General features: G+C 57.7%; 51 protein-coding genes and 1 pseudogene. 32 read left to right on the forward strand and 20 right to left on the reverse strand.

Going from position 1 to position 57,671, the window contains the following annotated elements:
- Window positions 1-571, reverse strand: a pseudogene (locus AC3Y7R_RS04995) (hypothetical protein); the annotation flags it as partial.
- Between the two features lie 242 nt (window positions 572-813).
- Between AC3Y7R_RS04995 and infC the strand changes: the two are divergent.
- Window positions 814-1,335 (forward strand): translation initiation factor IF-3, encoded by a 522-nt coding sequence (infC, locus tag AC3Y7R_RS05000; protein WP_490040897.1) that lies wholly within the window; start codon window positions 814-816, stop codon window positions 1,333-1,335.
- 94 nt (window positions 1,336-1,429) lie between these two features.
- Here the strand turns inward: infC and AC3Y7R_RS05005 are convergent, their stop codons facing one another.
- The 5 genes from AC3Y7R_RS05005 to AC3Y7R_RS05025 form a co-directional block, all read right to left on the reverse strand.
- On the reverse strand, window positions 1,430-2,428 hold the full coding sequence (locus AC3Y7R_RS05005; RefSeq protein ID WP_490040898.1) for a molybdopterin-binding protein: 999 nt from the start codon (window positions 2,426-2,428) through the stop codon (window positions 1,430-1,432).
- A complete protein-coding gene (locus AC3Y7R_RS05010) occupies window positions 2,428-3,393 on the reverse strand; it encodes an XdhC family protein (protein WP_490040899.1) in 966 nt (321 codons plus the stop codon). The genes AC3Y7R_RS05005 and AC3Y7R_RS05010 overlap by 1 nt, the downstream gene beginning before the upstream one ends.
- Complete coding sequence (locus tag AC3Y7R_RS05015) at window positions 3,383-3,847, reverse strand: DUF1203 domain-containing protein (protein ID WP_490040900.1); 465 nt, start codon at window positions 3,845-3,847, stop codon at window positions 3,383-3,385. Before AC3Y7R_RS05015 ends, AC3Y7R_RS05010 begins: the two co-directional genes overlap by 11 nt.
- Before the next feature lie 67 nt (window positions 3,848-3,914).
- Window positions 3,915-5,162 carry a vWA domain-containing protein gene (locus AC3Y7R_RS05020; protein ID WP_490040901.1) on the reverse strand — a complete coding sequence of 416 codons (1,248 nt, stop codon included), beginning with the start codon at window positions 5,160-5,162 and terminating at the stop codon, window positions 3,915-3,917.
- Between the two features lie 121 nt (window positions 5,163-5,283).
- Window positions 5,284-6,195 (reverse strand): AAA family ATPase, encoded by a 912-nt coding sequence (locus AC3Y7R_RS05025; RefSeq protein WP_490040902.1) that lies wholly within the window; start codon window positions 6,193-6,195, stop codon window positions 5,284-5,286.
- 111 nt (window positions 6,196-6,306) lie between these two features.
- Between AC3Y7R_RS05025 and AC3Y7R_RS05030 the strand changes: the two genes are divergently transcribed.
- Both AC3Y7R_RS05030 and AC3Y7R_RS05035 read left to right on the forward strand, forming a co-directional pair.
- Window positions 6,307-7,527 carry an acyl-CoA dehydrogenase gene (locus AC3Y7R_RS05030; RefSeq protein WP_490040903.1) on the forward strand — a complete coding sequence of 407 codons (1,221 nt, stop codon included), beginning with the start codon at window positions 6,307-6,309 and terminating at the stop codon, window positions 7,525-7,527.
- 173 nt (window positions 7,528-7,700) lie between these two features.
- Window positions 7,701-8,723 carry an extracellular solute-binding protein gene (locus AC3Y7R_RS05035; RefSeq protein ID WP_490040904.1) on the forward strand — a complete coding sequence of 341 codons (1,023 nt, stop codon included), beginning with the start codon at window positions 7,701-7,703 and terminating at the stop codon, window positions 8,721-8,723.
- Between the two features lie 71 nt (window positions 8,724-8,794).
- Here the strand turns inward: AC3Y7R_RS05035 and AC3Y7R_RS05040 are convergent, their stop codons facing one another.
- The 3 genes from AC3Y7R_RS05040 to AC3Y7R_RS05050 form a co-directional block, all read right to left on the reverse strand.
- Complete coding sequence (locus AC3Y7R_RS05040) at window positions 8,795-10,444, reverse strand: ABC transporter permease (protein ID WP_490040905.1); 1,650 nt, start codon at window positions 10,442-10,444, stop codon at window positions 8,795-8,797.
- 89 nt (window positions 10,445-10,533) lie between these two features.
- Window positions 10,534-11,625: a glycosyltransferase family 2 protein gene (locus tag AC3Y7R_RS05045; protein WP_490040984.1), complete on the reverse strand. Its 1,092-nt coding sequence runs from the start codon at window positions 11,623-11,625 to the stop codon at window positions 10,534-10,536.
- Between the two features lie 1,168 nt (window positions 11,626-12,793).
- Window positions 12,794-13,825, reverse strand: a complete 1,032-nt coding sequence (locus AC3Y7R_RS05050; RefSeq protein ID WP_490040906.1) for a glycosyltransferase family 2 protein — start codon at window positions 13,823-13,825, stop codon at window positions 12,794-12,796.
- A 138-nt stretch (window positions 13,826-13,963) separates the two neighbouring features.
- Between AC3Y7R_RS05050 and AC3Y7R_RS05055 the strand changes: the two genes are divergently transcribed.
- Genes AC3Y7R_RS05055 through AC3Y7R_RS05070 form a run of 4 tightly spaced genes read left to right on the forward strand, consistent with a single transcriptional unit; the run spans window position 13,964 to window position 19,379 of the window.
- The gene (locus AC3Y7R_RS05055) at window positions 13,964-15,484 is read left to right on the forward strand and encodes a class I SAM-dependent methyltransferase (protein WP_490040907.1); all 1,521 of its coding nucleotides are present in this window, start codon (window positions 13,964-13,966) and stop codon (window positions 15,482-15,484) included.
- A 2-nt stretch (window positions 15,485-15,486) separates the two neighbouring features.
- Window positions 15,487-16,497, forward strand: coding sequence for a glycosyltransferase family 2 protein (locus tag AC3Y7R_RS05060; RefSeq protein ID WP_490040908.1), 1,011 nt, complete (start codon window positions 15,487-15,489; stop codon window positions 16,495-16,497).
- Complete coding sequence (locus AC3Y7R_RS05065; protein WP_490040909.1) at window positions 16,494-17,456, forward strand: phosphoadenosine phosphosulfate reductase; 963 nt, start codon at window positions 16,494-16,496, stop codon at window positions 17,454-17,456. Before AC3Y7R_RS05060 ends, AC3Y7R_RS05065 begins: the two co-directional genes overlap by 4 nt.
- 27 nt (window positions 17,457-17,483) lie before the next feature.
- Window positions 17,484-19,379 (forward strand): hypothetical protein, encoded by a 1,896-nt coding sequence (locus tag AC3Y7R_RS05070; RefSeq protein ID WP_490040910.1) that lies wholly within the window; start codon window positions 17,484-17,486, stop codon window positions 19,377-19,379.
- Between the two features lie 80 nt (window positions 19,380-19,459).
- Here the strand turns inward: AC3Y7R_RS05070 and AC3Y7R_RS05075 are convergent, their stop codons facing one another.
- Window positions 19,460-19,756, reverse strand: a complete 297-nt coding sequence (locus AC3Y7R_RS05075) for a DUF4156 domain-containing protein (RefSeq protein WP_490040911.1) — start codon at window positions 19,754-19,756, stop codon at window positions 19,460-19,462.
- Window positions 19,757-19,945: 189 nt separating this feature from the next.
- Between AC3Y7R_RS05075 and pyrC the strand changes: the two genes are divergently transcribed.
- From pyrC to AC3Y7R_RS05090, 3 genes are all read left to right on the forward strand, one after another.
- Window positions 19,946-20,980, forward strand: coding sequence for a dihydroorotase (pyrC, locus tag AC3Y7R_RS05080; RefSeq protein WP_490040912.1), 1,035 nt, complete (start codon window positions 19,946-19,948; stop codon window positions 20,978-20,980).
- Window positions 20,981-21,047: 67 nt separating this feature from the next.
- A complete protein-coding gene (locus AC3Y7R_RS05085; protein WP_490040913.1) occupies window positions 21,048-21,722 on the forward strand; it encodes an orotate phosphoribosyltransferase in 675 nt (224 codons plus the stop codon).
- Between the two features lie 236 nt (window positions 21,723-21,958).
- Window positions 21,959-23,512 (forward strand): replicative DNA helicase, encoded by a 1,554-nt coding sequence (locus AC3Y7R_RS05090; RefSeq protein ID WP_490040914.1) that lies wholly within the window; start codon window positions 21,959-21,961, stop codon window positions 23,510-23,512.
- Window positions 23,513-23,746: 234 nt separating this feature from the next.
- On the opposite strand, the gene der is transcribed toward AC3Y7R_RS05090, so the two are convergent.
- From der to AC3Y7R_RS05105, 3 genes are all read right to left on the reverse strand, one after another.
- On the reverse strand, window positions 23,747-25,219 hold the full coding sequence (der, locus tag AC3Y7R_RS05095) for a ribosome biogenesis GTPase Der (RefSeq protein ID WP_490040915.1): 1,473 nt from the start codon (window positions 25,217-25,219) through the stop codon (window positions 23,747-23,749).
- A gap of 48 nt (window positions 25,220-25,267) precedes the next feature.
- Window positions 25,268-26,629, reverse strand: a complete 1,362-nt coding sequence (locus AC3Y7R_RS05100; RefSeq protein WP_490040916.1) for a PQQ-like beta-propeller repeat protein — start codon at window positions 26,627-26,629, stop codon at window positions 25,268-25,270.
- A 73-nt stretch (window positions 26,630-26,702) separates the two neighbouring features.
- Entirely contained in the window at window positions 26,703-27,362 is a 660-nt protein-coding gene (locus tag AC3Y7R_RS05105; RefSeq protein WP_490040917.1) for a hypothetical protein, read from the reverse strand.
- A 272-nt stretch (window positions 27,363-27,634) separates the two neighbouring features.
- Here AC3Y7R_RS05105 and AC3Y7R_RS05110 point away from each other — a divergent pair, with 272 nt between their 5' ends.
- The 10 genes from AC3Y7R_RS05110 to AC3Y7R_RS05155 all read left to right on the forward strand — a co-directional run bounded on the left by AC3Y7R_RS05110 (window position 27,635) and on the right by AC3Y7R_RS05155 (window position 39,843).
- On the forward strand, window positions 27,635-28,888 hold the full coding sequence (locus tag AC3Y7R_RS05110; RefSeq protein ID WP_490040918.1) for an efflux RND transporter periplasmic adaptor subunit: 1,254 nt from the start codon (window positions 27,635-27,637) through the stop codon (window positions 28,886-28,888).
- On the forward strand, window positions 28,885-32,535 hold the full coding sequence (locus AC3Y7R_RS05115; RefSeq protein ID WP_490040919.1) for an efflux RND transporter permease subunit: 3,651 nt from the start codon (window positions 28,885-28,887) through the stop codon (window positions 32,533-32,535). Before AC3Y7R_RS05110 ends, AC3Y7R_RS05115 begins: the two co-directional genes overlap by 4 nt.
- A 66-nt stretch (window positions 32,536-32,601) precedes the next feature.
- Complete coding sequence (gene alr, locus AC3Y7R_RS05120; RefSeq protein WP_490040920.1) at window positions 32,602-33,621, forward strand: alanine racemase; 1,020 nt, start codon at window positions 32,602-32,604, stop codon at window positions 33,619-33,621.
- A gap of 74 nt (window positions 33,622-33,695) precedes the next feature.
- Window positions 33,696-34,403, forward strand: a complete 708-nt coding sequence (locus AC3Y7R_RS05125; protein ID WP_490040985.1) for an MlaE family ABC transporter permease — start codon at window positions 33,696-33,698, stop codon at window positions 34,401-34,403.
- Window positions 34,400-35,146 carry an ABC transporter ATP-binding protein gene (locus AC3Y7R_RS05130; RefSeq protein WP_490040921.1) on the forward strand — a complete coding sequence of 249 codons (747 nt, stop codon included), beginning with the start codon at window positions 34,400-34,402 and terminating at the stop codon, window positions 35,144-35,146. Before AC3Y7R_RS05125 ends, AC3Y7R_RS05130 begins: the two co-directional genes overlap by 4 nt.
- A 190-nt stretch (window positions 35,147-35,336) precedes the next feature.
- Window positions 35,337-36,116, forward strand: coding sequence for a DNA repair protein (locus tag AC3Y7R_RS05135; protein WP_490040922.1), 780 nt, complete (start codon window positions 35,337-35,339; stop codon window positions 36,114-36,116).
- A gap of 125 nt (window positions 36,117-36,241) precedes the next feature.
- Entirely contained in the window at window positions 36,242-36,679 is a 438-nt protein-coding gene (locus AC3Y7R_RS05140) for a paraquat-inducible protein A (protein WP_490040923.1), read from the forward strand.
- Between the two features lie 68 nt (window positions 36,680-36,747).
- Complete coding sequence (gene radA / locus AC3Y7R_RS05145) at window positions 36,748-38,121, forward strand: DNA repair protein RadA (protein ID WP_490040924.1); 1,374 nt, start codon at window positions 36,748-36,750, stop codon at window positions 38,119-38,121.
- 12 nt (window positions 38,122-38,133) lie between these two features.
- Complete coding sequence (locus AC3Y7R_RS05150; protein ID WP_490040925.1) at window positions 38,134-38,706, forward strand: CvpA family protein; 573 nt, start codon at window positions 38,134-38,136, stop codon at window positions 38,704-38,706.
- An 87-nt stretch (window positions 38,707-38,793) separates the two neighbouring features.
- Window positions 38,794-39,843, forward strand: a complete 1,050-nt coding sequence (locus AC3Y7R_RS05155) for a fatty acid desaturase (RefSeq protein ID WP_490040926.1) — start codon at window positions 38,794-38,796, stop codon at window positions 39,841-39,843.
- A gap of 211 nt (window positions 39,844-40,054) precedes the next feature.
- Here AC3Y7R_RS05155 and AC3Y7R_RS05160 read toward each other — a convergent pair whose 3' ends face one another.
- Window positions 40,055-40,591 (reverse strand): pseudouridine synthase, encoded by a 537-nt coding sequence (locus AC3Y7R_RS05160; RefSeq protein ID WP_490040927.1) that lies wholly within the window; start codon window positions 40,589-40,591, stop codon window positions 40,055-40,057.
- 116 nt (window positions 40,592-40,707) lie between these two features.
- On the opposite strand from AC3Y7R_RS05160, the gene purF reads away from it, so the two are divergent.
- Both purF and AC3Y7R_RS05170 read left to right on the forward strand, forming a co-directional pair.
- Complete coding sequence (purF, locus tag AC3Y7R_RS05165) at window positions 40,708-42,195, forward strand: amidophosphoribosyltransferase (RefSeq protein WP_490040928.1); 1,488 nt, start codon at window positions 40,708-40,710, stop codon at window positions 42,193-42,195.
- A 48-nt stretch (window positions 42,196-42,243) separates the two neighbouring features.
- Window positions 42,244-42,837, forward strand: coding sequence for a DUF2199 domain-containing protein (locus tag AC3Y7R_RS05170; RefSeq protein ID WP_490040929.1), 594 nt, complete (start codon window positions 42,244-42,246; stop codon window positions 42,835-42,837).
- Window positions 42,838-42,973: 136 nt separating this feature from the next.
- On the opposite strand, the gene AC3Y7R_RS05175 is transcribed toward AC3Y7R_RS05170, so the two are convergent.
- The gene (locus AC3Y7R_RS05175; protein ID WP_490040930.1) at window positions 42,974-43,558 is read right to left on the reverse strand and encodes a biotin transporter BioY; all 585 of its coding nucleotides are present in this window, start codon (window positions 43,556-43,558) and stop codon (window positions 42,974-42,976) included.
- 194 nt (window positions 43,559-43,752) lie between these two features.
- On the opposite strand from AC3Y7R_RS05175, the gene AC3Y7R_RS05180 reads away from it, so the two are divergent.
- From AC3Y7R_RS05180 to AC3Y7R_RS05195, 4 genes are all read left to right on the forward strand, one after another.
- Entirely contained in the window at window positions 43,753-44,415 is a 663-nt protein-coding gene (locus AC3Y7R_RS05180) for an SDR family NAD(P)-dependent oxidoreductase (protein ID WP_490040931.1), read from the forward strand.
- Between the two features lie 40 nt (window positions 44,416-44,455).
- Window positions 44,456-45,262 (forward strand): trypsin-like serine peptidase, encoded by an 807-nt coding sequence (locus AC3Y7R_RS05185; protein WP_490040932.1) that lies wholly within the window; start codon window positions 44,456-44,458, stop codon window positions 45,260-45,262.
- 62 nt (window positions 45,263-45,324) lie between these two features.
- Window positions 45,325-45,765, forward strand: a complete 441-nt coding sequence (locus tag AC3Y7R_RS05190; RefSeq protein WP_490040933.1) for a hypothetical protein — start codon at window positions 45,325-45,327, stop codon at window positions 45,763-45,765.
- 13 nt (window positions 45,766-45,778) lie between these two features.
- A complete protein-coding gene (locus tag AC3Y7R_RS05195; RefSeq protein ID WP_490040934.1) occupies window positions 45,779-46,069 on the forward strand; it encodes a PAAR domain-containing protein in 291 nt (96 codons plus the stop codon).
- Between the two features lie 21 nt (window positions 46,070-46,090).
- On the opposite strand, the gene AC3Y7R_RS05200 is transcribed toward AC3Y7R_RS05195, so the two are convergent.
- Both AC3Y7R_RS05200 and AC3Y7R_RS05205 read right to left on the reverse strand, forming a co-directional pair.
- Entirely contained in the window at window positions 46,091-47,890 is a 1,800-nt protein-coding gene (locus AC3Y7R_RS05200; protein ID WP_490040986.1) for an ABCB family ABC transporter ATP-binding protein/permease, read from the reverse strand.
- Window positions 47,891-48,041: 151 nt separating this feature from the next.
- On the reverse strand, window positions 48,042-49,253 hold the full coding sequence (locus AC3Y7R_RS05205) for a LysM peptidoglycan-binding domain-containing protein (protein WP_490040935.1): 1,212 nt from the start codon (window positions 49,251-49,253) through the stop codon (window positions 48,042-48,044).
- A gap of 104 nt (window positions 49,254-49,357) precedes the next feature.
- On the opposite strand from AC3Y7R_RS05205, the gene AC3Y7R_RS05210 reads away from it, so the two are divergent.
- From AC3Y7R_RS05210 to AC3Y7R_RS05235, 6 genes are all read left to right on the forward strand, one after another.
- The gene (locus tag AC3Y7R_RS05210) at window positions 49,358-49,912 is read left to right on the forward strand and encodes an LOG family protein (RefSeq protein ID WP_490040936.1); all 555 of its coding nucleotides are present in this window, start codon (window positions 49,358-49,360) and stop codon (window positions 49,910-49,912) included.
- 130 nt (window positions 49,913-50,042) lie between these two features.
- Window positions 50,043-50,498 carry a hypothetical protein gene (locus AC3Y7R_RS05215; RefSeq protein WP_490040937.1) on the forward strand — a complete coding sequence of 152 codons (456 nt, stop codon included), beginning with the start codon at window positions 50,043-50,045 and terminating at the stop codon, window positions 50,496-50,498.
- Window positions 50,498-51,079 carry a hypothetical protein gene (locus AC3Y7R_RS05220; RefSeq protein ID WP_490040938.1) on the forward strand — a complete coding sequence of 194 codons (582 nt, stop codon included), beginning with the start codon at window positions 50,498-50,500 and terminating at the stop codon, window positions 51,077-51,079. Before AC3Y7R_RS05215 ends, AC3Y7R_RS05220 begins: the two co-directional genes overlap by 1 nt.
- A complete protein-coding gene (locus tag AC3Y7R_RS05225; RefSeq protein ID WP_490040939.1) occupies window positions 51,076-51,645 on the forward strand; it encodes an SCO family protein in 570 nt (189 codons plus the stop codon). Before AC3Y7R_RS05220 ends, AC3Y7R_RS05225 begins: the two co-directional genes overlap by 4 nt.
- Window positions 51,645-52,109 (forward strand): rhodanese-like domain-containing protein, encoded by a 465-nt coding sequence (locus AC3Y7R_RS05230; RefSeq protein ID WP_490040940.1) that lies wholly within the window; start codon window positions 51,645-51,647, stop codon window positions 52,107-52,109. The genes AC3Y7R_RS05225 and AC3Y7R_RS05230 overlap by 1 nt, the downstream gene beginning before the upstream one ends.
- Window positions 52,106-52,921, forward strand: a complete 816-nt coding sequence (locus tag AC3Y7R_RS05235) for a CE1 family esterase (protein WP_490040941.1) — start codon at window positions 52,106-52,108, stop codon at window positions 52,919-52,921. Before AC3Y7R_RS05230 ends, AC3Y7R_RS05235 begins: the two co-directional genes overlap by 4 nt.
- 7 nt (window positions 52,922-52,928) lie before the next feature.
- Here the strand turns inward: AC3Y7R_RS05235 and mdoH are convergent, their stop codons facing one another.
- From mdoH to AC3Y7R_RS05250, 3 genes are read right to left on the reverse strand one after another with little or no spacing between them, the layout of a single operon-like run.
- Entirely contained in the window at window positions 52,929-54,797 is a 1,869-nt protein-coding gene (gene mdoH / locus AC3Y7R_RS05240; protein WP_490040942.1) for a glucans biosynthesis glucosyltransferase MdoH, read from the reverse strand.
- A complete protein-coding gene (locus AC3Y7R_RS05245) occupies window positions 54,794-56,338 on the reverse strand; it encodes an OpgD/OpgG family glucan biosynthesis protein (protein WP_490040943.1) in 1,545 nt (514 codons plus the stop codon). Before AC3Y7R_RS05245 ends, mdoH begins: the two co-directional genes overlap by 4 nt.
- Window positions 56,335-57,654 (reverse strand): OpgC family protein, encoded by a 1,320-nt coding sequence (locus AC3Y7R_RS05250; RefSeq protein ID WP_490040944.1) that lies wholly within the window; start codon window positions 57,652-57,654, stop codon window positions 56,335-56,337. The genes AC3Y7R_RS05245 and AC3Y7R_RS05250 overlap by 4 nt, the downstream gene beginning before the upstream one ends.
- Window positions 57,655-57,671: the final 17 nt, after the last annotated feature.

Below are 57,671 nucleotides of genomic sequence, written 5' to 3' on the forward strand. Positions count from 1 at the left end.
CAGCAGCGGAAGACGCAGCCTCGGTGGTCGCTTCAACAGCCTCGGCAGCCGTATCCGTTGCAGCTTCAGCAGCGGACGATGCAGCCTCTGTGGTTGCTTCAACAGCCTCGGCAGCCGTATCCGTTGCAGCTTCAGCAGCAGAGGATGCAGCCTCGGTGGTTGCTTCAACAGCCTCGGCAGCCGTATCGGTTGCAGCTTCAACAGCGGAAGACGCTGCCTCGGTGGTTGCTTCAACAGCCTCAGAAGCCGTATCCGTTGCAGCTTCAGCAGCGGACGATGCAGCCTCGGTGGTTGCTTCAACAGCCTCGGCTGCCGTATCGGTTACAGCTTCAGCAGCACCCTCAACCGCGTCCGCAGCGCCTTCAACGGTCTCAGTCACGGCTTCAGTCGCGGTGCTGGCCGCATCGGATGCGGCGTCTGTGGTTGCCTCAACGGCGCCCTCAACAGCGGATGCTGCTTCACCAGCCACATCTTTTGCAGCTTCCATGACGTCGCCGCCCTTGTTCATCCAAGCGTAGCCGCCAATACCCACAAGCGCGAGTATGACAACTGCAATAATTCCACGGTTCATAATCGTTTTCCCTTAATTACACAGCAGATTCACCAGAGGTATCCCCAGTTTGCTGATGCCGAGGTATGGGAAACACAGGCAGGATACAACGGGGTTTGCGCATAGTTTTTCCCCCTCAAAGCCAAATGAGCGGAAAAGCGACTTGTACGATGGGCTCAGGCCCTCTAATTTACATCCGCAACACATTTGAAACCAAAGAAGGACTTCAGGCCATAGCCCGCAGACCCCATAATGCGCCACCCGTGCGCGAAACCGGACCGCGCGTCAACGACCGCATCCGCTCTGATGAAATCCGCCTAATCGGCGCAGAAGGTGAAAACGTGGGCGTTGTAACGCCCGCCCGTGCAATGGTCATGGCCGATGAGGCTGGGCTTGATCTGGTTGAGATTTCGCCAAACGCCTCGCCGCCTGTGTGCAAAATCATGGATTTCGGCAAATTCAAGTACGAGACTCAGAAGAAAGAAGCTGAGGCGCGCAAAAAGCAAAAGATCATCGAGATTAAAGAGGTCAAGTTCCGCCCGAATACGGATACCAATGACTACGATGTGAAAATGCGCAACGTCTTCAAGTTTTTGGAAAACGGCGACAAGGTTAAAGTGACCTTGCGCTTCCGGGGCCGCGAGATGGCTCACTTGAACCTTGGCCGCGAGCTTCTGGAACGCGTCGCTGCCGATGTGGAGGCAGATGGCAAAGGCAAAGTCGAGAACTTTCCCAAGATGGAAGGCCGCCAAATGACGATGCTTATTGGCCCGCCAAGGAAGTAACCCGCGCAGCGCCTAAACGCTGACCAACAGTAATTCAAAGCCCCGTAGAGCAACCCCTCTGCGGGGCTTTTTCTATGCCTAGGCTGGGCTGGGCTTAGGCAGGTTTTGGCGCGCGGGGTTGCGGCCTTGTCGGGATTTCCTTCAACAAGCCCCCCACACCCATCCCCATGATATCGCGCGCGCCTATTGGCACGCCGCAAATCACCCGCTCCAGCACCCAATCCGCACCGTTCAGCGCAGGCGAGCGCGCGCACCCCGGAAGCCCGATAACAGGCCGCCCGCCCAACTCGCCAAGGAACAACAAGTTCCCCGGATCAACCGGCATCCCGAAATGCGCCACCGTGCCCCCCGCTTGGCGCAAAGCCTCGGGCGCCGTGTCGCGCAAATCCGAGGTGGCCGAGGCGGTCAGGATCAAAACGACATCGCCGCTTGATTGACCTAGAGTTTGCGCAAGCGGCCCCGCCTCGTGGCGGCAGTACATCGGGGCAGCCATCTGCGCGCCCAATGCTGCGACGCGGGCGGCCATGACGCGCGCCCCTTTTGACGAGCGCGGCTTGGAGAGCGTGGTCTCGATAAAATCGACCGAGATGAGTTTCGCGGTGGCCAACTTCAACGCGTCGTGGCCTGCGGTGCAGGCCTGCACCAAGGCATCTTGCGGCACCGCGTAGGAAATAATTTTGACCGTGGCAAGCATCCCGCCCACGCCCAAGCGCTGATGCTCGGGCACCGTGGCCACCGTGATCATCGGGTGGATGGCATTCAGCGCGTTGATCGCAGCCGCATCTATCTGCCCCAGCCCTGCCGCATCCGCCACGATGTTGCACCGGCCTGTCCCCACTGGTTTGATGCGCAAATTCGCCTGCGCGGCGTCTGGCACCAAGGCCTGTGCCAGCGCCAATGCGGCCTCGTCCTCATGGGTGTCTTGCGCATCAAGCCGCGCGACTGTGACCTGCCGCACCCCCGCCGCGCTCAGTTGCTCTATGTGTTTTTGCTCTAAAATCAACCCCTTACGCAAGCGCGTGCCCCCCAAATCCTCAGAATGCGCAAGAAGTGCGCCGACGGCATCCTTGATCGGTACAGGGCCAAATTCCATCAGCGCTGCCGCAGGGTTTGGATGATTTGCGCCAAGGTGCTGACGGCAATTTCTGCCGGAGACTTCGCCCCTATATCAAGACCGACCGGCGCGTGGATGCGTGCGATTTGCGCCTCCGTGACCCCTGCTTGCTGCAAGCGCTCGACCCGTTTGGCATGGGTGCGTTTAGAGCCAAGGCAGCCAAGGTAGAAGCACTCGGAAGCCAGCGCACTGTGGATCGCGGGGTCGTCAATCTTGGGATCATGGGTCAGCGTGACCACTGCGGTGCGCGCGTCCAGCCGCAGCGATGCAAGCGCCTCATCCGGCCAATCATGGAGCAAAACCTCGCCGGGAAAGCGGCTCTCGCTGGCAAAAGCCTCGCGCGGGTCCACCAGCACCGGAGCGAACCCCGCCGCATGCGCCATGGGCAACAAGCTTTGCGCAATATGGACCCCGCCGACCACCACCATGCGCAAGGGCGGGTTGTGAATGCCAACGAACAGGTCGCCCTCAAACCCTGATTTATCGGATCTAAACCTGTCGGGAAAGGCCTCTGGCCCCACCAGCCCACGCGCCCAGGATCGGATATCGACGCTATAGGCAATGGCGCGTGACGCTGCGCGGGCCGCGACCAGTTCAGCCAGCAGACCCTCCGCGATAGCCGCACCGATGGGTTCGACCAGCACGCGGATCGTGCCGCCGCAGGCCAGCCCCACCGCAAAGGCCTCGTCGTCAGATACACCGTATTCCAGCATCCTAGGTTGGCCATCGTCTAAGGCGTCCATCGCCTCGACCACCACCGCGCCCTCGACGCAGCCGCCCGAGACCGAGCCCATGATATCGCCGCGTCCCGAAATCGCCAGTTGTGAGCCAACGGGCCGCGGGGCCGAGCCCCATGTCTCAACCACGGTTGCCAGCGCGGCACCTGTGCCCGCACGGTGCCAATCTAGGGCGATGGCGGGGATATCATTGGGGTCAGTCGTCACGGAATATCCTTGTCAAAAAGCAGTTGTTTCTAGCGGAGCGCACGTCAACATAGGCCACATCCGGGCGTTTCAAAAGCACCTCGGCATAGGCTTCCAGATCCGCCATGGGGGTAATTTGCCCCGTGCCGTAAACAATACGGTTCTCGGCGCAATAGGCCTTCAGCAGATAGTCAGGCGCGCTGCTCAGCACCGGTGGCACGCCTTTGCCGGCGAAGGGCGTGCAGTCATCCGCACATAGAAAAATAGGGCCCGTTTCGGCATAGGGTTGTGGCGCGGGGAATGGGCGCGCGGCAAGGATTAACATCGGGGCCGCATTGGGGACGTGATTTAAGCAAGAGCGGCACGGCGTGGTCCCCCCGTCGCCGACAGAGTGCTCGGCGGGTTGCCCATTGGCATCCGCCCCGCCGACCCGGACGGCATCGACGAAGGTTTGATTATAAGCTGTGTAGCGCATTTGGTATCTCCTTTTTGCTGCGCCTGTTGTGCCTTGGGTTTTGCGGGCAAGCGACCCGCTTCTTGCTCTATAAGTGCGCCATAAGGCGGGCCTTCTCGCCCATGTCATCCGGGCGGCTCAGGGCCTCGGCCAGACCTTCCAGTGCCGCAATATTATGACCCGCGCGAAAGCTGTCCACATGGGGAAGCATGGTTTTGATACCGCCCGCTTTGGGGGCGAATTCCTCCCATCTAAGCAAAGGGTTAAGCCAAATTACCTTACGCGCCGACAAATGTAATCTCTGCATCTCGGCGCGTAGCGCATCGGGGTCGTCACGATCCAACCCATCAGTGATCAGCAGCACGACTGCGCCCGATCCCATGACGCGGCGCGACCAGTCTTTGTTGAACTCATGCAGGCAGGTGCCGATCTTGGTTCCCCCCTCCCAATCCTGCGCCTGCGCCCCCGCCGCCGCCAGCGCCGCGTCCACATCGCGGGTTTTCAAATGGCGGGTAATATTAGTCAAGCGGGTGCCAAAGGTGAAGGCGTGGACCTGCGCCCAGCCCGCGCCTTTGGCGTTGCTAACTGCGTGAAGAAAATGCAGCACAGCGCGCGAATAATGCGACATGGAGCCGGAGATATCGCACAGTGCCACAAGGTTCGGCCACCGCGCGCGGCGCGTTTTAAGCGACAGCTTACCCAGGTCCCCGCCTTGGCGCATGGCCGCGCGCAAAGTCGCTGGCCCATCGATTTGCGCGCCGATCAGGCTGGGCTTCATACGGCGTGAGGCCAGCGGTTTGACGGGTAAGCTGAGGTTGGCCAGCATCCGCTTGGCCTGCGCCATCTCGGCGTTGCTCATTTGCTCAAAATCAAGCGAGCGCAAGCGTTCTTCGCCAGACGTGGTGCGCGAGGCGTCGATCTCGATTTCGGTCTCATCCTCCTCTTCAACCTGAGGCACATCGCGCTCGACCCCATCGAGCAGCGCCTCAGAGGCGCGCTTTTCGGCAGGTTTGGCTTTGCGCTCTTCCTGCACGCCGCGCACCATCGGGCTTAGGGTTGCCATCATATGTTCCAGATAGCGCGGGTCGCGCCAGAACAGTCGGAAGATTTGAGCGAAGGTTGTGCGGTGCTCGGGGCGCGACACGAAACAAGCTTGCAACACGTAGAAAAAATCGGGCTTGCGGGTGAAGCCCACGGCCTCGACCGCACGGATGGCGTCGATAATGCGCCCCGACCCCACCGGCAGCCCCGCAGCCCGCAAGGCACGCGCGAACCATGTAATATTTTCCGCCAGTTTGCCGTCTTCGGGGATATCGAGGGGGGGATAGTCGATCATCGCGGCGCGCCGCATATACACCGAAGCGGGGGCCAGTCCCCGAACACGCCATACAGCGGGGGCCAGCCCCCGCACCCCCGGGATATTTGTGGAACAATGATAGGGGTAAAAACAGGTGCCACTACGGGTGTGCCAGCTCTTCGCGGACTTCCTCTAGGATGCGTTTGGCCTCTGCGCCTTGAATTTTCTGGATGTCGTCTTGGTACTTCAGGATTGCGCCGAGGGTGTCGGCGATGACTTCGGGGCTCATGGTGATGACATCAAGGGCCAGCAGGCATTTGGCCCAGTCGATCGTTTCCGCCACGCCCGGCGATTTGAACAGGTCCATTGTGCGCAGTTTTTGCACGAAACCGACGATTTCGCGCGACAGGGCCTCTTTGGCCTCCGGGGCGCGGGCGGCGAGGATTTCCATTTCGCGCTCAAAATCCGGGTAATCGACCCAATGGTATAAGCAGCGGCGTTTCAGCGCGTCATGGACTTCACGGGTCCGGTTCGAGGTTGCGATCACAATTGGCGGCGCGGCGGCTTTGACGGTGCCAAGTTCCGGGATGGTCACTTGGAAGTCTGACAAAGCCTCCATCAGATAGGCCTCGAACGGGGCGTCCGTGCGGTCCAACTCGTCGATCAACAGCACTGGCGGGCCGCCGGGCTGGGGTTGCATCGCCTCCAGCAACGGGCGCGCGGTTAGGTAGTCGTCCGAGAACAGCTCTGCTTGCAGCGCGGCGCGGTCGGTGGCGCCTGTCGCCTCGGCGGTGCGGATCGCGACCATTTGGGCGGGAAAGTTCCATTCATAAACGGCAGAGGAGGCATCCAGCCCCTCGTAGCATTGCAGCCGGATCAGGCGGCGGCCCAAGGCGGTTGCGATGGCTTTGGCAATCTCGGTTTTACCGGTGCCAGCCTCGCCTTCGAGAAAAATCGGGCGGCCCAGTTTGAGCGACAAGAACACCACCGTCGCCAGCGCGCGCCCGCAAACATAGTCCTGCTGGCCAAGCATGGCGATGGTATCGTCGATAGATTGGGGCGGTTGGATCATCGGGAACTCCTTGATGCGACATTGCTACATCTGTGCAGAGCATCGTCAAGCATTGCCCCCCGGCCAACCGCGACTATAGTCCTATCCGAACCCTTTGAGCGGAGCTATTCAATGAACGCGACCCCACAACTTTCCCCTAAAGACGCCCCTGATATGGCCCGTTTTGACTGGGAAGACCCTTTCCGCATGGAAGACCAGCTCAGCGAGGACGAGCGCATGTTGCGTGACGCCGCGCGCAGTTTTGCCCAAGACCAGTTGGCCCCAAAGGTCATTGCGGCCTATCGCGACGAGGTGGCCGACCCCGGCATGTTCAAAGCCATGGGCGCTGCGGGCCTGCTGGGCCTGACTGTCCCCGAGCAATACGGCGGCTTGGGCGCGTCATATGTGACCTACGGCTTAGTGGCGCGCGAGATTGAGCGGGTTGATTCGGGATATCGGTCGATGATGTCGGTGCAATCATCTTTGGTGATGTATCCGATTTACGCCTATGGCTCGGAAGAGCAGCGGAAAAAGTACTTGCCGGGGTTGGCCTCGGGCGATCTGATCGGCTGTTTCGGGCTGACTGAGCCTGATGCGGGGTCCGATCCATCGGGCATGAAGACCGTGGCGACAAAAACCGACACTGGATATGTGTTGAACGGCGCTAAAATGTGGATTTCCAACTCGCCGTTTGCGGATGTGTTTGTGGTTTGGGCCAAGTCCGAGGCCCATGGCGGCAAAATCCGTGGCTTCGTGCTGGAAAAAGGCGCGGAAGGGCTGAGCGCCCCAAAAATCGGCGGCAAGCTGTCGTTGCGCGCCTCGACCACCGGCGAAATTGTGATGAAGGATGTGGCTGTTGGCGACGATGCCTTGCTGCCCAATGTTGAAGGCCTGAAAGGCCCGTTTGGCTGCCTGAACCGGGCGCGCTATGGCATCTCTTGGGGCGTGTTGGGTGCGGCCGAGTTTTGCATGGGGGCGGCGCGCCAATACGGCTTGGACCGCAAGCAATTCAACAAACCGCTGGCGCAAACGCAGCTTTATCAAAAGAAACTGGCCGATATGATGACCGAGATATCGCTGGGCCTGCAAGCCTCGCTGCGGGTTGGTCGCCTGATGGATGAGGGCCGCGCAGCGCCGGAGATGATCTCGATTGTGAAGCGTAACAACTGTGGCAAGGCGCTGGATATGGCACGGGTATCGCGCGATATGCATGGCGGCAACGGCATCCAAGAGGACTACCAAATCATGCGCCACATGCTGAACCTCGAGACGGTGAACACCTATGAGGGCACGCATGACGTTCATGCGCTGATACTTGGGCGCGCTGTGACCGGGCTACAGGCGTTTTTCTAACCTCATTTGTTTCTATTCTGACCCAAAAAGGGGCGGCCGTTTGGCTGCCCCTTCACATTTTCGTGGGCAACCCTTCTTTTCTGATTATTTTAGTCGGAAACTGTTTGCAAACCACTCTCAACGTAGTATCCAATCAAAATAGTCAGAATTAACCAACTAAGTGGATTACTCCAATGACCAAAACCCCCGTAACATTTTCGCTGATCGTGGCTGCCGCGCTTGGCACCGCCCTGCCCGCATTGGCCGATGGCGAGTTGAACCTGTATTCCTCGCGTCACTATGACACCGACGAGCGCCTGTATTCCGACTTCACCGCGGCGACCGGCATCACCATCAACCGCATCGAAGGCAAAGCCGACGAGTTGATCGCGCGCATCGTTGCCGAGGGCGCGAACTCCCCGGCGGATGTTTTGCTGACCGTGGACACCTCGCGCCTTGAGCGCGCCAAAGACGCGGGCGCTTTGCAAGCAACCGAAAGCGACATCTTGGAGGCCGCCGTGCCGTCCAACCTGCAAGACAGCGACAACCAGTGGTTTGGTTTCTCGCAGCGTGCGCGGATCATCTTCTTCAACAAAGAGACCGTGAAAAACCCACCGAAAACCTACGCCGAGCTGGCCGATCCTGCCTACAAAGGCTTGGTGTGCATCCGCTCGTCGACCAACACCTACAACCAGACGCTACTGGCCTCGATCATCGAGCACAACGGCGCAGAAGCTGGTGAAGCTTGGGCCAAAGGCGTGGTCGACAACATGGCCCGCGCCCCCCAAGGCGGCGACACCGATCAGCTGCGCGGCGTGGTATCTGGCGAATGTGGCATCGCAGTTGCCAACACCTATTACTTCGCACGCGGGTGGGCCAAAGACGTCAAAGGTCTGTCTGACGGCCAAGACAACATCGGCTGGGTCTTCCCCGACCAAGAGGGCAATGGCGCACACGTGAACTTGTCGGGCGGCGGTGTCGCGGCACATGCTCCGAACAAAGACAACGCGGTGAAATTCCTCGAGTATCTTGTGTCCGAGCAGGCTCAAAGCTACTTCGCCAACGGCAACAACGAGTTCCCAGTTGTTGCAAGCGTAAAAGGCAGCGCTGCCGTTCAAAAACTAGGCGAATTCAAAGCCGATGCCGTGGATCTCTCTGCGGTCGCCAAGAAGCTGCCAATGGCGCTGGAAACCTTCAACAAGGTAGGCTGGGAATAAGTCTCCCGACATTTCTCAGCAGACGATGGGAAGGCGCGGTGGGAAACCTCCGCGCCTTTTCTTATGCCCGCTTAGCGTCGCCCGACTTGGCGGCAAATCAAGATCACGGGCAGCAACCCGATGGCCACAATAACCAGCGACGGCACCGCCGCGCCCTCTAGGCGCTCGTCCGAGGCAAGCCGGTAAGCCTGCACCGCCAGAGTGTCAAAGTTGAACGGGCGCAAGATCAAGGTGGCGGGTAATTCCTTCATCACATCGACGAAAACAATCAGCAACGCAGTCAGCAAACTGGGGCGCAATATCGGGAAATGCACGCGGCGCAAGGTGCCCAAAGCCGTCTGCCCCAAGGCGCGCGAGGCCGCATCCATATTGGCGTTCACCGCCACCTGCCCGCCCTCGTAAGCACCCAAAGCCGCGGCCAGAAAGCGGATCATATAGGCCATAATCAACAACCAGATCGACCCGGTGATCATCAACCCCGTTGAGATGTCAAAGGTCGCGCGCATCCATGCGTCCACTGCGTTGTCAAAGCTGGCGAACGGCACCATCAGGCCCACGGCGATCACCCCGCCCGGCACCGCATACCCAAGCCGCGCCACCGAGGTCGAGATGCGTGCCAGCAGCCCGTCATCCAAGCGCTGCAAATAGCCCAAAGCCACGGCGGCGATGACCGTGACCAAAGCTGCAACGCCCGCCAAAGTGACCGAGTTCAACGCAAAAGCCATATAGCGCGGTGTGAACAGGTTTTGCTCGCTGTCCATGCCCATGATTATCAGGGCCACAGCAGGCAACAGGCAGCCAAACAAAACTGGAATGGCGCAGAGCAACGTCGCGCCCCACTTGGCCCAGCCGCGCAATAAGATCGGGGCCATGACCTCTTGGCGCTTAGAGCCGCCATGGTATTTCGCCCGCCCACGGGTCGAGCGCTCCAGCACCGCCAGCACCAGCGCCACCGACAAGATACCAAGCGCCAGTTGCGCCGCCCCTGCCCTGTCGCCCAGCGACAACCAACTGGCGTAAATTCCGGTGGCAAAGGTCTGCACGCCGAAATACGCCACGGTGCCGAAATCCGCGATGGTCTCCATCACCGCCAGCAAAACGCCCGAGGCAATCGCCGGGCGCGCCATCGGGATCGAGACCTTTATGAAGGCCTGCCACGGGGTCTTGCCCAAAGCGCGCGCTGCCAGAAACGAAGTGGCGCTTTGCTGCAAGAACGCGGCGCGCGCCAGTAAATACACATAGGGGTATAGCACCAACATCAACATGATCGCCGCCCCGCCGACCGAGCGGATCTCGGGGAACCAATAGTCGCGCGGCCCCCAGCCGGTGATCGCGCGCAGGCCGGTTTGCACCACGCCGGGGTGATCCAGCACATGGGTGTAGGCATAGGCCAGAACGTAAGCGGGGAAGGCCAGCGGGATCACCAAGGCAATTTCCAGCAGCTTGCGCCCCGGAAACTCAGTCATCGTGACCAGCCAAGCCGCCCCCGTGCCGATCAGGAATGTGCCAACCGAGACCAGCGCGACCAGTAATAATGTGGTGCGGATATAGCGCCCCATCACGGTGTCGATCAAATGGGACAGCGTATCACTGCCCCCCGTCACCGCCGCCAGCGCCACCGCCACCATTGGCAACAGACAAATCGCGGCCAGCACCACGGCGATGCGCCGCAGGCTTTTGGGGCCAGAAATGGTCTGGGGGGATTTGAGAGCACTAAACATGCCCCCGTCTTTACGCCTGCGCGCGGGCGTTGAAAAGGCAAGGCTTACAAAAACGCTCGGACACTACGGGCGGCTACTAAATTCTGGCCCTAATGCGTCGTTTTGACCTTCTCAACAGTAAAGAAGAAATCCTCGGGGATGTCCTCCATCAAGGCCACCTCATCGGGCACCACATCTGGCCCTGCCAAAAACACATTGGCCCCGAAGTAATTGTGCATCTTCGCCAACTGCTCCATGCGCGGGCCGGTCAGGTCTTGGTAGAAGTTCGAATAATTCTCGGTCGCTTTCAGCTCCGCAATCTTTTCGCGGTGCTTTTCGACCGAATACTCATGCGCCGCGCGCAACTCAGGGTCAGCCATGAGCCGGTCAAATTCTGGTTGCATCAGCGCCAGTTTGGTCTGGGCAGATGCGTTTTCTTCCCAGTTGTTATTCATGCGAAACCAGTAGCTTAGCCCCTGATCGCGATCTACATGATTAACCCGACCTCGATCACGCTTCACCAGAAAACTCTCGGCCGAGCGCACCGCATAATGGTTCAGCGTCACGAGGTCATAGCCATAGCTGTCCGTGGTCGAACGCCAGCCATTGCGGATCAGCTTGCTGGGCATGGGTTTGCCTGAGCCATTCACCCATTTGATCCGATCCCACAGGTCCGGTTTCAACCCTTTGGGGCGATGGACCCCCATCTTTTTGTAGATACCGATGTTGCGAAACAGCGTCTTGAAACCCCAGGCCTGATGCGGCTTACGGCACAGTTCTGGCGCGCATTGGGTGAATTGGCTAATCAGTAAATCGTCTTTATATTCATGCACATCGCCGTTGCCATACAGCCGCCACGTCAGCGAGATCATGTTCGCATCGCCCACGGCCCGGTACAGATCATCCAGTTTCCCCGCGCCCACATGAATGTTGATAAATTCATCCACATCCATCGAGATCGCCCAGCCCGCATTCTTGAACACAGTTTCGCGGCCCGCAGCATCCAACGCCCAGTGCTGGGGCTTCAACTTGGTGCCCTCAAATTTGTTGTCACGACGTTGTAGAATGCCGCGCTCTTGCAGCAGGTCAAGCAACTCGTCGGTGCCATCGTTGCAATCGTTGGTATAAACAAGGAAATCATCGACCCCAATGGCGCGGTGGAAGGCGATCCATTCCAAAATGAATGGCCCCTCGTTTTTCATGCAGGTCACAATGATCGTGCGCCCGCCGTCCGTGGCCTGCCCCGATGGCTCCTCCATCTTGCTTTCAGGGGGCCGGACGGGCTTGTGATCCCAAATATCGCGCGCCATTTCCAGCAAGCTCTCATCCTCGATCAACGAGGTTTTAGGAGCCAGTTCTGCGGCGGAACTCTTGGGGTGTCTAATCGCCATTGCGCGCAAGAAAACCATGGCCTCATCGGGCTTTGGCTCCGCGTCGATAATGCGCACAAAGCGCCAAACCTTATCGCTGCTCAACCGCGACGGGGCCACGCACCAGCGCCTGTTGGCCCGAGGGTTTTCAAACTGACGGCAAATGTGATCGCCAAACTTTGGCTTCTTCTTGGGCCGCACCCGCCATGGGTAAATCCGTTGCCCAACCAGTGGGATCACACCAACAGAGCTGTCGTGAACCGCCACAAAAGGCTGCGCACCCGGTGTCAAAATATCCGTCAAGTCGAGGTTCATTACCGCCCTCGCGCGGCTAAGGAACCGCCATTTGGCCCATTCATAAAGCGACAAATCAGCCAAAGGCGCAGTCTGCGGATCGGTTGGCAAGTCATTCATACGGTCTTTGCCCGGCGCATCCGGCGCGTTGAACGGATGCGAGGCAGGCGGTAAATCTAGGGCACCGAGTGGTATTTTCGACTTAATATGCACCAGCCGTTTTAGGCCAACAGCCTTTGATAGGGCTTTAAGTTTACGTTCAAACCCTTTCTCTTTATTGGGTTTTTCACGATCAATCAGTAACACTGCCTGCAAGCCGTGGCCCACAATATGATAGTTCAGCCACTCCTCTATCACCTCGATCGTCTCGCCATTTCGCTCCACGATGCAGACGTTCATATCCGTGAATAGATCCGTCTCGGGGGCTTGCACGGGCAGTATCAGCTCCCCCTCTTTTAGCGCCATTTTTATATGATCAGCGGGCTTATCCGCACGGCCGATAAACATCGGCCCGCCATTGATCATCCGCGCCTCAGAAAATTTCGCACATCCCTGACGGCCCTTGGGGTAAAACGGATCATATGAGGTGCCGGTTTTGAAAAACACCCGCAGCCCCATACCGCCGACAGGGTCTTCCCAACCGATACAGTCCAGCGCCACAAGGCCCTGATCTTCAACAATATTCAACTCACGCTTTACATAAATACTAGTCTGATCCATGCGCCAACCCATAGCGCCTGATCAACCCGAGCGCCACCTCATCGCGCAAATGAGCTGCCCCTTCAGCCAACAATAGCCGCCCATAAAGCTTCAACAACTCCGGCTCGCCCATCATGGCTTCAAAACGCGATCTATGCCAGTTTCGCGTGGCTTCCAGCGCCGCCTTTACCCCTTCGAGTGCAAGGAATTCATCCATGACAGCCTGCGTTGCAGGGGCCATATGCGCAATCGAGGCATCCTCTACGGTGTTGAAATTACGTTCCACCCAATAGGTCAAATCAACCTGTTTTTGTTGATGATTAGGCAGTCCACGGGCGCGTTTAAGCATAAACTCCGCCGCTGAGCGGACGGAATAGTGGTTTAATTGCACAAGATCTCGCGCAATCGGTTTGCCCCAATTCATAATCTGACCGTCATTTCCAGCCAAGGATGCAGGCACAGGCGCGCCCGACCCGTTAGCTATTCGCGGCACCCCGTGGCGCTCCGGGTTCTTTTGCTTGGGACGGTGAACGCCCAATTGTCGGAACGGGCCGTCGCGCCGAAACAACGATTTGAAGTAGCTCCCTATCGCCGGAAAAAGCAGGTTTTCAGGGGCTGCACGGGTAAAGCGTTGGGTCGTCATCGCGTCGGAAATCTCCGCATGGCCCGCATGTCCAAACAGCCGCCAGGGCAGCAAAATCATATCCGCATCAATTTTATCTATTAGATTAGGAATGGACTGCAAGTCACTACTAACATTTATAAATTCATCGCAATCAATGCAAGAAATCCAATCTGAATCACGCACCAGCGGATGGTCCCAAGCCGCCCTCAACGCGCGCCATTGCGGCGGCCTCGGGCCATCTTGCAACGGGACATGGGCCACATCTGGCAACAAGTCCAGCAACGCCTGCGTGCCATCCTCGCAATCATTGGTGTAGACCACAAAATTACGAACCCCGGCCGCCCTGTGATGGGCAATCCATTCCAATAAATGTGGACCCTCGTTGCGCATGGTCGTGACGATTGTGATGTTCATATGACGCCTGTTGCTTATTTGAACCGTTTTCCCCGTAAAACGAATCAGCTTTTCCTTGCGTTTTAACCCCTCTTTTGCGAGAATCGAAACAATGATAAAAATGAGCGGGGATTAACTTCGCTTTTGAGAGGCAAACCAGTGTCTAAAGATTATGCGATTGCGCAGCTGTGGATCGGCGGCAACTTATCCTACATGGAGCAGCTTTGTGCTGTGTCCTTCCGCGATGCGGGGCATCATGTAAAAATGTACACCTATGGCGATGTTGGTAATATTCCCGACGGAATCGAGGTATGCGACGCCAATGAAATCATGGAGTTGGGCACGGTTATTGCCCATAAGCGCACCGGATCGCCTGCCCCGCAGGCCGACAAGTGGCGCTACAATATGCTGGCCAAAACCGATGACCAGATTTGGGCCGACACCGATGCTTACTGCGTAAAGCGCTTCACCTCATCCAACGGGCATTTTCATGGCTGGGAAAGTGACCGCCACATCAATAATGGCGTCGTTGGCCTGCCCGCAGATAGTGACACGCTGGCTGGGTTGATTGACTTTACCTCCGATGAATATGCGATCCCTGAGTGGTTTTCGGAGGAGTTGAAGGCCGAGATGCGCGACACTCCTGTCCATGTTGGGGAGCAGTCTTGGGGCGTTTGGGGGCCGCAGGCTTTGACGCATTTTCTGCACAAAACCGGCGAGCATAAATATGCCATGCCGATTGAATCGTTATTCCCGATCAGCTTCAAAAAGCGTCGCATGATGCTGAAGCCCAATATGGATTTGAGCCATTATATCACCGACAACACCCTCTCTATTCACTTCTGGGGGCGCCGCATGCGGATGCGGATTATCGAACGCGAAAATGGTGAGCCGCATCCAGATAGCCTTATTGGCAAGCTCCTGAAAAAGCACAAGATTGTACCGTCAGATGCGCCGCTTCCAAAGTCAAACCCGCATCGCCCGAAAGAGCCTACGATGATCTCCGGCACGTCAATTCCTGTGGTCAGCAATGCTGATCGAAAGGGGCGCGGCGTGCCTAATCTGACTGACATGGCGGACGCGCGTGGCTTGGATCAAGGCACTTCGAAGCACGGCTTTACTGAGTTGTATCAGATGTTGTTGAACCCGCTACGCAGTCGCGCAATTCACTTTGGTTTGCTCGGGTTGAGCGAGCCCGCGGCGGTCGAGATGTGGCTGGAATACCTGTCCAAAGCAAAGCTGACCGGCATTGATTCCAACGCGTTCTCCGGCGAAGCGGACGCGCGCCTTAAGGTCATTCGCGCCACCTCGGATGCCGTCGAAACGTTAACGCGCGCCGTCAAGAATGTGGCTCCGTTTGATGTTGTTCTGGACGACGCCTCTCACGCGTCCCACCACCAACAAAATGCTTTTGTGGCGTTATTCCCGAAGCTAAAATCGGGCGGGCTTTATATCGTCGAGGATCTGCGGTTCCAGCCTAAAGCCCTAGAGACGTCTGGCTTCCCCCGCACTGCCGTGCTGTTTCAAAACTACCTGCACGAAGGCGGTTTTGCGCATCCTGATCCCGACCTGCAAGACGCACTGAACGGGTTTCGCGAGGATATTTCCGGGTGCTTTATTTTTCAAGCCAAATGGCACAAAGACAAGCGTGATCAAGTGCTTGTCGTGCATAAGCGCTGATCATGGCGCAGTCACATCTCATCTTATCGTGCATGAAGGACGAAGGGCCTTACGTCCTTGAATGGGTCGCCTATCACCTGTCGATCGGGTTCGACCACTTCCTCGTCTACACCAATGATTGTAGTGACGGGACAGACAAAATTTTGCGCCGTCTAGAACAAATGGGCCACGTCACCCACCGTCGCAACCCAGCCCGCGAAGGGGCACGCGCGTCACACCAAGTACGCGCCTATCGCAAGGGCGCACGCGAGAAAATCTACAAAGATCACGACTGGGTGGCAGTGATTGATGCCGACGAATTTGTTAATATTCACGCCGGCGCAGGTCAAATTACCGACCTGACCGCCTCTGCCCCGGATGCCAATTGCATTTCGCTGGCTTGGCGTCTGTTTGGCAGCGCGGATGTGACCTCCTTCCACGATGGTTTCCTGACCGAAACCCTGCGCCGCGCCGCGCCGCATCATTGCCCGGAGCCGATGCAGGCTTGGGGGATGAAGTCGATCCACCGTACCAATGCTGTCGATTTGATAGGCTGCCATCGTCCCAAATCTGTCCCTGCCGATAACTGGGCTGCCTTGAATTGGGTCGGCCCATCGGGTGATCCAATGCCCAAAAGCTATCACGAAGGCAGCTGGCGTCTGACCCGTCAGATCGCCAGTTATGAGCTTGGCCAAATCAACCATTATGCGGTGCGCACTCGCGAAAGTTTCTTGATGAAAGTGGCCCGTGGTCGCGCTTTTGGCGAGGGGACCCGCGACGCAGATTACTGGGCTGACATGAACAGAAATGAGCAACTCGATACGACGATCCAGCCCAAGTTGGACGCCATGAAAAATATCTATGACGACCTGATTTGTGACAAAAAACTAGGCAGATTGCATGATCGCGCCGTGCAATGGCACCGCAACCAGATCACCGCTATTTTGGACACAAAACAGGGCCGCGAGCTACTTGACGCAATTTCCCCCACGCTGGATTTATTCCCCGGCCTGCGCAAAAGGATCGCGGCATGAGCTCTGCGATTGACCTCAAGGCCCCCACCGAGGAAATGGACCGCGACGCATGGGATGCGGAACTACGCTCCATGGGTGAAGAGCATGGGTTTTTCGAGGAATTGGGCGCAGATCACACCGCTCTTTTCGTTAAATCCGGCAAGACTTTGATCGTCACCTTTGAAAATCTCGACCATGTGTTCGAGCATGGCAACAGGCTCCCTTGGGGCTTTGATTTTGTTCAAAAGCAGGGCTGGTCGATCCTTGGGTTAATGGCGCATGACTGGACATGGTACCGCGATGCGGATGTAATAAATTTCTTTAACCGACTGAAAAAAGAGAAGTTTTTTGCACAATTCGATACGGTTGTGTTCTACGGGGCCTCCATGGGCGCCTATGCCGCCTGCGCATTTTCCGCAGCCTGCCCCGGTGCAACTGTCGTGGCAATTAGCCCGCAAGCGACGCTCGACCGCGATGTGACGTCGTGGGAAACACGCTACCACAAAGCCTGGAAGCGCAATTACAACAACGACTACGGCTACGCCCCCGACATGGTGGCCAAAGCCAAAGACGTGTTCATCTTTTACGACCCGTTGGAGCCACCGGATGCCATGCATGCCGCGCTTTTTCGGGGCAAGAATATCACCAAGCTGAAATGCCGTTTTCAGGGCCATCGCATCGCGTCAGGCCTGATCCAGATGGGGCTGTTGAAGCCCGTGGTCGGCTCTTGCGTTGATGGCACTCTGACACGCACTGGTTTTTACAAAATGCTACGGGCGCGGCGCAGCTTTCGCCGCTACTTGCGCGAGTTAATTCTGCGCATCCCCGAGGACAAACATCCCCTGCTCATCGCCTATCTGGCCGAGCGGGTTCTAAGCACCGGTAATGGTCCGGTGTTCCGTCGCAAACTCAACGCGGCAAATGCGCTTTTGGAAAAGCGTGGCGTAACGCCCCCCGGCAAACGAGGGGGCCGCAAATGATAACCACAGGCAAGGCAGGCAATTCAAATGGGAAAGATTTGGCTACATATCGGGTCACCTAAAACCGGGACCACATCGCTACAAAACTTCCTTAACGAGAATGCGCAAGTACTGCGCGACACCGGACGGCTGAATTTCATGACCACCGGGCGGGCGCATATTGCCCACAACCAGCTGGCCGCCTCTGCGCGGACTGGCAATGCAACCCACCTGATGGAGGATATGTTGCGCGAAGCTGACAGCATGCCAGACGTCACCCATGTTGCGTCTTCCGAGATGCTGTTTAACCTGCATACCGCGCGCAAGCTGTCAGGGGCGGCCCCTGAGGAGTTCAAGAAACGCACCAAGGTCATCTGCTATATTCGCCGCCAAGACAGCTATCTAGAGGCATTGTATAAACAATTGCTGAAGAACAGCCGGATTCAGCCCGACCGGCAGGCCTTCCTCAGCGATGCCAAGCGCCGTTTGCACTATCTCAACACCTTCAACACCTATGCCGAGATGTTTGGCGAGGAAAACATCGTGGTGCGCCCCTTCGGCCCCAAATGGTTGGTCGATGGCGACGTAGTTCGTGACTTTGCCCACTATTTGGACATGCCGATCACCCGCGATTTGCGCGTAACCGAGGGCTTCTCGAACAAGACATTTTCGGCCGAGATGTCGGAGCTTTTGTCCCTGATGGGCGAGCGCACCGAGTTCAACACACGCGAGGTTATCCGCGAGTTGATTGCAATGAACCACCCCGGCACCATCAAGTCGCGCGATGTGTTTTCCCGCACCGAACGCGCCGGATTGATGCAACAGGTCACTCGCGAAAATCGCAGGCTTGTGAAACGCTTCATGCCTGATTGTAAAGAGTTTTTCGCGACTTCCGACCTTGAGGGTGACACCCCAGAAGAAAGCACAGAGGACGCCCTTACCGCGCAATTGGCCGATCGTTCTGCGGCGACCGAAGCCTTGATGATCGCCATGGGCAACCTGCAAACGCGCCGCAAGCATGAGGCCGAGTTAGCCTCGGAGGCGGCTGAACTCCCCGCGCCAAGCCCCGCCAATGATGCCTTGGAAGAGGCCCTCGCCCCGCCCACATGGTACCGCGAAATCTATCCGGGCGGCGACAAGCGCGGCTGGTTCCGCTCGTTTGGCGACTATGCCACGTCCTTTGTGGATCGCGGCGCTGATCAGTTGGTCGTCTCCTTCGACAACCTCTCCCAAGCGGGCAATGACGCCTATGCACGCGAGCCTTGGGCGCAAAAATTCTGCGCCGACCGTGAATTTTCGCATCTGGGCATCTACGCGCAAATACCAACATGGTTTCGCGACGCGGACCTGATTAACTACCTCGAATCCTTACGCGACGACGGTTTTTTTGCTGGCTTCAAAAGGGTGGCTTTTGTCGGCACATCAATGGGTGCTTTCGGCGCATTAACCTTCTCATCGCTCGCTCCGGGGGCAACAGTGGCGGCCTTCTCGCCGCAAACCACACTTGATAGTGAAAAAATTCCGTGGGAGACGCGCTTTGCCAAAGGCCGGGCTGCGGACTGGACCCTGCCCTACTCCGATGCCGCAAAAAACACCAAAGGTGCCTCGCAAATATATGTCATTTATGACCATTTCCATGAAGGCGATCGCAAACACGTTGACCGCCTAAAGGGCCGTAATGTAATGCGCCTTAAAGGGGCCGGGTTAGGTCATAAATCTGCGCTGGTCCTTAGCCGAATGAACGTCTTAAAGGACATTATGGAAGGCGCTGTTACGGGGACTCTCACCGAGTTGGAATTCTATCGCGCCATCCGCTCACGCAAAGACATTTACCTCTATCGGCAGGCCATCGAGGGCTATCTGACAGAGCGCGGTTTGTCAGATCGGGCCGAGCGGTTTGGAAATGCCTTCAAGAAACGACGCCGCCTCCAAGCCGCTTCGTAAAGTTCGAAAAACATAAGAAAATTAAAGATGGGGCAGGTTAAGCGCCCCATCTAGTTCGATTATGTAAAGGCAATGCCTTCTTATGTGGCGCAATTATAGACCTGCGCGGGCACCTCATAAACCTCCGCCCCTTCAGGAATCGGGTCAAACACCACTGTGTTCCCCCCAACCTCTTTGGCCTTTTCTTTAGCGGCTCGCCGCGCGTCTTTTAGCCCAATTTCTTTGAGTGCACCAAACACACCCGGTATGCCGCGCACTCGGCCAATATACTGGCAGTCCACCACGCCTACCGCAGCGCGCTCGGCGACATCTGCTACGCCATAGTTAATTGGACTACATGCCGCCAATGTGGCTACGACAACGATGAAACCTCTCATTTCCGACCTCTCTTATTTCTACGCATAAGCGATACCACAGCCCCCCACTTTGCGCCCGATAAAATGCGCTCCAACCGCTCTCGCGCGATTTTCAGCCGCGCCCAAAGCTGCATTTTCACCCCAAAACGCCCTCCCCCTCTGGCCTTGCACGCGCCAAAGCGGTAATCAGCGCCAAACCTAGGGGGCCACATGACCAAATTAACCATAACCCGTCCCGATGACTGGCACTTGCACCTGCGCGACGGCGATATGCTGCGCGCTGTGTTGCCGGAAACCACGCGCCACTTTGGCCGCGCAATCATTATGCCAAACCTGATCCCGCCTGTGATCACTGGGGCACAAGCCGCCGACTATCGGGACCGCATCCTGGCTGCCAAACCCGATAACTCCAAGTTTCAGCCCTTAATGACGCTCTATTTAACAGAAGACACCGACGTCAAAGACCTGCGTGCGGCAGCCGAAATCGGGCTCATCCACGCGGTCAAACTCTACCCCGCCGGTGCGACCACGAACTCGGCCTCGGGCGTCGCAGATTTCACTAAGGTCAAGCGCGTGCTCGAAAATATGGCGCAGATTGGCCTGCCGCTTTGCGTCCATGGCGAAGTAACCAATCCCGATGTCGACATCTTCGACCGAGAAGCCGTATTCATCGACACCGTGCTTGACCCGATCCGGCGCGATGTCCCGGGCCTGCGCGTGATTATGGAACATATCACCACCAAACAAGGCGCGGATTATGCGCGCGAGGGCGGCGATGACCTTGCCGCAACCATCACCACACACCACCTTGTAATCAACCGCAACCATATCCTCGCAGGCGGCCTCAAACCGCATTACTATTGCCTGCCTGTCGCCAAACGTGAAGAGCACCGCCTCACCCTGCGCGCGGCCGCGACCTCAGGTGATCCCAGCTACTTCCTTGGCACAGATTCCGCCCCGCACACCGATGCCAACAAATTGCTACCCTGTGGCTGCGCTGGCTGCTTCACCGCCACCAACACCATGTCAATTCTAGCTGAAATATTCGAGCAAGACGGCGCGCTCGACAAGCTCGAAGGCTTCACCTCCCTGCATGGCCCCGCCTTCTATAAACTCGCGCCAAATACAGACACAATCACCCTGACCAAAGGCGCGCCTACCACCTACCCCGACCACATCAACACGCCACAAGGCCCCGTCACCGTCTTTGAGCCGCAAATGCCGCTGCATTGGCGCGTAGACTAACCCCCTATCATTGTTCTAAAAATATCCCCGCCGGAGGCATCCGACACCGACAAAAAGGACCACTGCCATGATCCCAGCCACTTACCCCAGCCGCGAAGAGATCGCCAAGCTTTCCGCCTCGATGTTGCTTGAAATTGGCGCGGTACACTTTAACTCGCGCGAACCATTTACCCATTCATCAGGCAAAAAGGCACCAACATACGTCGACTGCCGTAAGTTGATTTCCTTCCCTCGTATCCGCTCAACCTTGATGGATTTTCTCACCTGTACCGTCATGCGTAATGCAGGGTTTGAGGCCTTTGATAATATCGCAGGCGGCGAAACAGCGGGCATTCCATTTGGTGCACTGGTTGCCGAACGCATGGCGCTTCCGATGACTTACGTGCGTAAAAAGCCGAAAGGATATGGCCGCAACGCCCGCATTGAAGGCGTCATGACAGAGGGCCAGCGCGTGCTCCTGGTCGAGGATATGACCACCGATGGCGGCTCGAAAATCAGCTTCGTTGAGGCCATTCGCGAAACCGGTGCCACTTGCACCCATACGGCAGTGATCTTCTTCTACGACATCTTCCCCGAGACCCGCGACGTCCTTGGTGGCCACGGTATCACCCTGCACTCACTATGTACGTGGTGGGACGTTTTAGCCGCCGCGAAAGAGCAAAAAAGCTTCGATGAAGAGACCCTTGCCGAGGTCGAAAAATTCCTCCGCAACCCAGCCGAGTGGCAAGCCGCCCATAGCTAATGTGATTCGTTGATAGGCATGCGCGGAAGTTCCACGCATGCCGTCTCGATCATAGTTAACGAAAGGGAAACCGGCCCAGTTTTTTCTTCCCAAAAAACCTGTATCTTGACGAGTTACACTCACATACCCCAATATGGCGCGGCACCCACTAGTCTAAAAAGTTACCCACAGGTTATCCAGATTGATCCGCGCGCCGCTATCCGTCATGGCTCTTATCTAGGGACAAGGGGATACAAATGAACGATTTAAGCACAGCACCTATGGGCCCCGGAGAGCCGGAAGGCCCGGGAGTACCGCCAAGCAACGGCCCCGGCGCATCTGTACATGTCGACACGGCTGGCGCCCTTCCCCATAATATCGAAGCAGAACAGCAGCTTCTGGGCGCTATTTTGACCAATAATGACGTGTTTGACCGCGTTGCCTCGATTATCACAGCCGAGCATTTCTTCGATCCCGTCCACCGTCGCATTTACGAGACCTCGGCTGCGCGTATTCACAAGAATTTGCTGGTCTCTCCGGTCACCTTGAAGCCGTACTTTGAAGAAGATGACGGTCTTAAAGAGCTAGGCGGCCCAGCCTATCTGGTCCGTCTGCAAGGCGCGTCCATCTCGGCCTTCGCCGCGCGTGATTATGCGCAAATGATCTATGATTTGGCGATCCGACGTGAATTGATTGAGCTGGGGCACGAGATCGCCTCCAAAGCGCAGACTGTAAACACAGAAAGCGACCCTGTAAGCCAAATCGTGGATGCCGAGCAGCGCCTCTATGCCTTGGCCGAGGCAGGCCAATCCGAGAGCGGGTTTCAGAGCTTTTTGAAGGCGGTCACGGACGCGGTTAACGTCGCGAACACCGCCTATCAGCGCGAAGGCGGGCTAGCGGGTATCTCTACTGGTTTGATTGATATGGATAAAAAGCTGGGCGGGTTACACAAATCCGACCTTTTGATCCTTGCCGGACGCCCCTCCATGGGAAAGACCTCTCTGGCAACCAATATCGCTTTCAATATCGCCAAAGCCTATAAAAAGGGCATGAAACATGACGGCACCGAGGGGGCAATTGAGGGCGGATCAGTCGGGTTTTTCTCGCTCGAGATGAGCGCCGAACAGCTTGCGGCCCGTGTTTTATCAGAAGCCTCAGAGGTGCCATCCGAACAGATCCGCCGCGGCGACATGGACGAAACCGAGTTTCGCCGTTTTGTGGAGGCAGCCAAGTCGTTGGAAGCCTGCCCGCTGTTCATCGACGACACGCCCGCCCTGCCGATTTCCCAACTGGCCGCCCGTGCCCGTCGCCTGAAACGGACCCATGGCTTGGACGTGCTGATCATCGACTATTTGCAACTGGTGCGCCCTGCAACGGCCAAAGATAGCCGCGTGAATGAGGTCTCCGAGATCACGCAAGGCCTGAAAGCCATCGCGAAGGAGTTGGAAATTCCGGTGATCGCGCTGTCCCAGTTGTCTCGGAACGTGGAAAGCCGTGAAGACAAGCGCCCGCAGCTCTCGGATCTGCGTGAATCCGGCTCGATTGAGCAAGATGCGGATGTTGTGATGTTTGTGTACCGCGAAGAGTACTACAAAGAGCGTGAAAAGCCTGCGGATCATGAGTTAGAGAAAATGGCCAATTGGCAAAACGAGATGGCCCATGCCCATGGCAAGGCCGAGGTGATCATTGGCAAGCAGCGTCACGGGCCGATTGGCTCGATTGAGCTGTCGTTTGAAGGGCGGTTCACCCGCTTTGGTAATCTGGTCAAGCCTTGGCAAGATGGTGGTAATAGCGGCGGTGGCGAATTTTAGCGGCCCTTGAGGGGGCGCTGCCCCCGCCCGTTGGCCCCCCCGGGATATTTTTGGAACAATGATAGGAGGGCGCTGCGGTCAAATATCCCGTGCGACTCTGGCAAAATTGTGCTATGATATGGGGAGAAGCTGGTCCGTCCTGCTCTAATTCCAGGAAAACCCTCTTAACATTGCGCAGGTGTGAGGCTTCCACTGAACCGCCGCCACCCAGCGGCGGTTCTGGCTTGTTACCCCTTAATCTCTGCGACCCTCGGTATGTTTGCGCAACTTCGAGCGCCCCGGTTTCTTGCGTCCTTTGAACGGGTTGTCCTCGCTTTGGGACCGCATAAACAGGCGGATCGGCGTGCCGGGCATATCAAAATCTTCGCGCAGGCCATTAACCAGATAGCGCGAGTAGCTGGCGGGCAGCAAATCGGGGTGCGAGGCCATCACAACGAATCCCGGCGGGCGAGCTTTCACTTGCGTCATGTAGCGCAGTTTGATGCGTTTGCCTTGTGGTGCAGGGGGCGGGTGTTGCTCCAGCATACCCACCAGCCAGCGGTTTAGCGCCGAGGTGCTGACGCGACGATTCCAGACCTGATGCGCCTCTAGAATGGCGTCGTGCAGGCGCTCTAGCCCGCGGCCTGTCAGTGCGGAGACTGTGATCAGCGGCGCGCCGCGAAGCTGTGGCAGAAGGCGGGTAAACTGCTCTTTGAGCTGCTTTAGCTTGTCTTGTTTGTCGCCCTCTAGGTCCCATTTATTGACCGCCAGAACCACCGCGCGGCCTTCGCGTTCGGCCAAATCTGCGATGCGCAAATCTTGTTGCTCGAACGGGATATCCACGTCCAGAAGCACCACGACAACCTCGGCAAATTTTACCGCCCGCAGCCCGTCAGAGACCGAGAGTTTTTCTAACTTATCTTGGATTTTTGCCTTCTTGCGCATGCCCGCTGTGTCGAAAATTCGCATGGGTGTCCCGGACCATTCCGTCATCACCGAGATCGCGTCGCGGGTGATGCCAGCCTCTGGGCCGGTCAGTAAGCGCTCCTCGCCAACGATCTGGTTGATCAGTGTGGATTTGCCCGCATTCGGGCGGCCGACAACGGCAATTTGCAAGGGTTTTGAAGGGGTTGGCGGGATATATTCGACCACCTCATCTTCATCATGTTCCTCGTCCCCGCCAGTAAGGTCGACGTCGACTTCTGGCGAGTAATCCACGTTGGTCTTTTCCGCGAGGTCGATCAGCGGGCGCAAAATATAGGCCAACTCACCCATGCCTTCACCGTGTTCAGCCGACAGGCCCAGTGGCTCGCCCAAGCCCAGAGAATATGCCTCCAACAATCCGGACTCTCCGGCTTTGCCTTCGGCCTTGTTGGCAGCCAAAATCACATGAGCACTTTTCTTGCGCAAGATGTCCGCGAAGATTTCATCCGCAGGCAAAACCCCCGCACGGGCGTCGATCACAAACAGGCAGGCGTCGGCCATCTCGACCGCGCGTTCCGTCAACATCCGCATCCGGCCTTGCAGGCTCTCGTCGGTGGCCATTTCCAGCCCGGCGGTGTCGATGATGGTGAACTTCAGGTCCCCCAAACGGGCGGCCCCTTCACGCAGATCACGGGTCACGCCCGGCTGATCATCGACCAGCGCCAGACGTTTTCCGACCAGACGATTGAACAGCGTGGATTTGCCCACATTAGGGCGGCCCACAATGGCGAGGGTGAATGACATAACTATAGCTCCGAGAAGGTCAGAGGCGCGTCATACAGGCAAAATCGCTCAACGGAAAGCGGCGAGTTGTCCCTTTGTGGTCATCACGTAGAGCGTACCGCCGACAATTGCCGGTGCAGAGGCCGCTCCGCCTTTCAGATTGGTGGTGCCAAGCAATGCGCCAGAGGCCGGATCATAGCTGCGGATCACGCCATCGCTGGAGGCAACCAAAAGGCGGCCCCCCGCCAGAACCGGGCCGAAGTGTGCGTGAATTTCATCGCGCTTGCGCAGTTTCTTGGTGGTGTAATAGGGCAGCTCAACCCCCCAAATACGCGCGCCGGTGTCACGATCAAGGCGCACCAGCTCATTTCGGTCAGAGACAAGAAACACAGAATCACCCGAGGGCCAAACCGGCGCATAGGACCCTTCGTGAGCCGTCCAGATGCGTGCGCCCGAAGAGGCCTTCAACGCCACAGTGCGCCCAGATTGATTGGCGGCGTAAATCACCCCGTCCAGAACCACCGGATCCCCCGTAACGTCCGAAATTCCGGCGTAGGACACGCCCTTGCGCCCACCGGCCACCGATGAGCCCCAAACGCGAATGCCTGATTTCTTGAGCGCCCCGACCAACTCGCCCGACCCGAAGGGGAAGACCACCGCGCGGCTTGAGATCGCAGGCCCTGCTCCGCCACTGATCATTGCATGTGACGGCGTTCCGGGAAGCTGCCACTTGATGCGGCCCAACTTGGTGTCCAAGGCCCATGCCTGACTGTCGCGGCTAACCACATAGACCAGCCCGCCATCCACGGTGGGGGCAGACGTCAAGGGCGCGTCCAGCTTTTGGCGCCACTTAACCGCGCCCGAGGTGGCATCAAGCGCGAACAGCTCGCCAAAGCCCGTGGTGGCAAATATCGTACCATCTGCAAAGGCTAGCCCGCCGCCAGTGGCGTCGCCGTCTTTGTCGGTTGAGGGGGTCAGCGGGCGGCTCCAAAGTGTCGCCCCGTCTGAGCCAGTGGCCACAACTTGCGACGCGCTGTCCATGGTGAAAATACGCCCGTTCGCAACCACAGGGTCTGCGGTAATGCGCGCTTTGCGGCTGTTGCCCTTGCCAATATTAGCCGCCCAAACTTGGGTCAGGGAGGTGCTTAAAGCAGGATGCGCAACCCGATGGCTGACCGAGCCGCCGCGATGCGTCCAGCTCGCGTGGTTAACCTGTTTGGGTGCGCGGAAGTCTTGCACCAGATTGACCGTTTCGCCACTGACACCTGTCGCGCCTTCGCTGCCCGGCAGTGGCGCGCGGATATCGTAGCGCTCGCCGTCGAGCACCAGCTCCTCGTCTCCGCAAGCCCCCAAGGCCAGCAGCGCGCTCAGTGCGGCGCCCGCCAGTGACGTTTTGGAAAATGGTGATCTCTTGGAAAATGTCACGCCCATAGCCCCTGCTGACCCTCTTGTTCGTCCTGCTTTGTGCTGCGCTGTGTCGCGCAGTCGTCTTGTCTTAACTTGTTTAGTTGCTGCCTTGCGTCTCGGCAAGCTTGCCACCTAAGGCCACAATCAACTCTGAGGCGCGCCGTTGCAAGCCCGGCGTAACATTGGACGCCTCAAGCACCCCATTCAGGATGGTGATGGCGTCCTCCGGATTGCCCATCTCGGCGGCAATCAGCGCCAATTGCTCTTGTGCCAAGGGCTGAAACGGCGCGCCCGGTGTGGCTAAAACTTCAAACGCAGCTTGGCGCTCTTGCGCTGGTGTTTCCGGTGGCAAGGCCAAGGCGCGCTTCAATTCGGCCAGCGCTTTGTAGATTGCAGGCGCATCAGTTGCCGAAATCACCTTGTCCAACGCAGCTATCCCAACCTCTGGTTGGTCCCCGGACAGCGCATCCGCCGCCGCCAAATGCCCCGCAATGGCGGCTTGCTGTGGGTTGACGGTCTCGACCGCGCCCAGCGTCACGCCTGCATCATCCGCATCAATGCCCGCCAAAAGAGCATCCCCAAAATTTTCAGCCTCGGCCCGGATCGAGGCCTTGCTATATTCGTTGAACGCGGCGCCGCCCACGATCAGCAAAACCAGCAGCACCGCCACCCAGCCCCACTTCTTGATCAAGGCGAACAGGCGGTCGCGCTGGACCTCTTCGGTTACCTCTTCGATGAAGCTGTCGGTATTGCTCACAGGTGCTCTCCGTATAAGTGTTGCGCGAGGCATACCCCGAAGGGCTAAACCTTGCCAAGTATAAAGGCACAATCGCATGGCTGGAAGTACTTCTAAACAGAGTTAACCCGATTGAAAGAGGTGGACATAAAAGATGCACAATGGTTGCGCATTTCTGCGTAAACCCTATGTCTTGCAGATTGCAGCACAAAAATGCTAACTGAACTGGTTAGTTTAGACTATGTGAATAAGAACAACATTAAATTCAGCCGTCAGGCTCAGGGAACACCGTAATGCGCATTTTTTCAATCATCACCGCCATCGCGGTGACCTTGGCTCTTTATCTGGTTGTTTTTGAACGCGACCGGCTGCTGTCTTTCGCGGGCGGCGGTACGCAAAGCGAAGCCGAAATGGTAGAAGACGCGCCCAGCACCGAGCCTGTCGAGCAGAGTGCTACAGATGAAGATGCCACGCGTGTGGTGTCTATTGTCGCACTAAAATCAGTTGCGCAAGCTATTGATAACGCAGTTCTATTGCGCGGCCAAACGGAAGCTGCGCGCCACGTTGATGCCCGTGCCGAGACGTCCGGTTTGGTGAGTTCCGAGCCGCTGCGCAAAGGCACCTATGTCGAGGCTGGCCAGTTGTTGTGCGAAATCTCCCCCGGCACTCGTTTGTCGTCGCTGGCCGAAGCCGAGGCCCGCCTGCCCGAGGCCAAAGCCCGCCTGCCCGAAGCCCAAGGCCGGGTGCTGGAATCAGAGGCGCGCTTGACTGAGGCAACAATCAACGACAACGCCGCCAAAAAACTTTCCGTCGACGGGTTTGCGACAGAAGTCCGTGTTGCAGGGACACGCGCCGCGGTACAATCCGCGCTCGCCACCATCGAGACCGCCCGCGCCGGAGTGGAGAGTGCGCGTGCCGGAATTTTGGCGGCTCAGGCTGCCATTGCATCGGCTGAAAATGAAATTGACCGGTTGAAAATCATCGCCCCCTTTGCCGGATTGCTGGAAACCGACACCGCCGAGTTGGGCGCTTTGATGCAACCCGGTGGGCTTTGCGCCACCATTATCCAGTTGAACCCGATCAAACTGGTAGCCTTCGTGCCAGAAACCGACGTGGCCAAAGTTGACGTTGGCGCGCGCGCTGGCGGGCGAACCACCGCAGGCCAAACGGTTGAAGGGCGTGTGACGTTTATCTCCCGCGCCTCGGACCCGGAAACCCGCACCTACCGGGTCGAAATCACCGTCAAAAACGATGACTTTGCATTGCGCGACGGTCAAACGACCGAGATCCTCATCGGGGCTGCGGGGCAGCGTGCGCATCTGTTGCCCGCCTCCTCCATGACCCTTGATGACGTGGGCACGCTGGGCGTTCAGTTGGCCACCAAGGACGAACACGCAAAGTTTGCCCCCGTCACAATCTTGCGCGACACCACTGAAGGCATCTGGGTCACCGGCCTGCCCGATGAGGTTGCCGTTATCATCGTCGGGCAAGAATATGTGACCGATGGGGTCGCGATCAAAACAACCTTCTCAGAGAGCAAATCATGACCGGCATCGTTGATTGGGCTGCCGAGCACGCCCGCATGATCCTCGCCTTCATTGTTATGTCGGTGGTAATCGGAGCCTTTGCCTACACCGGCCTGCCTAAAGAGGGCGAGCCGGATATTGAAATTCCGGCGCTGTTTGTCTCCGTCCCCTTCCCCGGCATCTCTGCCGAGGACAGCGAGAAATTGCTGGTCAAGGTTATGGAAAGCAAGCTGCAAGACCTCGACGGGCTAAAAAGCATCTCCGGCACCGCGGCTGAGAACTATGCAGGCGTGGCACTGGAGTTTGAATTTGGCTGGGACAAGACCAAAATTTTGGCCGACGTGCGCGATAAGATGAGCCAAGCACAGGCGGAATTCCCCAGCGGGGCCGAGCAATACAACCTTATCGAGATCAACTTTTCCGAGTTCCCGATCATCATTGTGTCCCTATCCGGCGACCTGCCCGAGCGCACATTGCTGCGTGTGGCCAAGGACTTACAGGACGTGATCGAAGCCATGCCGCCGATCCTCGAGGCGGGGCTTGCCGGGCACCGCGACGAGATGCTCGAAGTGATTATCGACCCGCTGGCGCTGGAGGCTTACAACGTCTCGGCGGGCGAGTTGATCAGCGTTGTCACCCAGAACAACCTGCTGATTGCAGCGGGCGAGGTCGAGACCGCGCAGGGTGCGTTTTCGGTCAAAATCCCGTCCTCCTTCGACGAGCCATTGGACGTCTATGAGTTGCCAATCAAGGTAAACGGCGACCGCGTGGTGACCTTGGGCGAATTGGCCGACATCCGCCTGACCTTTGAGGATCGCACCGGCACCGCGCGCTACAACGGCAATGATACCGTGGCGCTACAGGTCGTAAAACGCAAAGGTTTCAACATCATCGACACCGCGCAACTGGTGCGCGACACCGTGACCGACGCGCAGAAGCAATGGCCGCAAGAATTACGCGACGCCATCCGTGTGGATATCGCGCTGGACCAGTCCAAAACCGTGAACAACATGGTGCAACAGCTCGAAGGCTCGGTGCTCACCGCGATTGCGCTGGTGATGATCGTGGTGCTGGCCTCACTTGGCACCCGCTCTGCCCTGCTGGTTGGGTTTGCCATTCCGACATCGTTCTTATTGTGCTTCATTTTACTGGGCCTAATGGGCATCTCAATCTCGAACATTGTTATGTTTGGCCTGATTTTAGCCGTGGGGATGCTGGTGGATGGGGCCATTGTCGTGGTCGAATACGCTGACAACCGCATCAACGAGGGCGCAGGCCCGATGGAGGCCTATACCGACGCGGCCAAACGCATGTTCTGGCCTATTGTATCCTCAACCGCGACCACGCTATGCGCCTTCCTGCCAATGCTGTTCTGGCCCGGCATTCCGGGGCAATTCATGGGCATGTTGCCTGTGACGTTGATCTTCGTGCTGTCCGCATCGCTGGTGGTGGCCCTGATTTATCTGCCGATTATGGGTGGCGTATCGGGTCGCATTTCGCGGGTGATCGTCCACATGTCGCACTACCTGCGTAACTTTAACATCGTGTTCCGCCTTGTCCTTGTGGCAATCGCCATGATCGGGCTGTTCACAGCCGCCATGCAGCTTTTGAACCCCAGCTATTTGCTCCCCATCGAGCGCGGCCAAGGCACCACTGGCACTATGATATTTGGCGGGCTGTTCTTTACCTTCATGGCCATGTTCGCCTCTACCGCGATGGGGGCCGTGTCGCGACCGCGCCGCGCCAAACGCATCGATGCGGGCTACCGACGCACACCATTTGGACATTTTACCAAGTTCATTGCCGGCAATCCGATCATGCCACTGGTGGCCATCGGGGCCGTGGGCTTCTTCGTCGCAGTTACCTTCACCACCTTCTCGGCCAACAACAACGGTGTCGAGTTTTTCGTCGAATCCGAGACCGAGCAGGCAATTGTTTACGTGCGCGCGCGCGGCAACCTGTCCCTGAACGAAAAGGACGCCTTTGTGCGCCAAGTCGAGGAGCAGATTGCCAGCGTTGAGGGGATCACCTCGATCTTTGCCTTTGCCGGTGAAGGCGGGTTGAACACCAATAACGGCGGTGCAAGTAGCCCGCTGGACACTATTGGCCAAATCCAAATCGAGTTGGCCGACTGGGGCACCCGCCGCGACGACACCGATATTTTAGATGAAATGCAAGCCAAGATGGACGCCATTCCCGGCATCTATACCGAGGTATTATCGCAAGATCGCGGCCCCTCTAGCGGCAAGCCAGTAAACCTGCGCCTAAAAGGCGACAACTGGGATGACCTGCAAGCGGCAACTCATATTGCGCGTGCAAAATTCGAACAGATCGAGGGGTTGACCCTTGTTGAAGACACTCTGCCCCTGCCCGGCATTGATTGGCAAATCGACGTCGATGTGGAGGCCGCTGGTCGCTACAAAGCCGATGTCGCCACCGTTGGCGCAATGGTGCAATTGGTCACCCGCGGGCTGTTGCTCGACACCATGCGCGTGGACAGCTCGGACGAGGAAATCGAGATCCGCGTTCGCCTACCCGAAGACGCGCGTGTGCTGTCCACGCTGGATAACCTCAAGGTGCGCACCCCTGACGGGCTGATCCCGCTGTCGAATTTTATCACCCGCAAACCCGTGGCCAAATTGGGCCAGATCGACCGCATTGACCAAACCCGCTTCTTTGATGTGAAGGCCGATGTTGCACCTGACCTGACCAATGCTGATGGCGAAATTATCAACGCCAATGAGCGGATCACCTTCATCACCAATTGGATCGAAGAAGAAACCCCCTTTCCCAACACAGTCACCTTCGAGTGGGCTGGCGACACCGAGGAAGAGGCCGAGAGTCAGGCCTTTCTGGGCAGCGCTTTTCTGGCCGCTTTGGGGTTGATGTTCATCATCTTGCTGGCGCAATTCAACTCGTTCTACAACTCGGTTCTGGTGTTGTTGGCGGTGGTCTTATCCACCACCGGCGTGCTGATCGGGATGTTAGTTATGGATCAGGCGTTCTCGATTATCATGACTGGCACAGGCATCGTGGCGCTGGCGGGGATCGTGGTGAACAACAACATCGTGTTGATCGACACCTATCAGGAATACTCGCGCTACATGCCGCGCCTAGAGGCTATTACCCGCACCGCCGAGGCGCGCATTCGTCCTGTGTTGTTGACCACCATCACCACCATGGCAGGGCTGGCCCCGATGATGTTCGGCCTTAGCCTGGATTTCTTCGGTGGCGGCTATTCCATCGACAGCCCAACCGCGCTGTGGTGGAAACAACTGGCCACGGCGGTGGTGTTTGGGTTGGGCGTGGCAACCGTGCTGACGCTGGTGCTTACCCCCGCAATGCTGGCCTTACGCGTGTGGATTTCCTTCGGGGCCTATGCCTCGTTTAGGCAATTGGTGGCCCTTGGCGGGCGTGGCTCGAAAACTGCCCGCGATCTGGCCCTTGGCAAGTCAGCCCGCAAGGTCCGCGACCCGCTAATCTTGTGGACCGAGGAAGAAGAACCGCGCAAAAGCGTGCTTGAGAAAGCAGACGACGCGATCAACGCAGCCAAGGCCAAACTGTCGGAAAATGCCGAAGCTTTGGAAAACACCGTTACTGATGATGCCCCGACAAAGGCCGAGCCAGATAAAGGGCCAAAGCCCTCGAGTTTACGGGCAGCGGAATAAGCCCCTCTGGGGTCAAGGAACCTGAAAACCCTTGACCCCGACGCGCTCATGTTTCACCCAAGGATCATGGGAACCGGAATACTTCATATCGACCTATCCGCGCTGGTGGACAACTGGCACGCGCTGGACCGCCACTCCGCGACCGAGACCGCCGCAGTCGTCAAGGCAGATGGCTACGGGTTGGGCGCGGGCCGTGTGGCCAAAGCCTTGGCCGATGCAGGTGTGCGGACCTTCTTTGTCGCCGCCGTCGAGGAGGCCACCGCCCTGCGCGCCACGCTTGGCCCTGCCCCGGTGATCAACATCTTTTCTGGCCATATGGACGCCGACACCCAAGCGCTCAGCGACTTGAACGTAATCCCGATGCTGAACTCGCCGCAACAAGTCGCCCGCCATAAAGACCGCCTGCCAGATCACCCGTTCGGGCTTCAAATCGACACGGGCATGAACCGTCTGGGCATTGAGAAATACGACTGGTCGCCTGAGATGAGCAGAGACGCCACCTTGGTGATGTCTCACCTTGCCTGCGCCGACGCGCCGGATCACACAGCGAATGACGCCCAGCTCAAGGCCTTCCTAGAGATGACCGCAGGCATTCTTGCGCCGCGCTCTTTGGCGGCGACGGGCGGCATTCTGCTTGGCCCCGAATATCACTTTGACATGACCCGCCCCGGCATTGGCCTCTATGGTGGACTGCCATTTCGGGGGGCCGCACCTGTGGTACGCCTAGACCTGCCGATCATTCAGACCCGCGCGCTCAAACCCGGCGAGGCCGTGGGCTATGCCCATGCTTTTATCGCTGAGACTGACCGCATTATTGCCACTGTTTCCGCGGGTTACGCTGACGGGTTGATCCGTGCCATGTCGGGCAAGGCGCAGCTTTTCGCCGGGGATACCCCCTGCCCGCTGGTGGGTCGTGTGTCGATGGATTTGTTAACCGTGGACGTCACCCACCTAGACAAAATGCCAGAGTACTTGACCATTATCGGACCGCACCAAGCCGTAGATCAATTGGCCGAAACTGCGGGGACCATTGGCTATGAAATCCTGACCTCGCTGGGTCACCGCTATAAACGGGCCTACCTGTGAGCCGCATTTCATCCCTGCTCGCGGCCCTTGGGGCGTTCACCTTATCGGCGTTGGCCGCCTTGGGGCGCATCACCATGTTCACCGGCGCAACCTTTGCTCATATGGTCCGAGGGCCGTTCTACTTCAAAGAGTTTGGCGCACAATTGCTGCATGTGGGCTACTTTTCGCTGCCCGTAATCGGACTGACCACAATCTTTACCGGCGGTGCCTTGGCACTGCAGATTTATGCTGGCGGCGCGCGTTTCAATGCCGAGGCCGTGGTGCCACAAATTGTTGCCATCGGCATGGTCCGCGAACTTGGCCCCGTGTTGGTCGGCTTGATGATTGCCGCACGCGTGACCTCCTCCATTGCCGCAGAAATTGCGACCATGAAAGTGACCGAGCAACTCGACGCGCTGGTCACGCTCTCCACCGACCCGATGAAATACCTCACCGTGCCGCGTGTGTTGGCCGCGATTATCGTGGTGCCCGTGCTCGTCGCCGTGGGCAACACCATCGGCATCATGGGTGGCTGGGCCGTGGCCACCGGCACATTGGGGTTCAACTCGGCCACCTACCTGCAAAACACCGCCGACTTTTTGCAAACCTCCGACATTGTGACCTCACTGGCCAAAGGGGCGGTGAACGGGGCCATCGCGGCCATTATGGGCTGCTATTACGGGATGAATTCGGGTCGCGGCGCGATGGGCGTGGGCAAAGCCACCAAAGGCTCGGTCGAGGCGGCGGCTGTGCTGATATTGGCGGCTAACTTCATACTCACGGGGATATTTTTCTCGACATGATCCGGTTTGAAAACGTCCATAAAGCCTTTGGCTCCAACCGTGTTTTGCAAGGGGTGAACCTGCATATCCCCAAGGGCGAGAGCATGGTCATTATCGGTGGCTCTGGCACCGGGAAATCCGTGGCGCTGAAATCTGTGCTGGGGTTGGTGAAGCCTGATCAGGGCACAATTTTGGTGGATGGCAAGGATGCCAGCAAGGGCGACCACGACGCGTTTCTGGCCCGTTTCGGGATGCTGTTTCAAGGTGGTGCGCTGTTTGACAGCCTGCCGGTGTGGCAAAATGTGGCCTTTCGTCTGATGCGTGGCTCGCTGAAACGCCCCCCCGAGGAAGCCCGCGCGATTGCCATCGAGAAGCTGCGTCGCGTGGGGTTAAAAGAGGATGTGGCTGACCGCCTTCCGGCTGAATTATCAGGTGGTATGCAAAAACGTGTAGGGCTTGCGCGCGCCATTGCCGCCGAACCGGAGATCATCTTCTTTGACGAGCCGACCACGGGGCTAGACCCGATTATGTCCGGCGTTATCAATGATTTAATCCGCGAAATTGTGGTAGAGATGGGCGCGACAGCGATGACCATCACCCACGATATGTCCAGCGTACGCGCCATCGCCGACAAGGTTGCGATGCTACATGACGGGGTGATCCAATGGACCGGCCCCGTGTCCGAGCTGGACACTTCTGGCGATCCCTATGTAGCGCAATTCATTTCCGGCAGCGCGGACGGGCCGATTGAAGCGGTTCGGTAAATTGCTTTGGCTTGCGCCAAAACTTCCGACTGTTTCGCTGCCCGAAACAGTGTGACGAAAACACGTATATTCCCCACTAATCACTTAAAATGCAGCCACATTTTCGCCAAATTTCCCCGTAGCCAGTCGGCGGAATTCCGCTAGGATATGTAAAATTAGTATTAACAGTACCTTTTGGGGGGTGTCTGAGATGACTGGTGCAAACCAGACTGTGCTGCAACTTCAGCAGTTCTTTCAACGTGTGGCCTTGATGGCCGTCATTGCGTTTTCCGTTGTTGTGTTAGGGGCCACTTTGGCCGCGGCCTTTGGCTTTGCGCCATGGCTGAGTTTCACCGCCAGTTACGGTGAAACGGCCGTGCCTTACGCGGGCATGATCACCCAGCTATTCTTGGCTGCGTTATCGGTTTCCTTGTGCTTTTATCTGCCCTCGAACCGCCGCATCCTTGAGTTGGAAAAGTCGCACCGCAATTTTCACATCTCGATGAATGACATCTCGCGTGCCTATCTGGCCGCCCATAAGGCCGATAAGGAGCAGATGTTTACGCTGTCTAGCGAGTTTGATTCCGTGCGCGAACGGATCATGCATCTGCGCGACCACCCGGAGCTGCACACGCTGGAGCCCTCGGTATTGGAAGTGGCCTCCCAGATGAGCCATGAGGCGCGCGACCTTGCTGATGTTTACTCGGACGAGAAAGTCGCCCGCGCCCGCACCTTCTTGCGCCAGCGCCAGCAAGAAATCGAGAGTTACCGCGAGCAAATCTCGCTTGCGCAAAAGACCTGCGTGGATTTGAAACGCTGGTCGCAGCAAGTGAACGTGGAAGATAGCGTTGTGTCTACCCAGATGCAGCGGCTTGAAGCGGATCTGGCCGAAATCCTGCCGCTGATTGGCTATGAGATGACAGACGCACCGGAGCCGGAGAACGTGGTGCCGCTGCCCAAGCCAAAGACTTCTGACGCGAAGGAAGCGTGACCTAACTGACCTCGCGGAGCCTTCGGCACGATATGCTTTGATGGGGCTTTGCCCCAAACCCCTTAGCGCTTGCATTTTGGTGGAACCGCTTGAAAGTCCCGCTGTTTCAAGGTTCAACGTCTCACATGTATCTCAAGCTCGCCAATCTATCGCTCCTCGTGTTGTTTCCCATTGCCTGGCTCGCCCCTTTACTTAAAGCGGGCTTGCTGCCGTTCTTTGCCTTATCGGAAATTTCCGTCTTAACCGGCGTGCAAGCATTATGGGCGAAGGATGTGTTTTTGGCGCTGGTTGTCACGTTCTTTGCCTTGATCGCGCCCTACCTGAAAACTCTGGGGTTGGCGTTGATCCATTTCCGCCTTGCCTCGCCTAGGTTGCTGCCTGTCATCACCGTGATGGGCAAGCTGGCCATGGCTGACATTTTCCTAATCGCGCTCTATATTGTGTTGGCCAAGGGCATCGGGTTTGGGCGGGTCGAAACCGGTTGGGGGCTGTATTTGTTTACCGCCTGCGTCCTTGCCTCGCTTGGCATCTCACTGCTGAGCGCACGTAAACCCCGTGCATGACTGGTAGCATTTTGTCCCGGCTTGGGCTACTGCGCATGGATACCTTTGACTGAACCGGACCGGACCTTATGGCCAAACAACCCACCCACAAATGTACCGAGTGTGGCGCGACCCATTTCAAGTGGTCAGGCCAGTGCGAGGCCTGCAATGCGTGGAATTCTATCATTGAAGAAGCGCCGTTGACCACTGGCCCCGGCAAGAAGTCCCTTGGGGCCATGCGCGGCAAAGCGTTGGAGCTATCGGGCCTGAACGCCAAGGACGACCCGCCTGCACGCAGTGCCTCTGGCGTGGGTGAATTGGACCGCGTATTGGGCGGCGGCTTGGTCGAGGCTTCGGCCATTTTGGTGGGCGGTGATCCGGGCATCGGGAAATCCACGTTGCTGTTGCAGGCTGCGGCACGGTTCGCGCGCAATGGGATGCATGTCATCTATGTTTCCGGCGAGGAATCCGCCGAGCAAATTCGCATGCGGGCCGCACGCCTTGGCCTGTCCGAGTCCCCCGTGCGTCTGGCCTCCGAGACCAATTTGCGCGATATTTTAACCACCTTGGACAAGGAACGCCCCAAGCTGGTGATCATCGATTCCATTCAAACTATGTGGTCTGATCAGGTCGACAGCGCGCCCGGATCGGTCAGCCAAGTGCGCGCGGCGTCCCATGAATTGGTCACCTTCGCCAAACGCACCGGCACGGCGGTAATTTTGGTCGGGCATGTCACCAAAGAGGGCGCGATTGCCGGCCCGCGCGTGATCGAGCATCTGGTCGACACGGTGCTGTATTTTGAGGGCGACCGCGGCCATCAGTTCCGCGTGCTGCGCGCCGTCAAAAACCGCTTTGGCCCCGCCGATGAAATTGGTGTGTTTGAGATGACAGGGCGTGGGCTGGCCGAAGTTACCAACCCCTCCGCGCTGTTTCTCAGCGACCGCGACAAGCCTGCCCCCGGCTCGGTGGTGTTTTCCGGCATTGAAGGCTCGCGTCCGGTGCTGACCGAGATACAGGCGCTGGTCGCCCCCTCGCCTAATCCACAGGCGCGACGCACGGTGGTTGGGCTGGATAGCCAACGGCTCGCCACCATTCTGGCGGTGTTGGAATCACGCTGCGGGGTGCCGTTTGCGGGACTTGATGTCTACCTAAACGTCGCTGGCGGCATGCGCGTGAGCGAGCCTGCCGCGGACCTAGCTGTTGCCGCCGCGCTACTTTCGGCCCGCGAGGACGTGTCTTTACCGCCAGAATCAGTGGTTTTTGGTGAAATCAGCCTGTCAGGTGCGCTAAGGCAGGTCTCACAGGCAGAAAACCGGTTGAAAGAGGCGTCCAAACTGGGCTTTACCTCCGCCATCGGCCCACGGCAGAAAAAGCTGCCAAAAGTGGATGGCATGACATTACGCACGATGCCTGATCTGGCAACATTCGTGCAGGAACTATTTGGCACCGATCCGGCGCCCTAGGAGAGAGACGAGATGGAAGGTTTCACGATTGTAGACGGCGTAGCGGCTGGGGTTATCGTTATCTCGGCGATCCTCGCCTATTCGCGCGGGTTGGTCCGCGAGGCCTTGTCCATTCTGGGCTGGGTTGCCGCCGCAGTTGTCGCCTTTATGTTTGCGCCGCAAGCCGTGCCGCTGGCCAAGGAAATTCCCTACCTCAACACCCTGATCGAGGGCTGCGAGCCAGCCACCATTACCGCATTTGCGCTGGTCTTTGCGCTGTCATTGGTTGTGGTGTCAATTTTTACGCCAATTTTAGCGGGTGCCGTACAGCGCTCGGTCTTGGGGGGCTTGGACCAAGGTTTGGGCTTCTTGTTTGGCGTGGCGCGCGGCGCGGTTTTGGTTGTGGTTGCCTTCGTGATCTACGATCGGGTGGTGGCAGATCAAGCCATCCCGATGGTTGATGATTCGCGCACGGCCAAGGTGGTGGCCCAGATGTCTGGCTCCGTGGACGAGGTGATTCCCACCGATGCACCGGGCTGGATCGTGGGCACTTACGAGAACCTGATCAGTCATTGCACCGCTGAGACGCGTAATTCTGACGCATAAGGTCGGAATTGCTGCAATAAACTTGCGTTAACCCCTCAGTGCTATATCGCTTATGGGGAACCGCCCTATCAGAGCCGGGAAAGCAGTATGTTTCAAGACCGAGTTGCACCACAAGCGCTGACACTTAGCGCCGACGCCCCTGCCAAAGAATGGATCAGGCATCTGGCGAAGTATCGCGACCCTAATACGGCGCGCTCTGGGTTCGAGTTGGCGGTGACTTTGTTGCCCTTCATTGGTATTTGGGCCGCCGCTTGGGCTATGTTGTCCGTCAGCTATACGCTCGCTGTAATGCTCGCCATGGTGAACGGTCTGTTTCTGGTTCGCATCTTTTGCATTCAGCACGACTGCGGCCACGGGTCGTTTTTCGCCAACTCCCGGGTAAGCGATTGGGTCGGGCGCGCTTTGGGCGTTTTGACCATCACCCCCTATGACGTCTGGCGTCGCAGCCACGCGATCCACCACGGGGCCGCAGGTAATCTTGACGCACGCGGGTTTGGTGACATCGACACATTGACCGTTGCCGAATACGAGGCGCGCAGCAAGTTTGGCCAGTTCAAATATCGCCTGTACCGCAACCCGATCACCTTGTTTTTGGTTGGGCCCGCTTATGTGTTCTTCTTTGAGCAGCGCTTGCCGATCGGCTATATGAAATCCGGTGCCAAGTACTGGTTGTCCACCATGGGCACCAATGTTGGTATCGCCGTTATTTTAGGCGTGATCGTGTGGTTTGGCGGTTTGATGCCTCTGCTATTGGTGTTCATTCCATCGACCATGATGGCTGCGGTACTGGGTGTTTGGTTGTTTTATGTGCAACACCAGTTTGAGGAAACTCACTGGGATCACCAAGAAGACTGGCAGATCCATGAGGCGGCTTTGCATGGCTCGTCTTACTATGTGTTGCCTCCTGTGTTTGCCTGGTTCTCGGCCAATATCGGCATTCACCATGTGCATCACCTTTATTCGCGTATCCCGTTTTACCGCCTGCCAGAAGTGTTGAGAGACCATGGGCAGTTGGCCGTCGCAAACCGCATGTCGATCCGTGAAAGCATTCAAACCGTTGGTTTGCAATTGTGGGACGAAAAGACACGTCGCTTACGCTCGTTTAGGGATGTCCGTCGGGACCATTTCGCTAAGTAATTTTTCACATTTTTACCAAGCCTCGCCGGCCCAAGTCTCATAGACCTGCGCACCGGGGTGAAACCCATCCTCGGACATATGCTCTGGTGCCAGGAGTGCTTGGCGATGTGGGGAATGAATAGATCGAAGGCCCCTCAGCTTCCACACCGCAGTACGCGCCTGCCGCCCTTAAAAAGCTAAAACTGGCAGGAATGCCAGCTTCATCACCGCGTCACGCATCGCGCCAAACCCCGGTGTCGATCCCGTCCAAAGACCACTCCCCGACCCGCAGCCGGATCAACCGCAAACACGGATGCCCCACGGCGGCGCACATCCGGCGCACCTGCCGATTGCGCCCCTCGATGATTGTTATCTCTAGCCAGCTATCGGCCACGGTTTTGCGCACCCGCACTGGCGGATCACGCGGCCAAAGCCAATCCGGCTCCGCCACTGGCATGACCTTCGCAGGTCGGGTTTGCCCGTCTTTCAAAGTCACACCGCGACGCAATTGTTCCAAAGACGTTGATCTAGGATCACCCTCGACTTGCGCCAAATAGGTCTTTGGGGCCTTGAATTTTGGGTCTGCAATGCGGGCTTGCAAGCGCCCGTCATCCGTCAACACCAACAGCCCTTCGCTGTCGCGGTCCAGCCGTCCAGCGGCATAAACCTTCGGCACATCAATGAAATCCGACAGAGTGGCACGCGCCTGCCCGTCGGTGAACTGCGACAAAACCCCATGGGGTTTGTTGAAAAGAATGATCCGTGACATGCCCCCTTCATGCCATGCGCTTAAACTTCCCACAACGTCGCAAACCTCGCGTGACTTCCATGGCTGAACCGCCTATCCCTGTCACAAAGCTGTCACGCGGATTCGGAGCTGCCCCCATGTCGCAAGCGGACCTAGACCAATGTGCTGAGCCTTGGCTCGCCAACCCATTCGATGATGATAAATTAAAGGAAGAATGCGGGGTATTTGGGGTCATAGGCACCTCTGATGCGTCCAACTTCGTGGCCCTCGGGCTGCACGCCTTGCAACATCGCGGCCAAGAGGCTGGCGGCATCGTCTCCTACGACGCGGAGGTCGGTTTTCAACAAGCCCGCCGCTTTGGTTATGTACGCGATAATTTCACCTCACAAAAAATTATGGAAACCCTGCCCGGCGCGTTGTCCATTGGCCATGTGCGCTACTCCACCGCAGGCAATAAGGGCCAAACGGCCATCCGCGACGTGCAACCTTTCTACGGGGATTTCTCCCTTGGCGGCGCCGCTATTGCCCATAACGGCAACATCACCAACGCCGACGCCCTGCGCAAAGAACTGGTCGATCGCGGCTCTATTTTCCAATCCTCCTCCGACTCGGAATGCATCATTCACCTGATGGCGCGCTCCATGGGGCGCACGATTCCGGACCGCATGGAAGAAGCCTTGCGCAAGGTTGAAGGCGCGTTCTCAATCGTCGCCATGACCCGCACCAAACTAATCGGCGTGCGCGACCCACTGGGTGTGCGTCCGCTGGTGCTTGGCAAAATCGGCGATGGCTGGGCATTGTCATCCGAGACTTGCGCGCTGGACATTATCGGCGCGGAATTCGTGCGCGAGATTAAGCCCGGCGAGATGGTGGTTATCACCGCTAAGGGCGTCGCGTCGCACTTCCCGTTTCGCCCTGCCAAATCACGGTTTTGCATTTTCGAGCATGTCTATTTTTCGCGCCCTGACAGTATCCTTGGGGGTCGGTCCGTCTACGAGACCCGCGAGGCCATTGGTCGCGAGTTGGCAAAAGAAAGCCCTGTGGACGCCGATATGGTCTGCCCCGTGCCTGATTCTGGCACCCCCGCAGCCATTGGGTATTCGCTGCAATCGGGCATCCCCTATGCGATGGGCATCATCCGCAACCAATACGTTGGCCGCACGTTCATTGAGCCAACAGAGCAAATCCGCAACATGGGTGTGCGCCTGAAACTGAACGTCAACCGTGCGCTGATCAAAGGCAAGCGGGTGATCTTGGTCGACGATAGCGTGGTCCGTGGCACCACCTCGCGCAAGATCAAGGAGATGATCCTTGATGCAGGCGCAGCCGAGGTGCATTTCCGCATCGCCTCCCCGCCCACTGCCTGGCCGTGCTTTTACGGCGTGGACACCCCGCAGCGCGACAAACTGCTGGCCGCCACGATGTCAGAGGACGAGATGCGCGACCATCTGGGCGTCGACAGCCTCAAGTTTATCTCGCTCGACGGGCTATACCGTGCCGTGGGCCAAGGTCAGGGGCGCGACAACGCAAGCCCTCAATATTGTGACGCCTGTTTCTCGGGTGAATATCCCGTGGTCCCAAGCGACCAAATCACCAAAGGGTTCGAGTTGAAGGCGGCAGAGTAGTCCGTGTTAAAGAAGCTAGCTTCATATTTCTTAGGAGCAAGCAGCGTCGTGAAATCTTACCCCGTAGATATAAACTCCGATCCTCGTTGGCGGCGTCTAAAAGACAAAAGCTTCATCTGTTCGTGCTGTAATGAGCCTATTGGGGGATTAACAGACATTGGATACGATCATCCTGATCCATGGCCTCATGGCGCGCTTCGAGACACCGGAGAAGACATCTTGCGCGTCGGAGAAGACCAACTTGGGACGGACATCTGCATACTTGATGGCAACGCTTATATACGCGGTGTTCTACCTCTCCCGATCATTGGCACAACACAACGTTTCTGCTTTGGCGTATGGGCGAGCCTCTCAAAAGAGCGCTTTGAAAAATACATAGAAGCCGATGTGGCGGAAGGCTTTTCGCAGTTCAACGGATGTTTTGGCTGGGTCATGAACGGCCTGCCCTATTTTGATTTCCCTGACCCTTTTCCTGCCGATATTGAATGGGGAAAAGACCCTAGTGTTCGGCCGGAAATCTGGGTTCATCAAGGCGCCCATCCAGTGACGGCACTCCAGCACAGCGGTATTACGCTGGATCAGTTGCTTGATATTTATGCAGCGTCAGGCATGGATATTCGCCCTCATTTGCTCGACAGTTGACTAACCACCGCGCGCAAACATAGACCTTTTCAAGGCGGCCGCCTCTTTTACTTTTCCACGAGGCAAACAAAAACGCCGCCCCCAGCACGGGAGCGGCGCAAAAATCCGTAGGGTGGGGTTTACCCCACCATTAGGCTCAGGCTTTCTTGGAAAGCGCTTTCATACCGCCAGCAACCATCAAGGCCGCCAGAACGGATTTAACCGCGTCACCCAACAAGAACGGGCTTACCCAATGGGTCCAGATCGAGTTGGCTGATGAGCCTACCCATTTGGCTTCAAAGCCAAACATCTCTGCACCAGCCATTGGCCATGCAACACCGGGGATGTACAAAGCCGCGGATGCAACCAATGCGCCAGCACCCAAAACCAGTATGTTTTTAGAACGCTCTGCAAACAGCCCTGCGATAAAGGCCATTGCGATGAACCCAAACAAGAAGCCAGCCGTTGGGCCAACCAGCCACAACAGGCCTGCGCCGCCATTGGCAAATACTGGCAAGCCAGCGGCGCCTTCAACCAAATAGGCCACAACGGTTGCAGCGCCCATGCGCGAGCCAAAGGACAGGCCGATGAACAAGATCGCCAGCGTTTGCAATGTCATTGGAACTGGGAAGAATGGCACCGAGATTTGCGCGGCAATCGCGATCACAGCAGAGCCGCCCAAAACCAGCAGGGCCTTCTTAAGAAGCGTATCGGAGCCGAATGTGGCTTGTGTCAGGGTCATGGCTGTTCCTTCAGCGTTAATTCGTTGCTTCTTTTTCGGCAGTGCAGCATGTTTTGTCAAGCAATCGCCCTTGAAAACTGTCCCCTTACCCCCCCGATCGCACCCACCTTAGCGCTAACAGTTTGGCGCGGCTGCGTGACGCGGGGGGCAGACAGCCCTTGAACCTGCACGCCTGCGATGACACACGAGGCCCCATGACTGATAAAGCAGAGAAAATTGCGCTGGTAACTGGCGCGTCGCGTGGCCTTGGGGCCGCAATGGCCGAGGCGCTGGCAGCGCGTGGCTACCACGTTATCGCATTGGCGCGCACGGTTGGCGGGCTGGAAGAGCTGGACGACCGGATCAAAGCCAAGGGTGGCTCGGCCACTTTGGTGCCTGTCGATATTTGCGACGACGAGGCAATGGCGCAAATTTGCCACTCGATTCATGCGCGGTGGGGCCGTGTCGACCTACTGGTCCACGCCGCCATTCACGCAGCCCCCCTTGCACCAGTTGAGCATATCAGTGCCAATGACCTGGACAAAACCCTAACCCATAACGTGCGCGCAACGGCACGGCTGATCTTGAACACCACGCCGCTGTTGAAGGCCGCGCAAGCAGGCCACGCAGTGTTTTTTGATGACCCGGTTCAAGGCACCAAGTTTCACGGCGCTTATGGCATGTCCAAATCTGCACAGATGAGCATGGCGAAAAGCTGGCAATCTGAGTGCACCAAGACTGGCCCCGCCGTGCATATTGTGACCCCTGCCCCGATGCCCACCGCCACGCGCGGGCGGTTTTATCCCGGCGAGGATCGCTCCAAACTGGCCGATTGCCATATTGAGGCTGCCCGGCTTTTGGACCAATTGCCGATCTGAGGCCCTAATCCTGCCCAAATAGGTGCGTACCTAAGCGCCCATGAAACGATTATTGCTCTCTTTGCTTTTGGTGTGCACCCCGGTGCAAGCCAAAGACCCGTCACCACATCAGGCTTTGGATAAACTGTCCGAGGTTTTGCCATGGCAGGCCGTGGGACGCCTAGATTTGGGCCGCTCGGGTTTTTGCACAGGCGCAATGATCACCAAAAAACTGGTGCTGACAGCAGCGCATTGCATTTACAACAAGCGCACCGGAAAGTTGCGCAAAGCCTCGGAGATTGTGTTTCGCGCGGGCTACCGTATGGGGCGCTCTGCCGCGACGCGCACCGCCAAACGCTATGTTGTGCATGGTGATTACGTTTTCAGAGGCGGCTCAAACACCTATGCCCATATCGCCACCGATGTGGCCGTGATCGAGTTGGAGCACCCGATCAATAACGCCGCCATCCAGCCCTTCCGCACCCACCGAAAACCAGCGCAAAACGACCGCGTTATGGTGGTGTCCTATGCGCGTGGCCGTGCCGAGGTCCCCGCACTGGAAGACGGGTGCAAAATGACCCACGCGCGGCGCAATGTGCTGCATTACACCTGCGATATCGACTTCGGCTCCTCCGGCTCGCCAGTCTTTGTGATGACCGATCAAGGCCCGCAAATCGCCTCGGTGATGTCCTCGGTCAGCAAGCGCGACAGCGGCAACGTGGCCCTTGGGGTCGCTATGGGGCCAAGCGTGGACCAGTTGGTGCGCCAGTTGCAATCGTCCAATGCCAAATCCAAGTTTGTGAAAGTCGGAGCCGCCAGCCGCACAAGCCGTGTTGTCACCTCGCGGCTGCCCCAAATCAGCAACTAGACGAATTCACTTTATAATCACTCCGTTTTCTGGTCTGATAGCGCCATTGAAGGAGATATATTATGACTGATTTAAGCACAAAATCCCCGCTCGACATCAGCTATGACCAAACTCAAGGCCGCCTTGTCATTACGACACCGGGCGGTTTGGTCGTGCATGTCAACGACCCGCAAGAGGCCAAAACCCCATCCAGCACCCCCGATCTGGTGATTACGCCAGATGGCGATAGCCTGCGTATTAACGCGGCACAATCGCTCTCGGTCAATGCCATGGGCCATCTAAACCTGTCCGGCCAAGAGGGCGTGACGATTTCCAGCGGCGGCGATGTCACCATGATTGCCGACCACAACCTGACCGTTGCCGCGGCCGAGAGCCTGACGCTGAACGCCACCGACATCAAAGCCGATGCGACCGACACCTTCACCGGCGCCAGCGGCACCGAATCAACCCTTATCTCTGACGGCGAGACCATCGTGCGCGGCGCGATGATCCGCATCAACTAAAGGAGCATCCGATATGCCCCCCGCAGCCCGTCTTGGCGACAATCACGTCTGCCCCATGGTCGACCCCGGCCCCAAACCTCACGTCGGCGGCCCGATCTCTGGCCCCTGCGCGCCCAATGTGTTGATCGGCAATATGCCGGCGGCTGTTGTCGGTGATATGTGCGTTTGCGTTGGCCCGCCTGACACGATCAGCCAAGGCTCTACCAAAGTTATGATCAACAACAAACCCGCCGCGCGCTTGGGGGATCCAACCGCGCATGGCGGATCAATTGTTGTTGGTTTTCCAACGGTTATCTTTAACTAAGCCCTGTTTCAGGCGGCCAAATCAGGCCGCCTGTTCATCCTCGGCCTGTTGGCGATACCACAGCGAAGCATAGCGCCCGTCGCGCTCTAGCAGATCATCGTGCCTGCCCTGCTCCGCGATCACGCCATTCTCCAACACCACAATCAGATCCGCATGGGCCACCGTCGACAGCCGGTGGGCGATGGTGATCGTGGTGCGGCCCTGCGACATCTCTTGCAGGCTGTGCTGAATATCGGCCTCCGTCTCGGTATCAAGGGCTGAAGTGGCCTCGTCCAGCAGCAAAATCGGCGGGTTCTTGAGCAAGGTGCGCGCGATACCGACCCGTTGCTTTTCGCCGCCGGACAGCTTCAAGCCACGCTCGCCCACGGTGGTGGCATAGCCATCGGGCAGCTCCAGAATGAAGTCGTGAATTTTGGCCGCTTTGGCCGCCGCTTCGATCTCGTCGCGCGTGGCATTCGCCTTGCCATAGGCGATGTTGTACTCGATCGTATCGTTGAACAGCACCGTGTCCTGCGGCACCACGCCGATGGCATCATGCAGACTTTCTTGCGTCACATCCCGCACGTCTTGGCCGTCAATCGACAGCCCGCCGCCTTTGACATCATAGAACCGAAACAACAGCCGCCCGATGGTGGATTTCCCCGAACCGGACGGCCCGACGATAGCCACGGTCTGGCCCGCCTTCACCTCTAGCGACACCCCTTTGAGAATCGGGCGCGCCTCGTCATAGCCAAATTGCACATCATCGAGGCGCACAACCCCATTCGTGACCGCCAGTTCAGTGGCATCAGCCTTGTCTGTCACCTCGGAGGGTTGCTCCAAAAGGTCAAACATCTCCCCCATATCAACCAAGGCCTGACGGATTTCGCGATACACGGTGCCAAGGAAATTCAGCGGCATAGTGATCTGGATCATATAGGCGTTTACCATAACAAAATCACCCACAGTCAAGGTGCCATCCTGCACGCCCATGGCTGCCAAAACCATCACCACGACCAAGCCGCCAGTGATCAAAACCGACTGGCCAAAGTTCAAAAATGCCAGTGAATAGGACGTCTTGAGCGCCGAGGCCACGTAGCCTTCCATCGCGCCATCATAGCGCGCGGCCTCGCGTTTTTCGGCGCCAAAATACTTTACCGTCTCGAAATTTAGCAAGCTGTCGATGGCCTTTTGGTTGGCATCCGTATCTTGATCATTCATCTGTTTGCGGATTTTCACCCGCCATTCTGTCACCGCAAACGTGAACCAAGTATACAGCGAAATCGTGACAACAACGACCACCAAGTACCAGATACTAAACACAAATGCCAAGATCACAGCAATCATCAACAGCTCGAGGATCAACGGCCCGATCGAGAATAGCAAGAAGCGCAGCAAGAACTCGACGCCCTTTACGCCGCGTTCCACGATCCGGCTAAGACCGCCAGTTTTGCGTGTAATATGGTAGCGCATCGACAGGCGGTGAATATGCACGAAGGTCTCTAGCGCCAGCATCCGCAACGCGCGCTGCCCCACCCGCGCAAACATCACATCGCGCAACTGCTGGAACCCGACATTTAACGCTCGTGCCCCGCCGTAAGCCACCGTTAACCCGATCGCACCCATGGCCAACATCCAAGCGGCATCACTGGCATCGCCCGATAGCGCATCCACCGCCCCTTTGTACAGAAACGGCGTGCCGACAGCGACGATTTTGGAGAGCAGCAAAAACACCATCGCAATCACGACGCGCCGCTTTACCCACGCCTGATCCGCAGGCCAAAGATAGGGGATCACCTTGCGCAATACAGAGGTCCCGTCACGGCGCAAATCTTGCTTCATGCGGGCGTCAGAGACTTCAGTAACCATGGCTGGGTGGGCTTTCTTGGCTGGGCTAGGCTTCCTAACTTAAGACCCGCCGCACAGAAGGACCAGAGGTCGCGCAAAAGAAATGCCCGCAGGTAAACTTGCCAACCGGATATCTCCTCGCGCTCTAGCCTTCTGGCAGTGCAAACACCTGACCCGGATAGATCAGGTCCGGATTGCGGATCAGGTCCCGATTGGCCTCATAGACCCGCACATATTGCTCGCCCGACCCAAACTGGTCCCGCGCAATAGCCCAAAGCGTAAAGCCCGGCTGCACCGTCACCGCAGTGACCGAATGCGGTTTGGCCGAGGCAATTTCCGGGGCCTCGCGCTGGAACGGCGTCTCGACCCGGCTGGTCACCGCGCCTGCCGCGTTCACCTCGTCAATGCGCAAGCGATACACCCCCGCATCCACTTCCGGTAGCGGAGCTTCCCAAGCACCATCTTCCGCGATCCGTGTGGTCTTGATGGGGCGATCGTTCAAATACACCCGCACAAATCCTGCTGCCGTGCCGCGTCCAGCCAAAGCCACCTCGCCCTGCGCGTCATATGAGATCGTATCTATCACCACATTGGCCACGACCGGAGCATTATCACGCGTTGTCGGGGCGTCGGGCTGCGGCGCGGGCTGCACCAGTTTCACCCCTTCTGCATCTGCCAGAACAATCGCAGGCGCGTCCTTGGCGGGTGCTTCTTTTGGCGCGGGATCGGACACAGGATCATCGGTTGCAACCTCCACATTACGCACCGGCGAGATCAACAATGTGCCATCGCTGGCCAAACGCGTGCCATCCTCTTGCACCACTTCCATCGACAAAGCGCGCGGCGTTTCCGAGGCCGGAAAATCCAGCACCAAGCCAAACTTACCCGCCCTATCAGTTTGCGCACGGGCAAACTCCACCCCGTCAAGCATCAAAACCACAACCCGATCCGGCGCAGCGCTGCCCGCGATCACCCCGCCACCGTCGGGTTCAATCTGCACAACGTCAAACTTTGGCGTGGTGACAGGTTCAGGCTGCGCCGCGCCCTTAGACGAAACCTCCTCCTCAACCATGGGAGCAGCAACCGCTTGTTGGCCCGCGGCCTCGCTTACCTCTTTATCTGCCTTGATGGAGGGAGCCACGGCCTTCGCAGCCTCTATGCTCTCTGCGCTCTTTGTTTCTTCTGCAACCTTCGGCGCATTCAATAGCGTCGCGGGCGCCTCTCTCGGCACTTGTACCAGATCAACGTCAGGGCGCGACTGCACCGCTAAAATGACCCCGCCGACCACCACCACAACCAAAGCCACGCCCGCTCCGGCAGCAGGCCCGCTCAGCCCCATCTTCGACCAAATGGCCATGTCGCGTCTTCCTTCTCCCCCAGCCTTTTCCAAAAAGGCGTTGTCGCAGCGTAGCAGCCTCCATAGAACAAGGCAAAGCCACATCTGCGTTAGGAGATTACCCGATGTCCCACCCTAAATCCGTTTGCGTCTATTGTGGCTCCCGCTTCGGGGCAAAACCCAGCTATAAACAAGCCGCCGAGGATTTGGGCCGCGCCTTGGCAACCAACAACTGGCGCTTGGTTTACGGCGCGGGCGATGTCGGATTAATGGGCGCGGTGGCACAAGCAACCCAAGAAGCTGGCGGCGAGACCTTCGGTGTGATCCCCACGCATCTGTTCAACCGCGAAGTCGGCAAACGCGACCTCGACACGTTCATCATCACCGAGACCATGCATGAGCGTAAGAAAGTCATGTATATGAACTCTGACGCAATTGTCGTGCTGCCCGGTGGCGCAGGTTCGCTGGACGAGTTTTTCGAGGTGCTGACATGGCGCCAACTTGGCTTGCATAACAAACCCATCTACCTGCTCAATACCGATGCCTATTGGGCCCCGCTGGTGGCCCTAAACACCCATGTCGTAAGTGAGGGTTTCGCCGACCAATCCTTGCTGGATTTTGTCACGATCACCAACACAGTCGAGGCGCTCACCACCCAACTTTCACAAGCGCTGCGCTAACCCCATCATTGTTCTATAAATATCCAAATTCCTCCACTCTCGACCGCGCCGCCGCCTGACCAAGTTGTGATACCCCCTCGGCTGGGTTTTCTTGCTATCTTGAAGCAAGAATCACTGGAGGACCGCCATTATGAAACTCACCACGTTATGGGCAGCCTCGCTGCTGGCCCTAGGATTTGCCACGCCAAGCTTGGCCGCTCAGGGCGAGCGCATCCAAATCACCGGCGAGATCATCGACACTTGGTGCTACTTCTCCGGCGTCATGGGCGGGCCGGACGCGGTGGTCGGATCAGCCCACCACACCTGTGCGCTCTGGTGCTCGGCGGGTGGTATTCCGGTGGGCCTGCTGGGTGAAGACGGCGAGGTCTACATGGTTCTCAAAATCAATGGCGACGCCCAAAACGCATCCGGCGACACAAACCTGAACCTCGCCTCCCACGAGATCACCGCCGACGGGATGCTCTATAAGCGCGACGGGCTGAACTATCTGGTCGTAGAAAACGTGATCACCGATCATGGCATCACCAACCTCAACCACGAAGATTACGGCGTCACGCCGGGCTTCGCCATTCCGGAGCCAAAGTAATGAGCACCGCACTCAAACGCCTTATTGCCGCGGCCCTGCTGGCCGCTAGCCCCGCTTCTGCGGCTGATTTTTCGCAAGGCTCCAGCGCCAAAAGCTGGAACCTCTACGCCGAGTTGCCCGCCTTCTTTGAAGCCAAAGTCGTGGATATCACCTGCGAGATCACGGGCGATTGCACCGAGAACTGCGGCAACGGAAATCGCCAACTTGGACTGCTGCGCACCGCTGACAATGTGCTGGTCTTCCCCAACAAGAACGCCCAATCCGGCTTTCAAGGCGCGACCACTGATCTGCTTCCTTTCTGCGGAAAAGCCGTCGAAGTGGACGGGTTAATCATCGAGGATGAAGACATCCAAGGCGCCACCAACATCTATCAGCTCCAAAAAATCCGCCCCCTCGGGACAAAGGAATGGACCAAAGCGAATGGCTGGACAAAGGTTTGGAGCGCCAAATACCCCGAGGCCAAAGGCAAAGGCCCATGGTTTCGCCGCGACCCGCGGGTCAACGCCCATATCGCAAAAACCGGCCACCTTGGTCTTGGCTTGGATACCGATGCTGCCTTCATCGCGGAGCTGTTCGAGTGATCGCACGCGCCCTCTTTTGCCTGGCAGTCCTCGCCCTAGGCACCCCAACAACAGCCCAGCAACCCGCCCTACCGTTCAATCTGGGCGGGGACTATGTGCTGCTCGACCAATCCGGCACAATGCGCAGCCAAGCAGACCCGGACGGCAAGCCGCAACTGCTGTTCTTTGGCTATGCCAATTGCCGCGAAATTTGCTCTGCTGCCTTGCCGTTGATGGCGCAAATTGTCGATGCGGTCACTGAGGATGGCGTCAAGGTTACCCCTGTGATGATCACGGTTGACCCAGCCCGCGACACTGTCGAAACCCTTGGTCCGGCACTGAGCCAACACCACGCTGATTTCATTGGCCTAACCGGCAGTCCGGAGCAGTTGCAGCAGGCCTATGATGCCTATCAAATCGAGACCGAGCAGATGTTTTTTGACCCTGAGTTCGGGCCGGTCTATGCCCATGGCAGCTTTCTTTATCTGCTGGACGGGCAGGGAAAATTACTAACTCTGGTGCCGCCTGTTGTCTCCCTTGAGGCCGCGGTCGGGATCGTCAAAAAATACACGATGGAGCAAAGCTGATGGCCAATATTTCAAGGCGCGCATTCATAACAGGCGGTGCAGTGGTGCTGGCGGGCAGCGCGATTTATGCCGCAGGCGGGCGCAACCTATTCTACACGCTGATCACCGAGGCCTCAGCAGCCGCACGCATTGATCCCCCCACCGCCCACAGCCAAGCCGTGGCGGGCGACATCCTTTTGGTCGATATCCGCCGCCCCGATGAATGGTCAAGAACCGGCTCCGGCGAAGGGGCCAAGCGCCTTGATATGCGGCGCAAGGATTTCGTCGATGCATTGCTAGGGCTAACAGGCGGCAAAACCGACACGCCAGTTGCGCTGATCTGCGCGCGCGGCGTGCGTTCGGCCCGCATGAACAACCGCCTGATCGAAGCGGGCTTTAGCCAAATCATCGACGTGCCTGAGGGAATGCTCGGCTCTGCGGCTGGTCCCGGCTGGCTCAAACGCGGCCTGCCGGTGGTCCAATGAAGCGCCTCCTCGCTGCGCTGTGTTTTCTCACCTCGCCAGCCCTTGCCGAGTGCGGAGCCAAAGATACCGCCTGCGAAATACCCGGCGGCAGCTACCACATCCAAACACCTGAAGGCGCGACTGGCCCCACTCCCGCCGTTGTGTTCCTGCATGGCGCAGGTGGCAAGGGGACCGGAATTTTACGCATGGGCGGCCCGATGTTAAACCGCGGCTATGCGGTGATTGGGCCAAACGGGTTAAAGCGCCCGCAGTCACGATTTGGTGCGGGATGGTCCTTTCACCCCGACCGCCCCCAACAACGTGACGAGCTGGATTTTATCCGCGATGTCATTGACGACGCAGTAAAAAACCACGGTATTGACCGCGATAATATCCTGCTGGCAGGGTTTTCCATTGGCGGCTCCATGGTTTCCTACCTTGCCTGCGACGCCCCTGATCTGGCCCGCGCTTATGCCCCTGTCGCGGGTAGTTTTTGGCGGCCTCACCCTGATATGGACGCCTGCAAAGGCCCGGTCAAGCTGCTCCACACCCACGGCTGGCGCGACACCACCGTGCCACTGGAAGGCCGCCCCTTACGCAGCGGATTAATCTATCAAGGCGACGTTTTTCAAGCGATGCAAATCTGGCGTAAAACCAACGGCTGCACCGGAATGCGCGCCGATAGTTTCGACACCTCTGGCAGCTTTTGGCGGCGCAAATGGGACAATTGCGAAGCCGGTGCGCTGGAATTTGCACTGCACCAAGGCGCCCATGGCATCCCCAAAGGTTGGGCTGAAATGACGCTCGATTGGTTTGAGGGGCTGGACGAATAAGCGCGGCCTATTCGGCTGGAACCGCCTCGTCATGCTCTAACAGAATGCGCAAACGTTGACGCTCGCGCTTGGCGCTTTGAATGATCGGTGGGGCATTGAATACCTCTGCTGTGCCAAGTTGGCGCGCCGTCCATTTGAACCGTGTCATCCGCGCGCCGCTGAGCATCGACAGAGGCACCGCCAAAAGTAGTGACACCGCAATTGGCAGCAACCAAAGGGTGATAATTCCCTCAAAAAGCCCCGCAGTCAGCAACAGACCGACAACGCTCTCGACCGCGTGAAACTTTAACACCGAACCAAGCCCATATTGCCCACCACGGCGCGACTGCGGGGTCCAAGTTTCGCGATATCCCAACCATGTGCGTGCCACCGCAATGGTTTGCTGTACCATCAAGATCGGGGCGTAGAGCACCGACACCACGATCTCGGTCAAGAAGGACATTAAGAACTGCCCTGCCCCGCCAAGATCACGCAGCGATGCCCCCGATTGCAGCAACGCGGCGGCCCCCAAAAACTTCGGGGCCAGCAGCATTCCGTACATAAAAACCAGTATTGAGAAGTTACTCGCATGGCTCATCTCGGGCCATGCCACCTGCGGATTTTCGCCGGTAAAATAGCGAATGACATTGGCCTCTTCGCCCTTACCGATCAGCGCCCAGACGCTCAGTAATGCGAACCATGCAGGCGACAGCAAATACCCCATCGCCCCATGAAACAGGTGAAACCGCGTCACCGGATGGAAGCCTTTTGTGCCCATAATATTGAGATGTTGCAGATTACCCTGACACCAACGGCGGTCGCGCAGCACGTAGTCAATCAGCGTCGCAGGGACCTCTTCGTAGCTGCCTTTCACTTGCGGCACAAAGCGCACGCCCCAGCCTGCACGGCGCAAAAGCCCGGCCTCGACAAAATCGTGGCTAAGGATCAATGCGTCCTTGGAGCGGAACGTATCCAGCCGTGGCAACCCCGCGCAAGACGCAAAAGCCGCCGTGCGGATGATCGCGTTATGCCCCCAATAATTGCCCTCTTGATCGGACCAGCGCGCCAACCCCTCGGCCAGAGCCGCGCCATAAATCGTGTTGGAAAATTGCTGTATTCGGCCAAACAATGTCTCCGCCCCGAACAGTTGCGGGAAGCTTTGGATCAGGCCCGCGGAGGGATCGCGCGCCAACTCATCGCTCAGCTCCACAATGGCCTGCCCCGACATCAAGCTGTCTGCATCAAGCACCAGCATCGCGTCGTAGCCACCACCCCAACGCGCCACCCAATCGGCGAGATTACCCACCTTGCGGTCAACATTGTCAGTGCGTCTGCGGTAGTGAATCGCCACATTTTTCGAAAGCTCCGCACGCAAGGATGCGAAGGCGCGAAGCTCTTGCCGCGCGATGGCCTCGTCGCGGGTGTCTGACAGAATAAACAACGTGTAGCAGTGCTGATGTGCCAAGTGATCAAGCTCTTCAAGCATCGCCTGCGCATTGCCGAACACATCCCACGGGGCCTCGTTGTAAATAGGCACCAAAAGCGCCACATCCTGCGCGCCCACGGGTATATTTTTGGCCTTGAGGCGCGGGCGCATCATGTTGATCAACCCGACCGTTACCGTGGAAACTGACAACGATATCCAAAAGAATGTGCTCGCGATAAGGGCGATCAGCAGCCCCTCAAAAATCGACAATCCCCCCATGGAAAACCAATTGGTAAAGGCTGCAATTAGCCCTGCGGTCGTGATGAAAGCAGGCAAAAAAGTAGCCAGCCTCCAGCCCAAAGTAGCCCGAGTTGACGCCAGCGCAGGCGCGCTTCTATCGCGGTAATTTGAGGACAAATTTTGCACGGGGAATGCCAAATTTTGCTCTGCTGGCATCAGATGTGCGGTCACGCTGTCCACCTATAAAGCCACACTTCTGTCAAAGATTTCCCATCCTTCACCAGCTGCACTCGTAGCTCTGCCGCGGTGGCCTCACCGGGGTCAAACTTGAAGGCCAACCGCACGCCACCAGTGCCCGGATTACGTTGTAAAATGCCCTCCGAGACAGTGCCACGGTTAGTCCCAATAAAGCGCGTAATGGTATCCAAATCGGCCATGGTGGTGCCAAAAACCTCATGGTCGGTGAAGTCTACCGTCATAATTACATAGGGTTTTTTCTTATCATAGCCTTTGCCGATACGCGTGTTCGAAACATGAGATACAGGGCGCGTGCCTTGCGGCTCCCCGCCCCAAGTCATCTCGTAGGAAAAGCGGTGTGAATGCCCTGCGCTCAGCGGCATGCGGGGGCGCCAATAGGCCACGATATTGTCGTATATTTCCTTGTCGGCAGGGATTTCCACCAAGGTAATTGCCCCCTTGCCCCACTCCTCGCCCGGGGTAATCCAAAGCGAGGGGCGATTGTGGTAGAGCGCCTCCAGATCGGCAAAATCTTCAGGCGCGCGCACGCGTTGCATCAGTCCAAATCCGCGTGGATTTTCATCCACAAAACTCGACACCTGCAAGCTGGATGGGTTCGCTAAGGGCCGCCACAACATCTCTCCCGCGCCGTTCCAGACCAACAAGCCTTCGCTGTCATGCACCGCCTCGCGAAAGTCGTCAAAACGGGCGCGGTTGGTTTGATCGAACAAAAACATCGAGGTCAGCGGCGCGATGCCCACGTGTTCTAGGTCCGTGCGCGGATAAAGCGTGGCCTCTATCATGACATGGGCAGGTTTTCCCGGCGTGATTTGGAACGTGTAGACGCCCGTGGTGGACGGCCCATCTAACAGAGCGTGCACGGTAATGGTGTTGGCATCACTTGACGGGGCCTCGACCCAGAAACGGGTGAACTCGGGGAACTCCTCCCCCTGCGCATCGCCCGTATTCAGCGCCAAACCGCGCGCCGACAGCCCGTAGGTTTGGCCCGTACCGATGGCGCGAAAATAGCTGGCGCCTTGGAACACCATGAATTCCTCAAAGTGCCCCGGCTTGACCAATTCGTGGCGCAAACGCAGGCCGGAATAGCCCAAATCAGGGTTGTCGGCATCATCTACAAGCGCTTGCGGGAACTTATCGTAGCGGTTGAATAACGACAGATCAAACCCCAAGGTTTGGGCTGTATCACCCTCGACAATATTGACCTCGATCGGGCGTGGAAAATATAGACCGGGATGGAACAAATCCATCTGAAAGGCGCGGTCCGTGTCCGACCACAGCGCCTTTTTGGCATCGAATGCCAACGACTTATATTGATCATACGTCAGGTCGCGCCAAGCCTTTGGAACCTCGGGCATAGGCGCGTAGGCCTGCTCGGAGAGGCGCTTGGCCTCGGCGTGCAGCAGCGCGAGCGAGAACGGCTTGGCCGCGCCCTTGAACATCGGCAACGCGCCCGCAGGGCCAGCCAAGGCGGCGGCCCCCATCATGGTCAGGAATGAGCGGCGAGACAGGCTCATGCGGTGCCCACCTTCTTGGGCTTCCAAGGGGTGCCCTTGATCCAAGCCACAAAATACGCCACGCCAATCAGCGCGGCGATGCCGACAAAGTTAACCAAAATTACCGTGCCAGTTTCGCGCCCGATCTGATCCATCGTAAAGCCCGCGATACGCGCGAACACCATGGAAAACACGAAGACCGCAAGGCTTTGCTGGCCAACTTTCATAATCACATGAACAAACTTGTTCCACGCGTTTGACGCCACCGTATGACCCTTTGCCACAAGGCGATGCCCGCCCACACCGGCCGCGACCCATGCCAGATAGGCCAGCGCCAGGAAGTGGGCATAGCGCAAAATTCCAAAGCCGGATTTGTCGATGAACGGCTTGTTGGCCACCCGCCACTCGATCACTGGATTGCCGTCGAATACGAGGCCAAACCACTCGCGGCTGACCGCCCGCACCCCGATGTTGGACAGCGGGATATTGGTCGCAACGATCACCGCCGCCAGCACAATCAGCCACGTCTTTACTGGCGGTGCTGGTATCCAGCCGCGCATGAAGGCGAACCCCGTGAAGAACACAAGTTGCCAGCCAAACGGGTTGAAAAACCAGTGACGGTTTGACCACGGTTCGGCGGGAAGGCTCAGCCACAGATCACCCGCCCCGACCTCTTCAAGCAGGCCGCGTTGCGCAAATAGCCACACGATTGCAATGACGGCGGCCATGAGCCACAGGTTAACCCGGCTCAGTGCCATGACGATCGGCATCATCAGCAAAATCACCATATACATCGGCAAAATGTCGAAATAATTCGGCACGTAAGTCAGCGTGAAGATGCCAATCAAGTTATCCGCCGTGGTCGTGACAATACCCAAAGCCTGCCCCGTGCGCCCCTCAAAGAACGGTACCAAATTCAGCGAATTGATATAGTTCTTGTCAAAAACACCAAAGCTGTCCCACCACGCCATCATCATGGCGATGGTGAAGAACATGCCCATATGCGCCCAATAGACCTGCCAAACACGGTGGCCGACACGCGCGGTTCCCAGCGCCCAGCCAGCACGATCAAACGTGCGCCCAAAGGCAATGGCCGACGCCATGCCAGAGCAGAACACGAAAATTTCCGTCGCGTCAGAGAAGCCCCAGCGCGCCGGAATCCAGCTGGTAAAAAAGTTACCCGGCGTATGGGCAAACAAGATGATGAACATCGCAATGCCGCGATAGAAATCCAGTCGCGGGTCGCGGGTCGTCACCCCCGACGTGCCGGACGCCGTGGGACTGGCGGCGAAGCTTGTCGCCGCCGTGCTCATTTTGGGTGTGGACACCATAGTCATATTCTTTGCGCCGCTTC

It is taken from the genome of Litoreibacter sp., assembly GCF_058136045.1.

Excerpts from the sequence above, each read along its gene's own strand:
- AC3Y7R_RS05020 (WP_490040901.1), bottom strand. The coding sequence starts at position 5,162 with ATGATCGACTATCCCCCCCTCGATATCCCCGAAGACGGCAAACTGGCG.
- AC3Y7R_RS05070 (WP_490040910.1), top strand. The coding sequence starts at position 17,484 with ATGGGAAAGATTTGGCTACATATCGGGTCACCTAAAACCGGGACCACA.
- AC3Y7R_RS05035 (WP_490040904.1), top strand. The coding sequence starts at position 7,701 with ATGACCAAAACCCCCGTAACATTTTCGCTGATCGTGGCTGCCGCGCTT.
- AC3Y7R_RS05005 (WP_490040898.1), bottom strand. The coding sequence starts at position 2,428 with ATGGAATTTGGCCCTGTACCGATCAAGGATGCCGTCGGCGCACTTCTT.
- AC3Y7R_RS05205 (WP_490040935.1), bottom strand. The coding sequence starts at position 49,253 with ATGGCCATTTGGTCGAAGATGGGGCTGAGCGGGCCTGCTGCCGGAGCG.
- AC3Y7R_RS05235 (WP_490040941.1), top strand. The coding sequence starts at position 52,106 with ATGAAGCGCCTCCTCGCTGCGCTGTGTTTTCTCACCTCGCCAGCCCTT.
- AC3Y7R_RS05245 (WP_490040943.1), bottom strand. The coding sequence starts at position 56,338 with ATGAGCCTGTCTCGCCGCTCATTCCTGACCATGATGGGGGCCGCCGCC.
- AC3Y7R_RS05135 (WP_490040922.1), top strand. The coding sequence starts at position 35,337 with ATGACTGGTGCAAACCAGACTGTGCTGCAACTTCAGCAGTTCTTTCAA.
- AC3Y7R_RS05215 (WP_490040937.1), top strand. The coding sequence starts at position 50,043 with ATGAAACTCACCACGTTATGGGCAGCCTCGCTGCTGGCCCTAGGATTT.
- AC3Y7R_RS05190 (WP_490040933.1), top strand. The coding sequence starts at position 45,325 with ATGACTGATTTAAGCACAAAATCCCCGCTCGACATCAGCTATGACCAA.
- AC3Y7R_RS05250 (WP_490040944.1), bottom strand. The coding sequence starts at position 57,654 with ATGACTATGGTGTCCACACCCAAAATGAGCACGGCGGCGACAAGCTTC.
- alr (WP_490040920.1), top strand. The coding sequence starts at position 32,602 with ATGGGAACCGGAATACTTCATATCGACCTATCCGCGCTGGTGGACAAC.
- der (WP_490040915.1), bottom strand. The coding sequence starts at position 25,219 with ATGTCATTCACCCTCGCCATTGTGGGCCGCCCTAATGTGGGCAAATCC.
- AC3Y7R_RS05230 (WP_490040940.1), top strand. The coding sequence starts at position 51,645 with ATGGCCAATATTTCAAGGCGCGCATTCATAACAGGCGGTGCAGTGGTG.
- AC3Y7R_RS05040 (WP_490040905.1), bottom strand. The coding sequence starts at position 10,444 with ATGTTTAGTGCTCTCAAATCCCCCCAGACCATTTCTGGCCCCAAAAGC.
- AC3Y7R_RS05160 (WP_490040927.1), bottom strand. The coding sequence starts at position 40,591 with ATGTCACGGATCATTCTTTTCAACAAACCCCATGGGGTTTTGTCGCAG.
- AC3Y7R_RS05210 (WP_490040936.1), top strand. The coding sequence starts at position 49,358 with ATGTCCCACCCTAAATCCGTTTGCGTCTATTGTGGCTCCCGCTTCGGG.
- AC3Y7R_RS05195 (WP_490040934.1), top strand. The coding sequence starts at position 45,779 with ATGCCCCCCGCAGCCCGTCTTGGCGACAATCACGTCTGCCCCATGGTC.
- AC3Y7R_RS05085 (WP_490040913.1), top strand. The coding sequence starts at position 21,048 with ATGATCCCAGCCACTTACCCCAGCCGCGAAGAGATCGCCAAGCTTTCC.
- AC3Y7R_RS05125 (WP_490040985.1), top strand. The coding sequence starts at position 33,696 with ATGTTCACCGGCGCAACCTTTGCTCATATGGTCCGAGGGCCGTTCTAC.
- purF (WP_490040928.1), top strand. The coding sequence starts at position 40,708 with ATGTCGCAAGCGGACCTAGACCAATGTGCTGAGCCTTGGCTCGCCAAC.
- AC3Y7R_RS05150 (WP_490040925.1), top strand. The coding sequence starts at position 38,134 with ATGGAAGGTTTCACGATTGTAGACGGCGTAGCGGCTGGGGTTATCGTT.
- AC3Y7R_RS05175 (WP_490040930.1), bottom strand. The coding sequence starts at position 43,558 with ATGACCCTGACACAAGCCACATTCGGCTCCGATACGCTTCTTAAGAAG.
- AC3Y7R_RS05015 (WP_490040900.1), bottom strand. The coding sequence starts at position 3,847 with ATGCGCTACACAGCTTATAATCAAACCTTCGTCGATGCCGTCCGGGTC.
- AC3Y7R_RS05025 (WP_490040902.1), bottom strand. The coding sequence starts at position 6,195 with ATGATCCAACCGCCCCAATCTATCGACGATACCATCGCCATGCTTGGC.
- AC3Y7R_RS05185 (WP_490040932.1), top strand. The coding sequence starts at position 44,456 with ATGAAACGATTATTGCTCTCTTTGCTTTTGGTGTGCACCCCGGTGCAA.
- radA (WP_490040924.1), top strand. The coding sequence starts at position 36,748 with ATGGCCAAACAACCCACCCACAAATGTACCGAGTGTGGCGCGACCCAT.
- AC3Y7R_RS05110 (WP_490040918.1), top strand. The coding sequence starts at position 27,635 with ATGCGCATTTTTTCAATCATCACCGCCATCGCGGTGACCTTGGCTCTT.
- AC3Y7R_RS05130 (WP_490040921.1), top strand. The coding sequence starts at position 34,400 with ATGATCCGGTTTGAAAACGTCCATAAAGCCTTTGGCTCCAACCGTGTT.
- AC3Y7R_RS05140 (WP_490040923.1), top strand. The coding sequence starts at position 36,242 with ATGTATCTCAAGCTCGCCAATCTATCGCTCCTCGTGTTGTTTCCCATT.
- AC3Y7R_RS05090 (WP_490040914.1), top strand. The coding sequence starts at position 21,959 with ATGAACGATTTAAGCACAGCACCTATGGGCCCCGGAGAGCCGGAAGGC.
- AC3Y7R_RS05200 (WP_490040986.1), bottom strand. The coding sequence starts at position 47,890 with ATGAAGCAAGATTTGCGCCGTGACGGGACCTCTGTATTGCGCAAGGTG.
- AC3Y7R_RS05220 (WP_490040938.1), top strand. The coding sequence starts at position 50,498 with ATGAGCACCGCACTCAAACGCCTTATTGCCGCGGCCCTGCTGGCCGCT.
- AC3Y7R_RS05180 (WP_490040931.1), top strand. The coding sequence starts at position 43,753 with ATGACTGATAAAGCAGAGAAAATTGCGCTGGTAACTGGCGCGTCGCGT.
- AC3Y7R_RS05030 (WP_490040903.1), top strand. The coding sequence starts at position 6,307 with ATGAACGCGACCCCACAACTTTCCCCTAAAGACGCCCCTGATATGGCC.
- AC3Y7R_RS05155 (WP_490040926.1), top strand. The coding sequence starts at position 38,794 with ATGTTTCAAGACCGAGTTGCACCACAAGCGCTGACACTTAGCGCCGAC.
- AC3Y7R_RS05075 (WP_490040911.1), bottom strand. The coding sequence starts at position 19,756 with ATGAGAGGTTTCATCGTTGTCGTAGCCACATTGGCGGCATGTAGTCCA.
- AC3Y7R_RS05060 (WP_490040908.1), top strand. The coding sequence starts at position 15,487 with ATGGCGCAGTCACATCTCATCTTATCGTGCATGAAGGACGAAGGGCCT.
- pyrC (WP_490040912.1), top strand. The coding sequence starts at position 19,946 with ATGACCAAATTAACCATAACCCGTCCCGATGACTGGCACTTGCACCTG.
- AC3Y7R_RS05050 (WP_490040906.1), bottom strand. The coding sequence starts at position 13,825 with ATGAACATCACAATCGTCACGACCATGCGCAACGAGGGTCCACATTTA.
- AC3Y7R_RS05045 (WP_490040984.1), bottom strand. The coding sequence starts at position 11,625 with ATGAAAAACGAGGGGCCATTCATTTTGGAATGGATCGCCTTCCACCGC.
- AC3Y7R_RS05065 (WP_490040909.1), top strand. The coding sequence starts at position 16,494 with ATGAGCTCTGCGATTGACCTCAAGGCCCCCACCGAGGAAATGGACCGC.
- AC3Y7R_RS05115 (WP_490040919.1), top strand. The coding sequence starts at position 28,885 with ATGACCGGCATCGTTGATTGGGCTGCCGAGCACGCCCGCATGATCCTC.
- AC3Y7R_RS05100 (WP_490040916.1), bottom strand. The coding sequence starts at position 26,629 with ATGGGCGTGACATTTTCCAAGAGATCACCATTTTCCAAAACGTCACTG.